General features: G+C 40.4%; 51 protein-coding genes and 1 pseudogene (1 of these 52 cut by a window edge). 24 read left to right on the forward strand and 28 right to left on the reverse strand.

Features of this window, described 5'->3' with window-relative positions:
* The first annotated feature begins 73 nt into the window (after positions 1 to 73).
* From BST97_RS02160 to BST97_RS02175, 4 genes are all read left to right on the forward strand, one after another.
* Entirely contained in the window at positions 74 to 652 is a 579-nt protein-coding gene (locus tag BST97_RS02160; protein WP_085768121.1) for a DUF1989 domain-containing protein, read from the forward strand.
* Positions 639 to 1,202, forward strand: a complete 564-nt coding sequence (locus tag BST97_RS02165; protein ID WP_245833628.1) for a DUF421 domain-containing protein — start codon at positions 639 to 641, stop codon at positions 1,200 to 1,202. The genes BST97_RS02160 and BST97_RS02165 overlap by 14 nt, the downstream gene beginning before the upstream one ends.
* A 2-nt stretch (positions 1,203 to 1,204) precedes the next feature.
* The gene (locus BST97_RS02170; protein WP_085765700.1) at positions 1,205 to 1,942 is read left to right on the forward strand and encodes a DUF3891 family protein; all 738 of its coding nucleotides are present in this window, start codon (positions 1,205 to 1,207) and stop codon (positions 1,940 to 1,942) included.
* A gap of 140 nt (positions 1,943 to 2,082) precedes the next feature.
* Positions 2,083 to 2,559, forward strand: a complete 477-nt coding sequence (locus BST97_RS02175) for a ferritin-like domain-containing protein (RefSeq protein WP_085765701.1) — start codon at positions 2,083 to 2,085, stop codon at positions 2,557 to 2,559.
* A gap of 90 nt (positions 2,560 to 2,649) precedes the next feature.
* On the opposite strand, the gene BST97_RS02180 is transcribed toward BST97_RS02175, so the two are convergent.
* The 7 genes from BST97_RS02180 to BST97_RS02210 form a co-directional block, all read right to left on the reverse strand.
* Positions 2,650 to 3,438, reverse strand: coding sequence for a shikimate dehydrogenase family protein (locus tag BST97_RS02180; protein ID WP_085765702.1), 789 nt, complete (start codon positions 3,436 to 3,438; stop codon positions 2,650 to 2,652).
* Complete coding sequence (locus BST97_RS02185) at positions 3,413 to 4,432, reverse strand: DUF368 domain-containing protein (RefSeq protein WP_245833630.1); 1,020 nt, start codon at positions 4,430 to 4,432, stop codon at positions 3,413 to 3,415. The genes BST97_RS02180 and BST97_RS02185 overlap by 26 nt, the downstream gene beginning before the upstream one ends.
* Positions 4,433 to 5,392: a DUF368 domain-containing protein gene (locus BST97_RS02190; RefSeq protein WP_085765703.1), complete on the reverse strand. Its 960-nt coding sequence runs from the start codon at positions 5,390 to 5,392 to the stop codon at positions 4,433 to 4,435.
* A gap of 131 nt (positions 5,393 to 5,523) precedes the next feature.
* Positions 5,524 to 6,201 carry a M24 family metallopeptidase gene (locus BST97_RS02195; RefSeq protein ID WP_085765704.1) on the reverse strand — a complete coding sequence of 226 codons (678 nt, stop codon included), beginning with the start codon at positions 6,199 to 6,201 and terminating at the stop codon, positions 5,524 to 5,526.
* Positions 6,202 to 6,206: 5 nt separating this feature from the next.
* Complete coding sequence (locus BST97_RS02200) at positions 6,207 to 6,419, reverse strand: hypothetical protein (RefSeq protein ID WP_317043445.1); 213 nt, start codon at positions 6,417 to 6,419, stop codon at positions 6,207 to 6,209.
* A 504-nt stretch (positions 6,420 to 6,923) separates the two neighbouring features.
* Positions 6,924 to 7,295, reverse strand: coding sequence for an endonuclease domain-containing protein (locus tag BST97_RS02205; protein WP_085765705.1), 372 nt, complete (start codon positions 7,293 to 7,295; stop codon positions 6,924 to 6,926).
* Between the two features lie 428 nt (positions 7,296 to 7,723).
* Positions 7,724 to 8,095, reverse strand: a complete 372-nt coding sequence (locus BST97_RS02210; protein WP_085765706.1) for an endonuclease domain-containing protein — start codon at positions 8,093 to 8,095, stop codon at positions 7,724 to 7,726.
* Positions 8,096 to 8,426: 331 nt separating this feature from the next.
* Between BST97_RS02210 and BST97_RS02215 the strand changes: the two genes are divergently transcribed.
* From BST97_RS02215 to BST97_RS02225, 3 genes are all read left to right on the forward strand, one after another.
* The gene (locus BST97_RS02215; RefSeq protein WP_085765707.1) at positions 8,427 to 8,813 is read left to right on the forward strand and encodes a pyrophosphohydrolase domain-containing protein; all 387 of its coding nucleotides are present in this window, start codon (positions 8,427 to 8,429) and stop codon (positions 8,811 to 8,813) included.
* A 75-nt stretch (positions 8,814 to 8,888) separates the two neighbouring features.
* Positions 8,889 to 9,632, forward strand: a complete 744-nt coding sequence (locus BST97_RS02220; protein WP_085765708.1) for a YebC/PmpR family DNA-binding transcriptional regulator — start codon at positions 8,889 to 8,891, stop codon at positions 9,630 to 9,632.
* Between the two features lie 226 nt (positions 9,633 to 9,858).
* Positions 9,859 to 10,236 carry a LysM peptidoglycan-binding domain-containing protein gene (locus tag BST97_RS02225; RefSeq protein ID WP_085765709.1) on the forward strand — a complete coding sequence of 126 codons (378 nt, stop codon included), beginning with the start codon at positions 9,859 to 9,861 and terminating at the stop codon, positions 10,234 to 10,236.
* A gap of 52 nt (positions 10,237 to 10,288) precedes the next feature.
* On the opposite strand, the gene BST97_RS02230 is transcribed toward BST97_RS02225, so the two are convergent.
* Positions 10,289 to 10,870, reverse strand: coding sequence for an acyl carrier protein phosphodiesterase (locus BST97_RS02230; RefSeq protein ID WP_085765710.1), 582 nt, complete (start codon positions 10,868 to 10,870; stop codon positions 10,289 to 10,291).
* A 60-nt stretch (positions 10,871 to 10,930) separates the two neighbouring features.
* Here BST97_RS02230 and glmM point away from each other — a divergent pair, with 60 nt between their 5' ends.
* The gene (gene glmM / locus BST97_RS02235) at positions 10,931 to 12,325 is read left to right on the forward strand and encodes a phosphoglucosamine mutase (protein WP_085765711.1); all 1,395 of its coding nucleotides are present in this window, start codon (positions 10,931 to 10,933) and stop codon (positions 12,323 to 12,325) included.
* Between the two features lie 25 nt (positions 12,326 to 12,350).
* On the opposite strand, the gene BST97_RS02240 is transcribed toward glmM, so the two are convergent.
* Entirely contained in the window at positions 12,351 to 13,292 is a 942-nt protein-coding gene (locus tag BST97_RS02240; RefSeq protein WP_085765712.1) for a lysophospholipid acyltransferase family protein, read from the reverse strand.
* Between the two features lie 4 nt (positions 13,293 to 13,296).
* Positions 13,297 to 14,226, reverse strand: a complete 930-nt coding sequence (locus BST97_RS02245; protein WP_245833632.1) for a lysophospholipid acyltransferase family protein — start codon at positions 14,224 to 14,226, stop codon at positions 13,297 to 13,299.
* A 40-nt stretch (positions 14,227 to 14,266) separates the two neighbouring features.
* On the opposite strand from BST97_RS02245, the gene BST97_RS02250 reads away from it, so the two are divergent.
* Positions 14,267 to 14,902, forward strand: a complete 636-nt coding sequence (locus BST97_RS02250) for a rhomboid family intramembrane serine protease (RefSeq protein ID WP_085765713.1) — start codon at positions 14,267 to 14,269, stop codon at positions 14,900 to 14,902.
* Positions 14,903 to 14,967: 65 nt separating this feature from the next.
* Here BST97_RS02250 and BST97_RS02255 read toward each other — a convergent pair whose 3' ends face one another.
* Positions 14,968 to 16,107 (reverse strand): TlpA disulfide reductase family protein, encoded by a 1,140-nt coding sequence (locus tag BST97_RS02255; protein ID WP_085765714.1) that lies wholly within the window; start codon positions 16,105 to 16,107, stop codon positions 14,968 to 14,970.
* Between the two features lie 113 nt (positions 16,108 to 16,220).
* Here BST97_RS02255 and BST97_RS02260 point away from each other — a divergent pair, with 113 nt between their 5' ends.
* A complete protein-coding gene (locus BST97_RS02260) occupies positions 16,221 to 18,620 on the forward strand; it encodes a GAF domain-containing protein (protein WP_085765715.1) in 2,400 nt (799 codons plus the stop codon).
* A gap of 56 nt (positions 18,621 to 18,676) precedes the next feature.
* Here BST97_RS02260 and BST97_RS02265 read toward each other — a convergent pair whose 3' ends face one another.
* Positions 18,677 to 19,912 carry a Pycsar system effector family protein gene (locus tag BST97_RS02265; RefSeq protein WP_085765716.1) on the reverse strand — a complete coding sequence of 412 codons (1,236 nt, stop codon included), beginning with the start codon at positions 19,910 to 19,912 and terminating at the stop codon, positions 18,677 to 18,679.
* A gap of 42 nt (positions 19,913 to 19,954) precedes the next feature.
* Between BST97_RS02265 and BST97_RS02270 the strand changes: the two genes are divergently transcribed.
* Both BST97_RS02270 and BST97_RS15690 read left to right on the forward strand, forming a co-directional pair.
* Positions 19,955 to 23,668 (forward strand): metallophosphoesterase, encoded by a 3,714-nt coding sequence (locus BST97_RS02270; protein ID WP_085765717.1) that lies wholly within the window; start codon positions 19,955 to 19,957, stop codon positions 23,666 to 23,668.
* Positions 23,669 to 23,674: 6 nt separating this feature from the next.
* Positions 23,675 to 23,842, forward strand: coding sequence for a hypothetical protein (locus tag BST97_RS15690; protein WP_157111388.1), 168 nt, complete (start codon positions 23,675 to 23,677; stop codon positions 23,840 to 23,842).
* Between the two features lie 732 nt (positions 23,843 to 24,574).
* Here BST97_RS15690 and BST97_RS02275 read toward each other — a convergent pair.
* Both BST97_RS02275 and BST97_RS02280 read right to left on the reverse strand, forming a co-directional pair.
* On the reverse strand, positions 24,575 to 26,608 hold the full coding sequence (locus tag BST97_RS02275) for an endonuclease (RefSeq protein WP_085768126.1): 2,034 nt from the start codon (positions 26,606 to 26,608) through the stop codon (positions 24,575 to 24,577).
* A gap of 5 nt (positions 26,609 to 26,613) precedes the next feature.
* Complete coding sequence (locus tag BST97_RS02280; RefSeq protein WP_085765718.1) at positions 26,614 to 27,825, reverse strand: RsmB/NOP family class I SAM-dependent RNA methyltransferase; 1,212 nt, start codon at positions 27,823 to 27,825, stop codon at positions 26,614 to 26,616.
* A gap of 102 nt (positions 27,826 to 27,927) precedes the next feature.
* Between BST97_RS02280 and BST97_RS02285 the strand changes: the two genes are divergently transcribed.
* Both BST97_RS02285 and BST97_RS02290 read left to right on the forward strand, forming a co-directional pair.
* The gene (locus tag BST97_RS02285; RefSeq protein ID WP_085768127.1) at positions 27,928 to 29,049 is read left to right on the forward strand and encodes a WD40/YVTN/BNR-like repeat-containing protein; all 1,122 of its coding nucleotides are present in this window, start codon (positions 27,928 to 27,930) and stop codon (positions 29,047 to 29,049) included.
* 282 nt (positions 29,050 to 29,331) lie between these two features.
* Complete coding sequence (locus tag BST97_RS02290; protein ID WP_085765719.1) at positions 29,332 to 29,751, forward strand: nucleoside-diphosphate kinase; 420 nt, start codon at positions 29,332 to 29,334, stop codon at positions 29,749 to 29,751.
* 324 nt (positions 29,752 to 30,075) lie between these two features.
* On the opposite strand, the gene BST97_RS02295 is transcribed toward BST97_RS02290, so the two are convergent.
* The 3 genes from BST97_RS02295 to BST97_RS02305 all read right to left on the reverse strand — a co-directional run bounded on the left by BST97_RS02295 (position 30,076) and on the right by BST97_RS02305 (position 32,933).
* Positions 30,076 to 30,804, reverse strand: a complete 729-nt coding sequence (locus BST97_RS02295) for a hypothetical protein (protein WP_085765720.1) — start codon at positions 30,802 to 30,804, stop codon at positions 30,076 to 30,078.
* Positions 30,805 to 30,806: 2 nt separating this feature from the next.
* Positions 30,807 to 31,736, reverse strand: a complete 930-nt coding sequence (locus BST97_RS02300; RefSeq protein ID WP_085765721.1) for a hypothetical protein — start codon at positions 31,734 to 31,736, stop codon at positions 30,807 to 30,809.
* Positions 31,737 to 31,949: 213 nt separating this feature from the next.
* Positions 31,950 to 32,933, reverse strand: a complete 984-nt coding sequence (locus BST97_RS02305; protein WP_085765722.1) for a hypothetical protein — start codon at positions 32,931 to 32,933, stop codon at positions 31,950 to 31,952.
* Positions 32,934 to 33,045: 112 nt separating this feature from the next.
* On the opposite strand from BST97_RS02305, the pseudogene BST97_RS16040 reads away from it, so the two are divergent.
* Positions 33,046 to 33,156, forward strand: a pseudogene (locus tag BST97_RS16040) (IS110 family transposase); the annotation flags it as partial.
* Between the two features lie 25 nt (positions 33,157 to 33,181).
* On the opposite strand, the gene BST97_RS02310 reads toward BST97_RS16040, so the two are convergent.
* From BST97_RS02310 to BST97_RS02350, 7 genes are all read right to left on the reverse strand, one after another.
* A complete protein-coding gene (locus tag BST97_RS02310; RefSeq protein ID WP_085765723.1) occupies positions 33,182 to 35,161 on the reverse strand; it encodes an NERD domain-containing protein/DEAD/DEAH box helicase in 1,980 nt (659 codons plus the stop codon).
* A gap of 692 nt (positions 35,162 to 35,853) precedes the next feature.
* Positions 35,854 to 36,438 carry a Maf family nucleotide pyrophosphatase gene (locus tag BST97_RS02325; protein WP_085765726.1) on the reverse strand — a complete coding sequence of 195 codons (585 nt, stop codon included), beginning with the start codon at positions 36,436 to 36,438 and terminating at the stop codon, positions 35,854 to 35,856.
* Between the two features lie 34 nt (positions 36,439 to 36,472).
* Positions 36,473 to 36,775, reverse strand: coding sequence for a helix-turn-helix domain-containing protein (locus tag BST97_RS02330; protein ID WP_085765727.1), 303 nt, complete (start codon positions 36,773 to 36,775; stop codon positions 36,473 to 36,475).
* Complete coding sequence (locus BST97_RS02335; protein ID WP_085765728.1) at positions 36,762 to 37,103, reverse strand: type II toxin-antitoxin system RelE/ParE family toxin; 342 nt, start codon at positions 37,101 to 37,103, stop codon at positions 36,762 to 36,764. Before BST97_RS02335 ends, BST97_RS02330 begins: the two co-directional genes overlap by 14 nt.
* 64 nt (positions 37,104 to 37,167) lie before the next feature.
* Complete coding sequence (locus BST97_RS02340; protein ID WP_211277458.1) at positions 37,168 to 38,088, reverse strand: geranylgeranylglycerol-phosphate geranylgeranyltransferase; 921 nt, start codon at positions 38,086 to 38,088, stop codon at positions 37,168 to 37,170.
* A 21-nt stretch (positions 38,089 to 38,109) separates the two neighbouring features.
* Positions 38,110 to 38,412, reverse strand: a complete 303-nt coding sequence (locus BST97_RS02345) for a DUF3817 domain-containing protein (protein WP_085765730.1) — start codon at positions 38,410 to 38,412, stop codon at positions 38,110 to 38,112.
* Positions 38,405 to 39,331 carry a mechanosensitive ion channel family protein gene (locus BST97_RS02350; RefSeq protein ID WP_157111391.1) on the reverse strand — a complete coding sequence of 309 codons (927 nt, stop codon included), beginning with the start codon at positions 39,329 to 39,331 and terminating at the stop codon, positions 38,405 to 38,407. Before BST97_RS02350 ends, BST97_RS02345 begins: the two co-directional genes overlap by 8 nt.
* Before the next feature lie 99 nt (positions 39,332 to 39,430).
* Here BST97_RS02350 and BST97_RS02355 point away from each other — a divergent pair, with 99 nt between their 5' ends.
* From BST97_RS02355 to BST97_RS02365, 3 genes are all read left to right on the forward strand, one after another.
* Positions 39,431 to 40,675, forward strand: coding sequence for a protoporphyrinogen/coproporphyrinogen oxidase (locus BST97_RS02355; protein WP_085765732.1), 1,245 nt, complete (start codon positions 39,431 to 39,433; stop codon positions 40,673 to 40,675).
* Between the two features lie 69 nt (positions 40,676 to 40,744).
* The gene (locus BST97_RS02360) at positions 40,745 to 43,183 is read left to right on the forward strand and encodes a zinc-dependent metalloprotease (RefSeq protein ID WP_085765733.1); all 2,439 of its coding nucleotides are present in this window, start codon (positions 40,745 to 40,747) and stop codon (positions 43,181 to 43,183) included.
* Positions 43,184 to 43,190: 7 nt separating this feature from the next.
* Positions 43,191 to 43,925, forward strand: coding sequence for a hypothetical protein (locus tag BST97_RS02365; RefSeq protein ID WP_085765734.1), 735 nt, complete (start codon positions 43,191 to 43,193; stop codon positions 43,923 to 43,925).
* Between the two features lie 53 nt (positions 43,926 to 43,978).
* On the opposite strand, the gene BST97_RS02370 is transcribed toward BST97_RS02365, so the two are convergent.
* Positions 43,979 to 45,232 carry an MFS transporter gene (locus BST97_RS02370; protein ID WP_157111392.1) on the reverse strand — a complete coding sequence of 418 codons (1,254 nt, stop codon included), beginning with the start codon at positions 45,230 to 45,232 and terminating at the stop codon, positions 43,979 to 43,981.
* Between the two features lie 351 nt (positions 45,233 to 45,583).
* On the opposite strand from BST97_RS02370, the gene BST97_RS02375 reads away from it, so the two are divergent.
* From BST97_RS02375 to BST97_RS02385, 3 genes are all read left to right on the forward strand, one after another.
* Positions 45,584 to 47,269 (forward strand): alpha-amylase family glycosyl hydrolase, encoded by a 1,686-nt coding sequence (locus BST97_RS02375; RefSeq protein ID WP_085765736.1) that lies wholly within the window; start codon positions 45,584 to 45,586, stop codon positions 47,267 to 47,269.
* 135 nt (positions 47,270 to 47,404) lie between these two features.
* The gene (gene hisS, locus BST97_RS02380) at positions 47,405 to 48,778 is read left to right on the forward strand and encodes a histidine--tRNA ligase (protein ID WP_085765737.1); all 1,374 of its coding nucleotides are present in this window, start codon (positions 47,405 to 47,407) and stop codon (positions 48,776 to 48,778) included.
* A 2-nt stretch (positions 48,779 to 48,780) separates the two neighbouring features.
* Complete coding sequence (locus BST97_RS02385) at positions 48,781 to 49,785, forward strand: LacI family DNA-binding transcriptional regulator (RefSeq protein ID WP_085765738.1); 1,005 nt, start codon at positions 48,781 to 48,783, stop codon at positions 49,783 to 49,785.
* A gap of 1,229 nt (positions 49,786 to 51,014) precedes the next feature.
* Here the strand turns inward: BST97_RS02385 and BST97_RS02390 are convergent.
* From BST97_RS02390 to BST97_RS02400, 3 genes are all read right to left on the reverse strand, one after another.
* Positions 51,015 to 52,802, reverse strand: coding sequence for an FAD/NAD(P)-binding protein (locus tag BST97_RS02390; protein WP_085765739.1), 1,788 nt, complete (start codon positions 52,800 to 52,802; stop codon positions 51,015 to 51,017).
* A gap of 82 nt (positions 52,803 to 52,884) precedes the next feature.
* Positions 52,885 to 53,784 carry a patatin-like phospholipase family protein gene (locus tag BST97_RS02395; RefSeq protein WP_085765740.1) on the reverse strand — a complete coding sequence of 300 codons (900 nt, stop codon included), beginning with the start codon at positions 53,782 to 53,784 and terminating at the stop codon, positions 52,885 to 52,887.
* Positions 53,785 to 53,808: 24 nt separating this feature from the next.
* Positions 53,809 to 54,267 carry an META domain-containing protein gene (locus BST97_RS02400; RefSeq protein ID WP_085765741.1) on the reverse strand — a complete coding sequence of 153 codons (459 nt, stop codon included), beginning with the start codon at positions 54,265 to 54,267 and terminating at the stop codon, positions 53,809 to 53,811.
* Positions 54,268 to 54,402: 135 nt separating this feature from the next.
* Here BST97_RS02400 and BST97_RS02405 point away from each other — a divergent pair, with 135 nt between their 5' ends.
* The 3 genes in view from BST97_RS02405 to BST97_RS02415 are tightly spaced (at most 32 nt apart) and all read left to right on the forward strand, a layout consistent with a single transcriptional unit that may run on beyond the window.
* Positions 54,403 to 55,884, forward strand: a complete 1,482-nt coding sequence (locus BST97_RS02405) for a hypothetical protein (protein WP_085765742.1) — start codon at positions 54,403 to 54,405, stop codon at positions 55,882 to 55,884.
* 32 nt (positions 55,885 to 55,916) lie between these two features.
* A complete protein-coding gene (locus BST97_RS02410) occupies positions 55,917 to 56,603 on the forward strand; it encodes an Eco57I restriction-modification methylase domain-containing protein (protein ID WP_085765743.1) in 687 nt (228 codons plus the stop codon).
* Positions 56,603 to 57,671, forward strand: the 5' portion of a protein-coding gene (locus BST97_RS02415) for a DUF559 domain-containing protein (protein WP_169711518.1). The gene runs 113 nt beyond the window's last position; 1,069 of the gene's 1,182 nt are visible here — the first part of the coding sequence; it begins with the start codon at positions 56,603 to 56,605; the stop codon falls past the right edge of the window. The genes BST97_RS02410 and BST97_RS02415 overlap by 1 nt, the downstream gene beginning before the upstream one ends.

Raw genomic sequence — 57,671 nt, forward strand, 5'->3', positions numbered from 1 at the left:
TAGAAATAGAGGATTTAAAGGCTATTTTATGTTTTCGCTTTCGCGAAAGCGAGGAAATAACTATTTTATGAAAATGAATATAATTGAAAAACGCAGTGGCATCGCTTTTACTATTAAAAAGGGGGATAAGCTTAAAGTCACAGATATATCTGGCCAACAGGTAAGCGATCTGGTCATATTCAATGCCCATGATAAAAGTGAAGCTCTGAGCGCAGGTAAAACAATGGATTTTGAAGAATCCATATTAATCACCCAGCGCAACTATCTATGGTCAAATCGTGGCAACAAGCTCATGAAGATTCTTGAAGATACAAACGGTAGAAACGACATTTTACTAGCGCCTTGTAGTCCAGAAACCTTTGCTATAATGTACGACGACATACCTGAGGGACAGCCTAGTTGTCTTGGAAATCTAGCTGCAAATCTTGAACCTTTTGGAATTTCTAGAGATGAGATACCCACGGCATTTAATATCTTCATGAATGTTCAATTTACAAAAGATGGTCAACTGTCTGTAGATACACCTACGAGTCATGCGGGCGATTATGTATTACTGGAAGCGCTGGAAGATCTTATAGTAGGCCTGACTGCTTGTAGCGCACCAGATAGTAACGGAGGATCTTTTAAAACAATAGGATATGAAATATTATAGTCTCAAAATCTCGTTTAATGAGGTAGGAAAGTGGCTGATGCCTGACTGGAATACCTCTGCCATTATCATAACCAGTGTGCTAGGTATTTTTATCGGATTAATCATAATAGTTAGAATCGCTGGGTTACGCACATTTGCAAAAATGACCAGTTTTGATTTCGCTACAACCATCGCTATAGGTAGTATACTTGCGAGCGTTAGCATCAGTCCTAAAAATAGTATAGGTAATGGTATTGTAGCCTTAATCACAATTATTGCATTTCAACTGCTTTTTGCACTTATCCAGCGATATTCAAAGGTATTTAAAAAAACCGCTACAAATGAACCCGTAATTCTGATGAGAAACGGTGAAATCCTAGAGGCTAATCTCGCAAAATGCAATCTAGATCGTAGCGAGCTCATTGCAAAATTACGAGAAGCTAATGTGTTGAAATTTTCTCAGGTACAGGCTGCTGTTTTTGAAAGTACGGGCGATGTAAGTGTCTTGCATACCTCTGGAGAAGAAGATATTGAATTGGAGGAGCGATTACTGGATTTTCTAGATTCATAATAATGATTGTCAATCCTACTCAAACAGGTTATGAGATTATAACTCATTACGCTCATGGTCTACAAGCGGCTCAAATAGGTCAGCACATCATTCAAGATTATAGACCTAAGTACTGGATGGAAACCTTGTGCGCGATGATTGAGCATGACGACAAGCAACTAAATTTTGAGCATAACAATAATGTTGCTAAAGATGGCCGTCCACTTGATTTCACATTAGTTGAAAATTCTCCTGAAGAAATTCTAGAACGTTGTAAACGTGTTGTCCTGTCTTCCAGACATCGTTCAGGTTGGGTAACGCTCATGATTGCTCAACATTTAGAATTTCTCTATAAGCAACAAATTCAAAATCACTCAGCTACTAATCAGTTTTTCTCAGAAGTCCATGAGCTCAAAAAGAAGATAAGGAAGGTTTATGCTATTAATGAGACACAGAGTAAAGAATACTATGAACTATTACGGTTTTGTGATAGATGTTCACTCATCCTTTCTATGCAGCAAATACCTACAGAAGGGCGAGAGATTGAAATAAATCAGAGTATCAATGGGTGTAAATATTATTTAAGCGATCCAGGGAAAGGTATAAACGTGTCACCCTGGATATTTGACAAAGATGAGTTCGAGGTCAGCACTGAGGTTTATAAAGTTGAACAAATTAAATTTTCTGACAGTAAGGACTTACAACAGCATCTTCTGGATTTGAGTCCGGTGATTAAAACATGGAATTTCAGAAAAAGTTGAGTCAATCAACAAGTGAAATCATAGAATCTAACTCAGAAAGAAAATTCACTCAAACTTTTGTTAATCAGTCTGCTATTATGTCTTATAGAAATAAATTAGACATCAATAAAAATTGCAGATAAAACCTAAAGAAAAAAATTATGGAAACAACAAAAGAAGCAGCAGACAGAATATCACGAGAGCAGAAGGTAAATGCTTTGAATGAATTACTGATCAAAAATTATGACAGCGAGAGTGGTTATAAAACCGCCATCACAGAAACCGAAAATGTGAGACTCAAGAGCTATTTTCAGGCTCAGGCGGCTCAGCGGTCACAATATGTAAACGAGCTGGATAAGGCCATACGCGATCTTAACGCAGAACCTGCAAAAAGTGGAAGCGCATTAGGTAGTGTACACCGTTCCTGGATCGATTTTAAAACGGCATTTACGGGAAAAGACGATGAAGCTGTACTTGAAGAATGTATACGTGGCGATAAAACGGCGGTAGAAGAGTATGAGGAAGTCCTTAAAGACACGACCCTGTTAGAACCCACTCGCCAAACCGTCCAACTTCAATTGAACGGTATTAAAAATACCCTGGACACCATTAAGAGTCTTGAGGATATTGTGGATTGATTCAGCAGTATTTTCAACTTAAACATAAATCCGCTGGTGTTTAATCAGCGGATTTTTTTTTGGATCAAGCAAAAGAGAGAAAAGTAAGAATCACTTATTCCACAACTCCCAAGCCCGTTCTGCCTGCCAGCGCAGCATTTCTAATCCATTGATGACTCGGGCTCCGTTGCGGGCGCCTTTTTTCATGAAAAGGGTATTGGCGGGATTATAAACGAGATCGTAAAGAATGTGGGATTTGTTTAAAAGTTCGTAGGGTAGAGCAGGAGCCTGATTCGTATCAGGATGGGTTCCTAAAGGTGTGGTATTGACTATTAATTCAACATCACCCAAAACCTCGCGTACCTGATCATAGCTGATTTGAAAATCACCCTGCGGCTTGCGGGAAACCAGCAAGTAAGGAACTTGCATACTTTCCAAAACATAACCCACCGCTTTTGATGCACCGCCAGTTCCCAGAATCAGCGCGTTTTTTGCAAGGGGAAGAAATGGCGTGAGACTTTTCGCAAACCCATAAGCGTCCGTATTATGCCCGGTCCAGAGGTTATCCTCGATCACGATCGTATTCACGGCACCTATCGTTTGGGCTTCTTCAGACACTTCATCGAGAATTTCCATAACCGCTTCCTTGTAGGGAATGGTCACGTTCAGACCGCGTATGATCTCGTTTTTGTCATTAGTGGTGCGGGATTGTGGGTCGTATTTTACGCTTTCGCGAAAGCGTAACAACCCATCTACATCTTCAATCTCAAAATTGCGGTACTCATGATCATCCAGTCCTGCACGTTCAAACTTTTCTGAAAAATAAGCTCTGGAAAAGCTGTAGTTCAGACGTTTGCCTATGAGTCCAAAAATGCTACGAGGGTAAGGATTTGTTGCCATAAAGATCGAGTAGATAAACGATGACAAAACCTGCCACCATGAGGATTAGTGCGGCGAGTGTGTGCAGGCTCAGCAGTTCTGGCCAGTAACGATCGTAGTTCTCAAGAATGGGATTGTTCATGGCGTCCACGATCACTTGTGCATTTTCATCGCGCTTAAAAACTTCTTTTTTCCACGGCCAGACCACTCCCAGCGAACCTGTGATAAAACCTATGATGATCGCGTTAGTCTGCTTGCGATAATAGCGCATGGTCCAGCCCAGTAAATGTGAGAAACTGATCAGGCCCGCAAGACTTCCCAAAACAAATACGGTTAAAATCTTAAGCAACAATAGCATCTCAGGATCATTCCACCAGCTGAAATTCCCTTGAAAACTCATCACGCTCACATCAAAAAAAGCATTAATGCTGTCCACGAGCAACAGCACATAATTTCCCAAAAGAATCAAGATAAAACTGCCGCTCAATCCAGGGATGGTCATACCGCTCACGCTCACCATACCGCAAAAGAATACAAAAAACAGGTTGTCGTTTTGGGTGGCGGGATCCATAAGCGAGGTGGCGACACCTATGGTCATACCGGCAATCAGAAACAAAATGTTTTTGAAATTCCAGCCCTCATAATTGCGAGCCAAGAAATACACAGAACCTACAATCATCCCAAAGAAAAGCGACCACACCAGAATAGGCTGGTAGGCAATAAGCAAGTCAAAAACTTTACTGACCGTAAAATAACTGATGAATTCTCCCAGTAGCAGCAGGCTCAGAAAAGTACCGTTGATATACTTGTAAAATTCGCTGAATTTACCACGTCTTATGAACCCCACTGATTTTAAATCCAGACGTTGCAGGGAGCGAATGAATTCCTCATAGAAACCACCTACATAAGCTACGATACCGCCGCTTACGCCGGGAACCTTGTTTGCAGTTCCCATCGCGATTCCTTTCAGAATCAGAAATAGTTTATCAGAAAGGGTTCTTATCTGTAATGGCACCTATATCGCGTTTTTAGCCGCCCAGCGCTCTAATATTAAAATAAGAGCAAAGCCTACTAGAGCGAGAATAATAACTCCGATCAGTTGCGGGTCTCCATCAAAATTTTGGGGAAGAACACTTGATTCTAAGAAAGGTATTTGCTCACCGTGGCTGTTCTCCCGGTATGAGATCACCTGTTTCCAAGGCCACAACTTATTAAGCGAACCTATCATAAATCCGGTAAGCAGCGCCAGCGTCAAATTTTTATAGTGATTGAACAGCCAGGTAAGAATTCGCGAAAAAACCTTTAAACCTATAATACAACCTACTGCAAAAAGAAGTAAAATTTGTATAACCTTCCAAGCCGCAGTCCAGTCTCCTGAAGAAATTGCTTCGGCAACTTCAGAAATGCTCCCCAGTATCGTTTTATAACTTCCTAATAGTAATAGTAAAAACGCTCCTGAAACTCCCGGTAGGATCATCGCGATGATTGCTATAAATCCTGAGAATATGATATACCACCAGCTATCTGGCGAACCTAATGGTTCTGCAATCGTGATGTAATAGGATACTCCCGTTCCTACGATAATGGCCAGAATCACGAGCGCGTTCCATTTGGATATTTGTTTCCCAATGTATAAAACGCTGGCGAGCACGAGTCCAAAGAAGAAAGACCACAACAGAACCGGCTCTTCTTGCAATAAATAAGTGATGAGTTTGGAGAGACTCACGATACTTATGGCGATCCCGAGTAACAAGGAAAGTAGAAATCCGAGATTGTATTTTTTTGCCGTTTGAGCAACGCCTATTTTGAATAGATCCTTGAAAAGACCTAGATCGATACCATCGATGGTTTTGATCAATTCCTCATAAATACCTGTAATGAAAGCAATAGTTCCACCAGAAACTCCTGGGACGACATCTGCAGCTCCCATCATCATTCCTTTTACAGTAACTGTGGTCCATTTTTTAATTGACATAAAATTGGTGTTAGCTTTCTAAAATTCCAAAATCAAAGGTACGATAGGGATGCTCAAAAGCTGAATTTTAAAGCGTGTAAGACTCTTGAATTTTGAACGTAATTCAAGTTTCCCTGCATAAACTGGAACGATCAGTATCCAGCAATCTGCTCAAAGAAAGAACCTCGTTTTATTTTGGGATCTACCAGGTGAATCTCAATAATCCAGAATCGCTGATTTCCATTTTGATCCTTATTTGAAAGTGGAATGTGATTTTCTGGATGTATGTAATTGGTTTTATCCTCTTTTTCCAATTTCTCATGAGGGAATTTTCCGATCAAATGACCAGCAATAGGTCCACCGAAAGTCCAACCTGCATCCTCAGCGATCTTGACACAATTCTGGTAAAGTTCAGCACCGGTAAGGTCTGGATTTGATTTCAAATATTCGTTTGCTATGTGCCATAATCGCTCAGAATCGGCAGCTAGTTGTTGTTTATTTGGGTCTTCGCCCAAAACGTACGTACGACCAAAATCGGCCTCCCATTCTTCCAAAATAGGTCCAAAATCCAAGAAAACGATATCATCATCCTCAACAACCACCTCTGGCGGATTTTCATCATAAGGACATAGCGTGTTTTTGCCTGCGCGCACGATGCGTTTGTGCCAGTATTTTTTGATGCCTAATAACTCCTCGGCAAGCTCAAGAATCTTGAGATTGATTTCTTTTTCTGAAAAACCCGGCTGAATCAGCCCTCGTTTTTGAATTTCATCAAACAGATAAGCAGCTTTAGATTCGGCTTCTTGTAGGTGTTTTAAAGTGCTATTCATTTAAACTATCCCTTAAGACCAAATTTTAAAGCGATCAGCAAAAGAAAAAACGCGAGAAAACCTACGAGGATCCAAGGAACTCCCTTATAGTTTTTTTTGTGTAATTTCTTATCTCTGCGGTACATCATTACCGTTATGATAACAAAAACCACAAAAAATGCGATGGCAAAATAGATTTGGCCTTCAGAAAACATAAGCGGGAGTGCGTGAGCGATCATGATTTTAAATGAATTTCCACAAAATTAGTTGAAATCGTTCAGGTGGTCGTGTTTTTAAGACATTCCTTAATACAAGCACCCGCGGACAAACCCTTTTCGCTTGGCGGTAAGCCGCCAAACATCTTTCCCTTCGTCTGAAGGGCAAGGCTCTCACTCATGAGTCAAATGTGGGTAATTAATGGACGAGCTTCTCCCTTCGTGGAAGGGAGACCGGTCGGCGACGAGCCAACAAAGTTGGCGAGCGACCAGAGGGTTTCACGATGGCAATTCCAGCACCTCGATCGGTCAAACCCTTTTCTTTTGGAAGCTCGCTTTCGGACATTTTAGCACATTCCTCTCGCTCCACTCGTCGGATGTGAGGTCTAAAGGGAAAAGCTCTCACTCACACGCAGTAGAAATAGTGATTAAAGAAAAGCTTCTCACTTCGTGGAAGGGAGACCGGTCGGCGACGAGCCAACGAAGTTGGCAAGCGACCAGAGGGTTTTGCGGTTGCTTGGAAAAAGACTATTCCAAAAGCTCATCCTTTACCTCCTTGATCCAGCCGATAATGCTATCAAGGTTTTCAAATGCCATTTTGTTTTCAAATCTCAAGACTTTGAAGCCCAACTTTTCTAGTTTTTCATCTCTCTTAGCATCTTTATCTATTTGCTCTGGATGGTGGTGATAATCGCCATCAAGTTCAATGATGAGTTTTATTGAGGCACAATAAAAATCCACGATGTAATTATCTATAGAATGCTGTCGTTGAAATCTTAGTCCAAAAGCTTGTTTATTTTTCAAATGAGTCCAAAGGTAACGTTCTGCTGGAGTAGCATTTTTTCGCAGTTCACGTCTGTGATTTTTGAGAATCGATTTACTGTGTATTTTTTTTGACATTGTTTAAAAGTAGCTGAAATTCAACGCGTTGTCAAACCCTTTTTGCCCGAGATCAAGCTTTTTGGCATTACTTGCACATTCCTCTCGCTCCGCTCGTCGGATGTGAAGTCTGAAGGGAAAAGCTCTCACTCATGCATTAATTCTGGGTAATTGACGGAAAAGCTTCTCCCTTCGTGGAAGGGAGACCAGTCGGCGACGAGCCAATGAAGTTGGTGAGCGATCAGAGGGTTTTACGGTTGTATTTCCAGCACCTCGACCGGTCAAACCCTTTTCGCTTGGCGGCAAGCCGCCAAACATCTTTCCCTTTAGCTAAAGGGAAAAGCTGCTCTCATGAGAAAAGCTTCTCCCTTCGTGGAAGGGAGACCGGTCGGCGACGAGCCAACGAAGTTGGCAAGCGACCAGAGGGTTTTGCGGCCGCTTTGGAAAAATTATTCCATACACTCATCCTTTACCTGCTTGATCCACCCCAAGATGCTATCAAGGTTTTTAAATGCCATTTTGTTTTCAAATCTCAAGACTTTGAAGCCCAACTTTTCTAGTTTTTCATCTCTCTTAGCATCTTTATCTATTTGCTCTGGATGGAGGTGATAATCGCCATCAAGTTCAATGATTAGCTTTATCGAGGCACAATAAAAATCCACGATGTAATTATCTATAGAATGCTGTCGTTGAAACCTTAGTCCATAAACTTGCTTATTTTTCAAATGAGTCCACAGATAACGCTCGGCTGGAGTAGCATTTTTTCGCAGTTCACGTCTGTGATTTTTGAGAATCGATTTACTGTGTATTTTTTTTGACATTGCTTAAAAGTAGCTGAAATTCACCGCGCTGTCAAACCCTTTTTGCCCGAAAGCTCGCTTTCGGACATTTTAGCACATTCCTCTCGCTCCGCTCGTCGGATGTGAGGTCTAAAGGGAAAAGCTCTCACTCATGGATCAACTGTGGGTAATTGATGGACGAGCCTCTCCCTTCATGGAAGAGAGACCGGTCGGCACGCAAAAAAAGCTCCCTCTCCTTTGGAGAGGGATGGGGTGAGGCCTTCACGCTAAAGTATCCAGAGGGTTTTACGGTTGTATTGCAAGTGCCTCTATTAATCTTCTATTCCCTATTTTGCAAAAAACTCAAACACCCATGAAAAAACAGATCGACGCTGTAGCGCTATTCCATAAATCATTTAAGCTTAACACACAATCCAGTCCTACTGTTGCTATTCCTGATGAACGCAAGAAGTTGCGATTTGAACTGATGAAGGAGGAAAATGAGGAATATTTTGAAGCAGCAATGAATAACGATACGATCGAGGTAGCAGATGCCTTGGGAGACATGATGTACATACTCTGCGGTACGATCATAGAACATGGTATGCAGGGCATCATTGAAGAGGTTTTTGATGAAATACAACGGTCTAATATGTCTAAACTGGGAGTTGATGGTCAACCTATCTATCGTGAAGATGGCAAAGTCTTAAAAGGTCCTAATTACTTTAAACCTGATTTTTCTAAAATTCTCAATAAATAATCACTCACAAAGTTTGCACCTGTTTGCATGAGCTGGACAACGATTTTATATTTGAATTCTTAAACAAGAGAACCTATGGGAAGAGCCTTTGAATTTCGCAAGGCGCGTAAGATGAAACGATGGAGTGCCATGTCTAAGGCATTTACGAGAATAGGTAAGGACATAGTCATTGCCGTGAAAGAGGGTGGGCCTGATCCAGATTCAAATGCACGACTTAGAGCCGTGATCCAAAATGCTAAATCGGTGAACATGCCTAAGGCAAACGTGGAGCGCGCGATCAAAAAGGCGACTGATAAAGATACCGCAAACTACGAGACCGTGCTTTTTGAAGGTTATGCACCGCACGGTATCGCCGTTCTGGTTGAGACCTCGACTGACAATAATAACCGTACCGTCGCAAACGTGCGCAGTTATTTCAATAAGTGCGATGGTAGCCTAGGAGTTTCTGGCTCGGTGGAGTTTATGTTTGACCATAAATGCCATTTCCGCATTGCGGCTGGAGATCATGATCTGGAAGAACTGGAGCTGGAACTAATCGATCACGGTGCAGAGGAGCTGTTCCTGGACGAGCGCGATGAAGATGATGACAACTCCGTAGACGGGATCATGATCTATGCAGAATTCCCGAATTACGGGAGCATGCAGAAGGCATTAGAAGATTTGGGAGCAGAGATTTTGAGCTCTGATTTTGAGTACATTCCCACCGTTCAGAAAGAGCTGACCGCAGAACAACGTGAAGATGTCGATAAGCTCTTGGAAAAGCTGGATGAAGATGACGATGTCAATAACGTCTACACCACCATGAAGGACGAGGAGTAGATCAGTGGGCAGTTGCGGTTTACAGTGAGCAGATTTTAAGCTAGGATGTGTTGATTTTACTCCTGTGATTTTGATTCATCTTTTGAATACTGGTTGATGAGTCACGCTTTCGCGAAAGCGTACCTTAAATCCTTCTATTTTAATATTTCATACAACTTTCACATAGTCAGATTGTGAGAAAGCGCGGATAATTCTATCTTTTCACCTTAATCAAAAAACGATAACAATGGTAAAAGAGAAATACGACAGCGTCTTGAAACTGGGCGAGAAACTAAACGTTCAAGACGGCGACGTGCAAGTAAAGGGCGATAAACTGGAAGTGCGCGGAACGACGAAGACCCAATACGAGAAAAACCTACTGTGGGATGAAATTAAAAGGGTAGGTGGTGAGAACCCGCAAGACATCATGGCTGATATTAAGGTTGCCGATGAGTCTGTATATGCCTATCATACCGTGAAAAGTGGCGAGTCACTTAGTCTGATCGCAAAACATTATTATGGCGATCCCATGAAATACAAGCAGATTTTTGCAGCGAATACCGATATTTTAAAGAATCCAGATCTAATTCACCCGGGACAGGAATTGAAGATTCCTAACGAGTGAGTGATTAAATATTTAATTCAAAGCCAGCAAGATTATTTTTTTTGCTGGCTTTTTATTTTGGGAAAATCTCATCCACATAATCCATGAGCTCTTGCATAAATTCTTGAAAATGCTCTTCCAATTGCTGATAATAAATAACTAGGTCTATGGGAGCAAAGTCCATCTTGCTTTTTCCTCGTGTGCGGTTATTCATCTGGTAAAAAATACGGCTTATACCTTCAATAGTCGCATAATTGCTTAACCAGTCTTGCTCAACCATGTAGGGAAGAAAATTTTGAACCTTTTTAGGTAACAACTCATGGTTGCTTTCTAAAAGATTGTAAAAATTACCGGCAAAAGTTTCTAACGGAACTTGATGATAGTGTTTCCAATTGGCCGCAAGAAAATGGTCGTAATAAATATCTACGATCACGCCACTCCAGTGACCGTATTCTTTTCTGATTAGATCTTTACTTGATCTAACGATCTGATGCTGATCTGTATAGGTATCTATGTAGCGGTGCAGCATAATACCTTTTGCCACACGATCAGGATATTTGCTAAAATCCTTGCCTCTAACAGAATCGGCTATAAAGTTACCGATGGTGATAAAATCATCACCTTTAGATAGAAAAACATGAGCTAAGAAATTCATGAAATATGGTGGAGTAGTGGCATAGCCTTATTTTTGTCTCAAATGTAACCAATAACTATCATGACGCTTATAAAATCTATTTCAGGAATACGTGGAACCATAGGAGGAGAACCTGGAGATAACCTAACACCTCTTGACGCGGTAAAGTTTGCCAGTGCCTACGCAAAATGGCTTAAGAATGCGAGTGGTAAAATCAATCCTGTAGTCGTGATAGGGCGTGATGCGCGGTTAAGTGGAAGCATGATTCAGTCGCTGGTTCAGAATACCTTGGTGGGAATGGGTTGCGATATTATAGATCTCGGCTTGAGCACAACGCCTACCGTAGAAATCGCAGTACCTAAAGAGAATGCAGACGGTGGAATCATCTTAACAGCAAGCCACAATCCCAAGCAATGGAATGCCCTGAAATTATTGAACAACAAAGGAGAATTCCTAGATGGTGTAGAAGGACAAAAGATCCTGGATACCGCTGAGGCAGAAGACTTTGATTATGTAGAAGTAGATGATTTGGGCAAAGTGACTAAAATTGATGATTACATTCAAAAGCATATCAGCGATGTGCTCGCAATGCCTATTACAGATAATGAAAGCATCAAGAACGCTGGATTCAAAGTGGTCGTGGACGGTGTGAATTCTACCGGAGGCATCGCGATACCACAACTTTGTAGAGAGCTAGGCGTTGAAGTTGTTGAGCTTTACTGCGATCCTACTGGACATTTTCCACATAATCCAGAACCCTTAAAAGAACACCTAACCGATTTGTCAGATGCTGTAAAAAAGCACAAGGCCGACTTCGGTATTACGGTGGATCCCGATGTAGACCGACTAGCCTTCATGGATGAAAATGGAGAGATGTTTGGGGAGGAATACACGCTGGTTGCCTGTGCTGACTATATTCTGGGACTCAAGAAAGGAAATACGGTAAGCAATTTATCTTCTTCCCGCGCTTTACGTGATGTGACTGAAAAGCATGGCGGTGAATATCATGCCGCGGCGGTAGGTGAGGTGAATGTCGTTCAAAAAATGAAAGACGTCAATGCCGTTATAGGTGGAGAAGGTAACGGAGGAATTATTTACCCAGATTCTCATTACGGTCGTGATGCGCTGGTGGGAGTAGCGATGTTTTTATCCTTGCTTTCGCGAAAGCGTATAAAAGTAAGTGAGCTTAGAGCAAGTTATCCGGCTTATTTTATGAGTAAGAATAAGGTGCAACTCGTGAAGGGGATGCCGGTAGATGATATCTTGAAAAAGATTGAGGAAAAATACGCTTCTGAAGAGTTGACAACTATCGATGGTGTAAAAATTGACTTCGCTGATGAGTGGGTTCACCTGCGCAAGAGCAATACAGAGCCTATAATTAGAGTATATACAGAGGCAGATTCACAAGAAAAAGCAGATGATTTAGGTGAGCGTTTTGTGGGTGAACTCAATGAGATCGCTGAGCAATTCAAATAAAAATATTGAACCTTCCCAGCGGAGATTAGATATGTTTCTCAAGCTTAGGAGAACTGCCTAATACACCCCAAGTGTTTTCCATAGTGACTTTCCAGCGTTTGTGAGTCCACATATAGCATTCTGGTTGACGTTTGATTTGGTTTTCCAGTAACTCATAAAAGAGATCGATCATTTCCAGCTCCTCTGTTTGCGAAGTATCTGTGGTCATAGGGATGGCTTCCAATTCATAGTAGCCACGACCTGTTTTTTCAATACGTGCAAAAAATAAGGGAAGTTTATACTCACGGCCTATTTCTTCAAAACCGGTAAATGAAGCGGTAGGTCGATTGAAAAAAGAGGTGAAGTGGTGTCTTCTGGATGGTTTGGGCGATTGATCTGCAACGATGCAGATAATTCCAGGTGATTTGACTTGAAGTAATTTTTTTACATAGTCCCTGAATTTTTTCATCGGGATCATGCGGCTCCCCAGTCTACGTCTCGAGTTTCTCAAGAACCAGTCTAGGGTTCTGTTTTTGAGGGGCTTGTAAAGTGAGTGTAAGTTGCTCTCCAAAATCTCATTTCCAATCATACACCAATCAAAGTTTGCTTGATGTCCGGTAAGAGCTATGACAGGACGGTCGAGTTTGTGGTAGGACTCAATCTGCTCTAGGTTTAAGAATTTGTATCTTCTTAATATTTCCTTTTTACTGATGGAAACTGTTTTTAGAGTCTCGAAGAGATTATCGCAAAAATGCCGGTAACTTTCTCGGGCGGTGTTTTTGATCCAATCCTCGCTCTTGCCAGGGAAGGCAATTTTAAGGTTAGCGTAAACAACCTCTCGCCTGTATTTAAACTTATAAAATAGTAAATGAGAGATGCCATCGCTCATAAAATACAGAACCTTGAATGGCAATAGTGATATAAGATAAACCACGGGAATAATTAAAACTCCCAGTAGTTCTAGAAATGGTCTTAAAACTACCTTCATCACTTCAAGGCGATTCTATCGTAGGAGAGAAGTCTGCCGTGGCATATTTTTCAGCTGGTATGGTGCGCCACCTTTTGTGGGACCAGAGGTAATAGGCGGGTTGCTTTCTGATTTGATCTTCTAGCAGATTAAAAAATTTATCGGTAATGAACCAGTCTTCAGTTGAAGCGCCGCTATCTGTGACCAATTCATATCGAGAGGTGTAGTAGCCTCGTTTAATCTTGGTGACTCTTAGAAATACAACGACCCCATCGTATTTCTTCCCAAAACGTTCTCCACCCCTGAAAACGGCAGTAGGGCGATTAAAGAATTTTGTGAAATCACTGGATCTGCCACGTTTAGGAGCTTGATCAGCGACCAAAGCAAAAAATACATTTCCCTTTTTTGATTGACTACGCATTTTTGTACTGGCTTGTTTCATAGGGATCAACTGCGCATTAAATTTTTCTCTTATGCGGCGTATCAATCCATCAAATTTTTTGTTTCTAAGCGGTTTGTAAACTCCAAAAACATTGAAATCCATTTGCTTAGTTAGAGCCATAGTCCACTCATAACTCGCCTGGTGACCGTACATACAAATGATAGGTTTACTTGATCCAGCGTATTGATTAACTAAATCTACATTTTCACAGGTAAATCGTTTGAGCATTTGTTTCTCGCTCATTCCCATAGACTTGATCATTTCTATAAACATGTCGCAAAAATGTTTCATATTTTGCCTGTGTAGCTTTTTGATCTGCTCTTCGTTAAGTTCTGGAAATGCGATTTTTAAATTACCTCTGATGACATCTTTACGGTAGTTGATGACGTAATAGACTATAAAATATACAAAGTCACTGATCCAGTAGACTACTGTAAATGGAAGTCGAGAGATCACCCAGAGCAAAGGGTAGGATGTATAATAAAGAATGGCTTCCAAGCTGTTTTTGAGCAAAGATACTATCTTGTATGTTTGTCAAAAATTTATCCAAAGAATGTTGAATCTAGACATTGCGACCATCGTTATCATAGCTTCAAACTGTGTGGTCAGCTTTAAGGGTTTTAGCGACTTGCTATTCAAATCTAAATATTTGTTTAATATAGCTGCCATCCAGCGAGGAGAACAATATCGATTCATAACAAGTGGCTTTCTCCATGCAGATGAGCGCCATTTATTGTTCAACATGATCACACTTTTCTTTTTTGCAGGAACGGTGGTTGATAGGTTAGGCAGTTTGAGTATGGTGATCATCTATTTAGTAAGCCTCATAGGAGGGAACTTGTTGAGTTACGTCTTCCATAAAGATGAATATCACTACAGTGCTCTCGGAGCCAGTGGAGCTGTATCCGGTATTATCTATGCTGCAATTTTATTGGATCCCAGCATGCGTATTTATTTTGGGATACCGGGATATATTTTTGGGATAGGCTACCTTATTTATTCCATTTATGGGATGAAAGTGAAAAGGGATAATATAGGTCACGACGCGCACTTTGGCGGTGCCATGACGGGTTTTGCCGTGACATTGTTCTACGATTTTGACATCGTTTATCAACAGCCTTTAATCGTAGGCGCCATGCTTATTCCCATTATCGCACTGTTTGTGCTTATGAAAACTGGTAGAATTTAGAGGGAAGCTTTTTGGGTTTACGCTTTCGCGAAAGCGTAATTATCACAAATCTCATTGCTATCAAATTACATAGCTCCTTGAGACTGACCTTCTCCTAATAGGTCTTCCAATCGATTATGAAGCGCCTGACCTCGCAGGTTTTTATCAATGATTACTCCATTTTCATCCAACAAGAATGTTGCTGGGATGGCATTTACGTTATATAATTTTGCCAAAGGTCCAAAATACTGCAATCTAGAAATGTGGTTCCAGGTCATTTTATCGTCTTCTATCGCTTTTATCCACGATTCTCTTCCCGTTTTCTGATCTAGGGAAACACTTAGGATATTGAACCCTTTATCGTGATACTTCTCATAAGCTGCAACCACGTTAGGATTTTCTGCTCTACAAGGCTTGCACCAGCTCGCCCAAAAATCGATAAGGGTCACTTTCCCCATTATCTCTTCAAGTTTTATGACCTCACCATCAGGATTATGACCTTCAAATAAAGGTGCTTTTTGACCTACTGCAACAGACTCGATTCTTTTAAGGTAGGCATCTATTTGCTGGCTCATGGGCAGGTTTTGCACATTTTTTTCCAGTTTGTTATATTGTTCACGCGCAATCTTTTCATCATAAACCTTCATGTTGATGAGCTCTCCTAGAGTCATTGTGCCTACCAGATTAATTTCATTCTTGCGTTGAAGTTTCTCAAGGATTTGCTTATAATTATTGAGGCCTTTCTGGTAGTCTGCATTATATTGATTGAACGCATCTCTGTCTTGATCTTGCATGGCTTGATTGCGCTTAGAGGACAGATCTTTAACAAATGCCTGGAAATTTGTTTTCTCAGTTTGATACTCAGTCATGGCATCATTAATGGGTCCACCCTTAACCGTACTGTTTGCAATACTGTCTTTGTCTACACTGATCTCAACACCCTCAGGAGAGGTTATGAATAAGAGATTAGAGTCGATACCATCTATCTTGAGCACTCTCAACTCAGGAGATTCCAGATTTTCCTTGATGTCAAATACAAATTTTTCATCCATGATAATACTGGTATCTATGGCAGTAAGTTGACCACGCTCATCCATAACGTTGTAATAAGCCCTTATACCATTGAGAACTCCTGGAGCAGTACCAGATACAGCATACTTTTCTTCTTGTTTTGAATTACATGATATGAATAACAAAACGGTAAGACAGGATAAGAGGTAACGCATATTTATATTTTTTTGCAAAAGTAAATGATAGCCTGCTGAATGCCTAGGGTTAAATAATTCTAAAACCTCAATAGATTTGCCCTCTTGCGCTGCAGGAAAAATTATCTTTGATTATGGTCCAGACTATTTCAAACGCTATGATGGATATGACTTTAAGCCTCAAACTGGTAGTGGAAAACTACCGCCATAGGCTAGAAGAAGAATCCAGTAATTTTAAAAAACTGTATCTATCATCCCTGCTCAGGTTTGCCGACCAAAATGAAGAGCTGGTAAATGGTTTCCATCCAGATGAGCTAGAGTATCACAAGGAAGCCATTAGTGTACTCTTATCTGAGCTGTTTCCCAGAGCTCTCACTTTAAATGAGATAAAAGCAGCTACGGTTCCTTTTACAGATATTCTTTTCAACAAGACCGAAAGGTTCAACAATATCTTGCAGGATGCTGGTGAAGACTTCAGGCTTGAACTAATGGATCAAAGGTTTTTTGACACCTTTAGAATGGCTTGTGGTGTCATACTCAACCGTTTGTATGATCGTCAGATCGATTTTAGTAGCCCTATCTTCTGTAATATACCCGATAAAAATGGTATGAATCGTACCTATAGGGTTACCTACAATGCAGATTTTGTAAGAGTCAATTTAAACGAAGGCTACAAAAAGCTATCAGTTAAAAAAATAAACGAGTTGCTGCGCAATCCAGATGATGAAGATCTATGGAAAAACACGTTTGCAAAGGGGGCGTACTCTTTTGAGGGATTTGGTATTTTATCCTTGACTGATGTGACCATGGATCGCGCCATATCAGACCTTAAGACCATCTTGCTCGGGAATACAGATGGGGAGTTTTCCAAAACCCTCGATATCCAGCGTATTTTCAGAAATATGTTTAATTTGGATTTTCTACGTGTGGGCTTTACCGCTTTTGATAGTTATGATGGCAATTTTGAATCCATGTTTCATGAATCTGCAGATAGCTTTATTCTGGGAGAGTCCGTAGAAAAAAGATGTGACGATGTGCTTTGCCACCATAGTTATTCTACTTTAATAGAAGAGAAAAAACCTCTGGTCATTACAGATGTTGAAAACTACGCAAAACAATTAAATAATAAGCATCTAACAAATCAACTTGCTAACCAGAAGGCTAAAAGTGCCATCCTTTATCCCATTGTAGATCATAATACCCTAATAGGTGTACTTGAGGTAATCAGTCGTCAAAAATTTGCTCTTAATTCGTTTAACGTTAGGAAGATAGATAGTGTCGCTCAATACATTACGGCAGCACTCATACGCACTGAGCAAGAATACCAGAATAGGGTTAAAGCCCTCATCCAGACTGAATGTACCTCGATCCATTCAAGCGTACAGTGGAAATTTGCAAGAGAGGCCAGGCGCATTCTTAAAATTAGAACACGCACGGGAAGGTTTGAACCTTTTAAGGATATTAGATTTCCTGATGTTCACCCGCTGTATGGTCAGATTGACATTGTAGGCAGCAGTGATGCGCGCAATGAATCTATTAAACAGGATCTGGTAGATCAGTTGAGCTATGTTTGTGAGATTTTCGCTTCCGCGAAAGCGATAGAACCACTACCCATCTACGACCAGATTTCCTACCGCGTTTTTGAATATCAGAAAGAACTGGCTGATGGTCAGATCAATGCAGATTCAGAACGTGAAATCATCAAACTTCTTACGGAAGAAATCAATCCAGTTGTAAAACACTTGGAAAATCTCTCTAGTGAGCTGAAGGAGATGGTGCAGCATTATAAACAGAAAATCGATCCTACAAGTGGGGTTATCTACAGCTCAAGAACTATCTACGATGATACAGTCCAAGAAATCAATGAATCGCTCTCAAATTTTATAGATAGAAAACAGCTTGAGGCTCAAGAAATATGTCCGCACTATTTCGAGCGTTTCAAGACTGATGGTGTAGAGCACAATATTTATGTGGGAGCGAGTATTGCTCCTAAAGTAGATTTCAACGTGGTCTACTTATACAATTTAAGATTGTGGCAGCTTAAGACAATGATCGAGATGGAGAACAAGTTTTACTCTCTTCAAAAAGATCGTAAAAACCTCATTCAGGCAGCTTCCATGATCCTCGTATTTGACAATACGCTGAGCATCAGATATAGAATTGATGAGAAGCGATTTGATGTAGATGGTACTTATAATGCTCGTTACGAAGTCATCAAAAAACGCATCGATAAAGCTCATATCAAAGGAACCGATGAACGCGTTACCCAGAAGGGGAAAATTGCAATCGTCTATACAAACAAAGAAACAGAGCGTGAGTATCAAAGATATATCAGCTTCTTGCAACATAATAAGATGATCAGCAACGAGGTGGAATCTCTCGAGCTTGAAGATGTTCAAGGAGTCATAGGTCTCAAGGCACTTCGCGTGAAAGTACTTTATCACATCACTGACCATCATGAAGATTATGATGGTGACGCAATTACTTATGATACAATGATTGATCAACTCAACATTCCAGAATTAAACCAGTAGAGCCCACTGGTTTAACCTCTGGAATTTTGAAAAGAATTTGAGATTAGAGTTGGAATTTAGCTTTTTACTCCAGTCGGGTTTGTTTCGATGGTGGTACTAATAACATTTTCAATACTGGAATAGTCAAGAGTTGCAAAGGCTATTACAAAAGCAATTACAGAGCTTACAATACCTATCATGAAGATGGTGTAGGTCCAGCGCAACAGACTATACTTACGATTGAGTACTACTCCCAGGAGCCATAAATCCTTTATAAGAGACTCATAAACCTCTTCTTTATCTTCAAGAAGGTTCATTACAGCTCTTTCATATCTTTTGAAAGGGACTTTATGAAAGTTTCCAAAAAACAGCAGATTTACCTCTCGCTTTTGAACCTGTTCATCTGTGAATTCACCGCTGGTCACATTAGGTCGCGTACTCATGATGGATAGAATGATGCTGGCTACTGAAAATAATATCAAAATTAACGTAGGCCATAGTAAGTGGCGATTGCTTACTTGTTCCAATTTAGGAATCAAGTTAGCTAAGGCAAGAGATATAATGATTGCATTTACTGAAAGCAAGATGTTTGCTTTTGTGTCTGCGATATCACTGAGTTTAATGTGGTTCCTTAAAGTAGTCCTGAACAGGGTTTGGATCGCACGTTCCGGACTTTGATTTTTAAGGTCAACTTTGATTTTCTCTTTACTGATCCTCTTCTTCTTTTTTTGCTTTTTCTTGATCAGGGAAAGAAGGTTTTCATTCTTAAGAGGGTTCCAGTTCTTTATGGCATATTCACTGTAGTAGCGATGCTTCTCTGTGAAAACGGTGATGTTTTCATCTCTCCATTCTTTATTAGTGTATTCTTTGCCACGTAACGCATATTCTTTTTTAAGCAGCTGGCTGGTCTCTTTATAATAATCCTTGGCAAAATGGGAAGCATCAGCATCGCGTATGATTTCTTCAAGTTTACCTTGAGGAGTATCCTTAAACTTTGTCGCCATGATCAGTTTTTTGACCTGATCTATGATCCCTTGATCAACATTATTATCATGTAGAAATTGCTCCGCAATCTTACAACTTTCTTCTTCATGATTATCCTCATCTACCGTATAGCCAGTGTCATGCAGCCATGCGGCAAGTAATAGCGCCTGTTCCTCTTTAACACTTATTTCTGTATTGTCGATGATTTCCTGAGTACTTTTAACCACACGTTTTGTATGCGTGTAGTTATGGTATACAAATTTTTCATCGAGCTTGTCTTTGAAAAGATCAAGCACAAAGGAATCGGCCTTATTTATGAGGTCTGACATGTAAGCAAATTTGAAAGTAAAATTAAAGGTCTTTTACCTAGTATGAATAAATATAACATTCTTTTATTATCTGCGTTTTTATTCCTATACAGCTGCGCTAGTTTCAAACCACAATATAAAGAAGAAAAACAAGTAAATTTTCCTACTGGGCAACCCATAGATCGCACGTTCTATCTTATAGGGGATGTAGGTCTTTCACCCATGGGAGGTAAAAGCGACGGCTTACTCGCTCTTGAAAATTACATCAAAGATCAAAATACAGAAAATGATCATCTGATCTTCTTGGGAGATAATATCTATCCCATAGGTTTGCCTGATGAAAATGATGAGTTCCGTCCCGTTGCAGAAAATCATCTTGACGCGCAAATTGAGGTTGCCAAAGGCTTTAAGGGTACTACGATCTTCATTCCAGGGAATCACGACTGGTATCATGAGGGCATCGAAAATGTCGAGCGTGAGAAAGATTATATTGAGAAAGCTCTAGATAATGATCAAATTTGGGAACCTCGCGTAGGTTGTCCCTTAGAAACCAAGGAATTATCTGACTCTGTTCACTTGATACTCATCGATAGTCAGTGGTATCTGGAACAATGGGATAAGCACCCTACTATTAACGATGATTGTGATCAAATCAGGACGCGTGAGCAATTCTTCCTAGAATTAGAGGGTGAATTCAAGAAAAATCAAGATAAAACCATCGTTTTTGCTTTGCACCATCCATTGTACACAAATGGTGTTCATGGTGGGCAGTATGCCGCAATTAAGCACTTGTATCCATCGCAGTCTGACCTACCGCTTCCTATTTTGGGATCGCTGGCATCACTCATACGTACCAGTGGTGGAGTGAGTGCACAAGACAAGCAAAACAAGCGGTATCAAGAAATGGTGGACCGCATTACCACACTTGCCCGCGCTTCAAAAGCGCCTCGTATCATTTTTGCAAGTGGTCACGAGCACACCCTGCAATACATTGAAAATGATGGAATAAGACAGATCGTTTCAGGAAGTGGCTCTAAAGAAAGCTATGCAACTCTTAGTAATGATGGACTTTTTAGTTATGGAGGTAAGGGATTTGCCCGCCTAGACATCATGAAAGATGGGGGCTCGTGGGTGCGTTATTACGGGTATGAAAACGGTAAGGAAAAACTCTTGTTCACACATAAGGCTATTGAAACTCCTGAGACATTTGACTTGGAGAAGCTGCCTGTGGAATATCCCGCTTTCGCGAAAGCGAGCATATACGACCAGGAACGCGTAGATAAAACTGAACTCTATGAATCAGTGTGGGGAACAAAATACAGGGAGTTGTATGGAACCAAGATCAACGCAAAGGTCGGGATTCTCGACTCTATCAAAGGAGGTTTGCGAGTGGACCGAGCAGGAGGAGGCCACCAGACTAGATCTCTTAGACTCGTAGATAAGGATGGCAAGGAATACAACTTAAGAGCATTAAAAAAGAGCGCCGTTCAATTTTTGCAAACTGTTGTTTTTAAAGAGAATGATGTCACTGCCAGCTTTGAGGATACGGCTACAGAAGATCTCTTGTTTGACTTTTATACTGCGGCCCACCCATATGCAGCACTAACGGTGGGTAAGCTGAGCGACGCAGTAGATATCTACCATACAAATCCAGAAATCTACTATGTGCCAAAACAACCCGCACTAGGCGACTATAACAAGGAGTATGGAGATGAACTCTTTATGCTGGTAGAGCGACCTGAAGAGAATCATAAAGATTTAGAGTCCTTTGGGAAACCAGATGATATAGAAAGTACGGCAGATGTTTTTGAAAGATTGAGACGAGATGAGAAATATAAAATTGACGAGCCCGCCTTTGTAAGAGCTCGCGTTTTTGACATGTTGCTGGGAGATTGGGACCGTCATCAAGACCAGTGGCGCTGGGGAGAGTACGAGCTTGAGGACGGTACTCATTTATTCAAGCCTATACCTAGAGATCGTGATCAAGTATTTTCCAATTTTGATGGAGCAGTTTTTGGGGCTTTGCGCACAATGGTAGGACTTACTAAACAATTTGCTACCTATAATGATGAGTTAGACAACGTCAAGTGGTTCAATAGTGCTGCGAGTTACTTAGACCGCAGTCTTGCTCAGAACTCTGATCGTGAGGTCTGGATGGCTCAGGCAGAATTTATTCAACAAAATCTCACAGATCAGGTAATAGAAGAAGCTTTTAAAGATCTTCCGGCTGAAATCTACACTCACCCTTCAACAGCTAGGATCAAGAAGAGCATGAAAATAAGAAGGGATAATATTGTTGAGGTCACAGAACGATATTATAATTATCTCTCAGACCTAGCGGTTTTAAGGGCAACTGACAAGGATGACTTCATTATCGTCGATCGTATAGATGATAACCGGACTAAAATATCAATCTATAGAAATAAGGATGGGGAAATGGCAGATCTAGTTGCAGAACGTACGTATCTCGCTGATGAAACTAATGAGGTATGGGTTTACGCACTAGATGATGATGACATCATAAGAGATCAAGGAAACGGTAAGTCAACCATTAAAGTACGGATTATAGGCGGCCAGAATAATGATATATATGATCTTGAAAATGGTGATGGCATCTCCATCTACGATCACAAAAGCAAAGAAAATACTTTTGTCAATAAGGGTGGTGCGCGTATACGATTAACAGATAGTTATAATACCAATCTCTACAACCCTAAAAAAGATATCAAGTCATTTAATGTCCTAGCTCCGGCTATAGGATTTAATCCAGACGATGGCTTTAAAATAGGGATTCAAAATATTTTTACGGTGCAGGGTTTTAATAGAAATCCTAATACGAGAACGCATAAGATTACGGGAGGGTATTATTTTGCCACTCAGGGCTATGATATTGAGTATGAAGGAATTTTTTCAGGTGTGTTTAATGATTTCAATCTCTTGGTAAAAGGACGTTTCGCTGGACCCACATTTGCCGAAAACTTTTTTGGTTTTGGAAACGAGACTGAATTTGATCGTGATCGGGATTTTGATTATAATCGAGTGCGGATCAGTGAGATCTCGGGAGGTTTAGGAATTCTTTACCGTGGTGAATACGGCTCAAACTTGAGAGCAGATCTTGAGGTTCAAGGATTTGAAGTAGAAAATAACAGCAACCGGTTTATAACTGATTTAGTAGATCCCGATAGTAATCCAAACTTCTATGAGCGCAAATGGTTTGCAGATGTAAGTGGTAATTATAACTATGAAAGCTACGATAACCCGCTCAATCCTACACGAGGTATGTTGTTTGACCTCACTACAGGTGCGACGATAAATACTGATGATACTGATAGAATATTTGGTTACATTAAGCCTAAGTTAGGATTCCACAATGCTTTGAATACAAACAGAGATCTAGTTTTAAAAACCCTTGTTCAAGGTACGTTTAATCTAGGAGATGATTATGAATTTTATCAAGGTGCGCAAATAGGCCAAGATACTGGATTAAGAGGTTATAGAAATGAGCGTTTTACAGGAGACAGTGCTCTTGCTGGAAGTGCAGATGTAAGATATAGTTTCAAAAAGTTTAAAACGGGTTTAATTCCGCTTCAAATGGGAGTATTTGCAGGTGGGGATGTAGGTCGCGTCTGGTATGATAATGAGAGCAGTGATCGCTGGTACAATGATTACGGCTTAGGTTTTTGGGTCAACAGCGCGGAAGCCATAGGAGCAACATTCAATTTATTTAATGGATCTGACGGCCTTCGTTTCAGCTTCCAAGTCGGATTTAATTTCTAGAGAATTATGTTATTAAAAAACACAGGAGTTCAATTAATGATATTGGGTTGTCTAATCGTTGTAGTAGGAGCGGTGTTAAGACTGCTAGAAATTACTGGTGCAATAGGATTATTGATTCTAGGGGGAATCGTGGAAGTAGCTGGGCTTTTTATGTACGTATTGCGAAAGAAGTAAAGTCAAAAAGATGATCACTTTCAAATATTTTTGACAGGCTAAAATCATGAAAATACCTCGTACCACTATTAAATTAATAGGTTACAGTATTCTCGTTTTTGTGCTATTTCATTCATAAGCTTAATCAGTTATTTAGCTTCTCCGATAAATAAAACAATTGGCTACTCAAAAATTAAAATTGGATATCCTTTTACGTTTTTTGAAGAGCTAATTTTCAACCGTGATTATACACATTACGTTTGGCAGCTTGATCATCTATTTTACGACCTGGTAGTTGTAATGATTGTTGTGATTTCAATCACTTTGATAACTAAAAGATTTTTTAGCCGACAAGAGTAATCCCTAGTCATATAAAGATCAAAATAAGAATGAGAATCACAGCAGCAATTGCGGCAAAGATGACAACGGTCTTCAGCAACTCCATTTTTCCGTTCCCTCTGAACTTTCTTCTAAAATCAGCTTTAACCTTCTCTAGTTCGCTTTCAGACAATTTTTGAAATTCGTATTCTGGAATAGCATTAGAACTTTTATAAGCTGAGGCATTTCGCTCTACGCGAGCTTGCCGCTTTTGATTGCGTTCTATTTTTCGCGCAAGCGTCGCCTTAAAATGTGATAGACTGCCGTCGGGCCTATCTCTAGTTTAGAATGCTAAGCCTTTTCAAATAATATGACTTGAGATAGCATCAACTAAAAGTACACAGAATTTGGTCAATGTCAGCTATGAGCAGCGTTTTACCTCAAAACCAACTTCAAACTAGAGCGATTACCATCCTTTTCAACGGTCAGAATGTAAATTCCAGCTTGCTCTAATTGTATAGAATCTTGAGTCTGATCAAAGCTGATAGATCTACCAGAAAGATCAAAAACATTTAACTCAATCTCTTCTAGATCAGTTTCAAAGTAGAAAATACCATCTTTTGATGGATTGGGATAAACTTTGAACGATTCAGCAATCAATTGATCTTCACTGGCCGTCGTAACAGTATGCTGTCCTAAATCCGTATAATTACTTTGACCAAAACTATTCCAGTCTCTGGTCAAATTGAAGTCTAGGTTAGGAACAACCGCATCCGGTTTGCGAACTAAAACCACATCTTTAGCAAAGTCAGTGCTTCCGGAGTTGAAAACTCCCACGATATCAATCAGGTTCCCATTTCTAAATAGACCTACAGGATCGTTACCGTTGAAATCCAGCGCATTTCCATTACCGATCAAACGATCTGCCTCGTCAAGGATCGCCTGATCAGCGTTTCCTCTGGCAAGAACATAAACTTCTCCGTTGTCAAGTGTTCCGGACAAGCTGATTGTGCCGGACCATGTACTGCCACCATTGGCATTACGCTCGATACTGTAACCACTTAAATTGACTTGACTTCCTGTGAAATTGGCGATTTCAATCGCTTTATTGGATCCTGATCCTTCTATGTATTCACTGATGAATAATTCAGACACCGTTCCAGTACTTCCACCACATACGTTTGAGATGGTAGGATCATCGGGTAGATTGTCGTTATTAGAATCTACATCCTGAAAATTATCGGGATCATCACTAGCGATGCTCAGTCCACCGGTATTTTCATTAGCACTGAAATCTGCGGTAACTTGTAATTGATTGATAACATCGCACGCTCCATTAGGATCCACATCTTGCGTTATAAGAACGACCTGTAGATTCCCGAATGGATTATTGATCACCTGGCCCGGCGCGATGGATGCGATGGGTGAAACCGTGTTTGCAAAATTCCCTCTACTAGCAGTAACTGTTACGTTATACAGAGTCGTGTTCCCTAAATTTTCAATGGTATAATCGTAATTGATCTCGTCTCCTGCATCGTAACCATTGCTGTTCACATCATTATAGGAGTCGGTTAAAGTGGCAAAGATGCTACCGCTGGGAGCTTGGGAAGAATTCCAGATCATGTCCACAAACTGCGGATTATCAATGTATGGATTTGCATTGTTTTGGAAGTTGTATATATCATTATTACGATCGATCTCACGCTGGCTCACTGGGTCTTGGGCATGCCATGAAAGTAAAAGATCGATGTACCACTGCTCGTAATATTGATCTTGTGATCCATCTCTGGGATCATTTGTCGCGTTAGGACTATCCCAACGATTATCATTGAATCGATCTTCATATCGTGTTGCGAAATACAACAACATACGCGCAATATCTCCTTTAAATTCGTCTATGGGTTCAAAAACATCGCCAGTGTAACCTGGTGTTGCAGAGGGACCTTTGCGACTTCCATTTTGATAAGTGCGAATTCCCGAACCTGAAAGATCAACTTCTCCAAAAGGAAGATTACTACGTCCTCCATTTACGAATCCATCAGTAGGGATGACGTGGTGTGCATCGCTGCGCATGGGCTCCAATTGATTAAAAAAGCCTTGAGGAAAGATGTGCTCTCTGTTCCAGCAATCGCCTTCACCGCTATAATTTCCACAACGATCGTTAGTGTTCGTTGCTGAAAATGTATAAGGATCAGCACCGTTGGGATTTTCTGAGTAGAGGTCTAGAATAGTAGTGGTCTGCTGACCGTTGTCATAATAGGCATCGTTATCAGAAATCGCATATAAATCCCTTAGATCATCATAACTCTGCGCATTATAGTTGGCAGAGATGATATTGGCCAATTCACTTTTCAATGCGTAACCGGTAAGTCCAGCTGCCGAATCATAATAATTGGACGGCACCTGAGCCCAACTTTGAGCTGTGAAGACAGATACAGTTATAAGGGTGATATAAAATTTATTCATCATAATCATCAATCTTTTTTAATCAGTCGCGCCATGTAAAATCCGTCAAAACCTTCTCGGTGCGCGTACATATTTTGCGATTCCTGCAGTTCAAAACCTGCACCAGCCTCACTGCTCAAGAATTGTTCCACCTGTTTTTCATTTTCTGAAGGCAAAATAGAGCAAGTAGCATAAACTAGGGTGCCGTCTTTTTTGACCACGCGGCTATAGGATTGCAAAATTTCTTGTTGGGTGGTTTTAATTTCTTCTATGAATTCTGGGGTCAGCTTCCACTTAGCATCTGGGTTACGTCTCAAAACGCCCAAACCACTACAAGGTGCATCGATCAGTAGGGCATCCATTTTCCCTGCGAGTTTCTTGATGGCTTTTGTAGAGTCGATCAATCGAGTCTCGATGTTGTGCGCACCGGCACGTTTTGCACGGCGTTTGAGCTCTTTCAACTTGCTAGGGTAGATGTCCATAGCGATGATCTGGCCTTTATTTTCCATCATCGCGGCAAGGTGCAAAGATTTGCCACCTGCTCCCGCACATGAATCCAGAACACGCATTCCAGGCTCAGGATTCAGGTAAGGTGCGATCTTTTGGGAGCCGGCATCCTGTACTTCAAACAAACCATCAGAAAAAGCATCGGTTTTAAAGACGTTTGCGCGCTCGTTTAAAATCAACGCATCAGGAAAATCATCGTGCGTGGTTGTGGAATGCCCTTCAGCAATCAGTTTTTCCTTTAAAGTTTTAAGATCGGACTTCAAGGTATTTACCCTAAGAACGACCGGAGCCTGATTGTTAAGTGCCGCAATTTCTTTTGCCCAGAGATCGCCCAGTTCCTTTTGACCCAATTCGTTCAACCAGTCTGGAATCGATTCTTTATAAACCAATTGGCTAGAAAGCTCATCAAACTTGCCTTTGATACGGCGCACAGGCGTGTTGTAATATTCTTCCCAAGCGGGTAGGGCATGACCACGCAAAACGATCCACACGGCGGTAAGTCGCCACAAATCACGAGAATTGTAAACCGTTCCAGCGCCCACAATTTCTGTGTAAAGACGCTTGTAGCGTACGATGTCATAAGTCGTCTCGGCAATGAAACCACGGTCACGAGAACCCCAGCGGGTATCGCGTTTCAGAATACGTTGTATGGCTTGATCGGCATATTTACCTTCATTAAAAATCTGGTGAAGCGCATCTACCGTCGCCTGCAGTAAGTTATGATGAAATCTCATTTTGCAAAAATAAGCCTATACAAGAGGAATTGATTGTTTTGCTGGAATGATTATGTTAATATCGCTTTCGCGAAAGCGAAATACCATCAAACACCCACGATCATGAAAAGATTAAAAGAGATCAAAAATCATTTAGCAAACCAATTTTTCACCGTGCTGCTGTTAAGTTTAATCGTAAGCAGCTGCAAGCAAGAAGGCTCAAAAGCAGCGGTTGCTCAAGAACCTGAAATCAAAAAAAAAGAGAAAATAGACATCGCACTCAGAGCCGTGGAGGTGGATTCCATAAGCATAAGAGCGCTGGAATATGATGGAGTATACTGGTTTGCCGCCAGCAAAGGCCGCTACGGAATCATTGATGCTCAAAACGCAACAGTTTCTTTTATGGACTCGATTCAAGAGCCAAAAAATCTTGAGTTCCGTTCTATCGCAGTGGGAGAAGAGACTGTCTTTATTTTAAATGCCGGTGGTCCAGCTTACTTATTTGAAGCAAATGAGAACGACTACGTCCAGCTTTATACAGAACAGGGTGAAGGCGTTTTTTACGACAGCATGAAGTTTTGGGAGAACGGTGAGGGGATCATTTTTGGCGACCCGACAGCGCAAGATGATGTAAAATGCCTTTCTATATTAAAGACTACCGATTTTGGTAAAACCTGGAACAAAGTGTCATGTGACAAGTTACCAGAATTCATCGATGGCGAGGCGGGATTTGCTGCGAGCAATTCAAACATTTCCATCGTGGGGGATCAGGTCTGGATCGCAACCGGTGGTGCTGCGGCAAGAGTGTTGCACAGCCTCGATAGAGGCGCGACTTGGGAAGTACAGGAAACTCCTATAGTCGCAGGCGCGCAAATGACCGGGATATTTGCCATGGATTTCTATGACGAGAACGTGGGAGTGATCGTGGGTGGCGACTGGTCTGACAAAGAAAAAAACACGCAAAACCTAGCCATGACCCGTGATGGAGGAGCCTCTTGGGAACTTATTTCTGAAGGCTCAGGACCCGGATATTGCAGCGACATTCTTTTTATACCCAATACGGATGGTAAGGAGTTACTCGCTGTGGGAACACCCGGTATCTGGTGGAGTGGGGACCAAGGCGTGACTTGGAAACAAATTTCAGAAGAAGGTTTTTATACCGCTGCCATGGAAAGCAAGAACAAAGGCGTACTAACCGGTTATGCAAAAGCTGCTGTTTTTGAAATTTCTGAATCCAAAAATTAACCGCAAGCATATCCAAAGATCATTTTTAACGTTATATAACTTGGAAGTTTGTGAATATCACTGAGCCGAGTTTCTCAGCGTTTGGAATAGGAATTTTCAAAACTGAATCGAAGCCATGAATGGAAAACAAACATTTGATCGCTGGCAAGCATTATAACCATATCAGTCTTACATCTTATGTCATTGAGCAACGCGGTCTTATGTCCTTGCTCGATTTATAGAGCAAGTATTTGCCATCCTTAATATAAGGAGTACTTTTGCAGCGCATTTAAAAAAAGAAAAATGGTCACTAATAGAACATTTACAATGATCAAGCCTGATGCCGTAGAAGACGGACACACAGGTGCCATACTAGAAAAAATCACGGCAAGCGGTTTTAGAATTGTTGCTCTTAAGAAGACACAAATGACTACTGCAGATGCTGAAGAATTTTATGCGATCCACAAGGAGCGTCCATTTTTTGGAGAGCTTGTTGAGTTCATGACGCGCGGTCCTATCGTAGCGGCTGTTTTGGAAAAAGAAAACGCCGTTGCCGATTTCCGTACGTTGATCGGTTCCACAAACCCTGCTGAGGCTGCTGAAGGCACTATCAGAAAGCAATTTGCTAAAAGTGTAGGGGAGAACGCTGTACACGGTAGCGATAGCGATGAAAATGCTGCTATCGAGTCTGCATTTCATTTCTCAGGTCGCGAGATGTTTTAAATAACACCTCGATTAGATATAAGAAAAGCTCCTCTTTTGAGGGGCTTTTTTTGTACTGTAAAGAGTGAGGGCAAAACGGAGTGTCTCAGCCTTTGCTATTCAAATATCTCCAAACCGTAGGTAATTACTCAGAAATTTGTGGTTGAGCAGCAAACCAGCTTTGATTGCAGTATGCAACAAGCTACTGAAAAAAGCTTTTTCGGTTGATAGATCAGGATTACTTTAAAACCAAATTATTGTTGTGTAATCAGATGAAGAAGTAATAAAAGGAATTATTCACCTCAGTTCTTTGCTAGCAGTTGTGCTTTTCCCACTATTTTTATTTCAAGCAACCTTTTTTTGTGAGATTAGATATTTTTCAAGACTTGGTCTCACATTGTCTATATCTGACTTAGGTATTGGAAGTTCTATAAAGTATGTAGATGACAGTAGTTCAGAAGGTAGTATGCGCTTAAGCTCATTATTGGAATATAAATCTTCTACAGAAACTCCATTTTTATCGGCATAAATTTTAAGATACTTATTTATATAATCAAAAAGCCATTGTTCTACAGATTCGAGAGAGTCTTCATCCCAATCCTCAAGTTTAATATATTCTTCATTATTAAAAATGAATCCTCTAATTACTTTAATACAAAAACCCACACAAGTTGTAATATCGTGTTTAGCATTTAGGAGAAAGGACTGTTTTGTATTAGAATCATAATAAGAATCGTTAAAAACAAAACCGTATGCAGGTTTTACTCCTTTGTTTTTTAATTTTTGACAATGACCCAAGAATGAAACTACATCTTCTTCAACAATCACTTCCAATTTTTTTATGTATGTTGAGTCAAAAGAATCTAGAGTTTTAGTGATGTCTTCCAAATGTACTTTTACACCTGTGAAGTGGAAGTAATATATACTTTCGTCAAAAGAGATGATCAAACCTGAATGCTTACAAAATCCTTCATCAGTTATTTCACAACTGATAGCGACAAAATCAGTTTCAAATTCACAATTTTTGATAGTTACCAAATCGGCATTATCAAATAGTTCTAATTTATTTTCCATATCTAATATACTTTGCCAATTTTAGTTGATAATAATTCTTCAACTTGATTCAAGATATTGGAAAAATACTCGTCATTTTTAAATCCTTTAGAGATAACTAATATGGTTCTTAAGTACGTTGGTATTGCATATTCATTGAGAAAAAGTCTTATAAATTTTCTTGCTCCTGAATAATCTTCTCTGTCATAAAAATCTTCTAATTTGTCGCTTATGTAATGAAATGGTTCAGTACCATTTTTATTCTTTAATTCTAAAAAGAAATGTTTGAATTCCGAAAAATACTGTTCTGATTCGCCAGCATATATATCACAAAATTGATATTCCATACCGTGTTTTTTTGCCTTTACCCAAGTGGCTATTTTTATATCCTTATAAAGAAAGGAATTAACTTTTTGAGCCTCTTTTACAGAACATTGAATTGTTATAGATTCGTTATTTGAAATCAAATGAAAATTAGGTTTCTTTCCACCATTTAATTCTAAGTAGCCGTTAATAAACTGAACATTAAAATTATTTTCTATTTTTTCTCTTTTTCTTGTTTTTCTAAATTTGTGACTAAATAGAGGCTTTATACTTTTTTTATTGCCTGAATAAGAATTATAATAAATCTCCCAATCTTGAATATCTTCTACATTATTCCTAATTATATTCAACTGATTGACGTAGACATTTTCTCTAGACGGTTGAGATTGTGAAGCTTGGATAATTTTATTATATACTACTTTTAAATTTGTAGGTGTACCTATGAGTTTTTGTGCTGCACTACCTTTTTCTAACCCGATTTTTAAATTTAAATCTTTTTCGTGTTCAGCTATTAAGATTAATGCGTCTAGAATCTGCCTCAACGATTTAGAAGCCTTCAACGACATTTGATTTAGGTTTATATCATTGCCCTCAGAGTCTTTTTTGAGAACGATTTCTATGCTTTCCATTTATAGATTTTCAACATTTAAAAGTAACACAATTAAGTCAATAAAACAGTTAAGTTTTTCTTTTTTCGCATTACTGTTAATGGATTGCAGCTATGTGCATTTTCGTAAATTAGTAAAAACTCTCGCAAGTTCAAGACAAGCTAAAAATTCCGCAGGAAGTCTTAGGATTAGAAATAATAGCAATTGTTTTAGTTATTGTAACAAACAGTTTTATTAGTTGCGATTTCGGGAATTGTCAGGCGTAAACTTTTCATTCAATTCAAACATTTTCTTTCTGTACTCTAATTCTTTTTCATAAAGTTCTAAGCGGTTCTCCGAAGGTAAATTGAATTCAAATGGAACTTCAATGGATGAAAGAGCGGATATCATATTGTGACGATTGGTAACTTTACCAACGGTATTATAAAATCCAACTATTCTTGGTGTTATTTGGATGTCTTCTGCGTCAGAAGTGTAAACAAGAGCCCTTATTTGTGAGATTGACATCAAAGCATTTTGTATGGATGTAGGATTTATTTCACTAGGTAGAGGTAAACTAACCGATTTTCCACTAACGCCTAACGATTGAATAATCAGATTACCTTTCACTTTATCAGCTGAAAAACTTCCAGAGAGACCAAAAATTCCGCTTACGTTCATACCTAAGCTATCCGCCTCAAACGTCGCCATAAGTCTTAAGCCTATTCCAGCATATATCGGTATTGAATTTTTATCTTTTGATTGATTCGTTTCAATTTTCTCATCCTTACTCCAATTATCTGTCTCAAAGTAAAGGAAGGTCTTGTCAGAAATCGAATCAGTTTCACGAATTATAGTCTTTGGAATTGTCTTGTATTTTATCCAATCCATAATAACGGTATACTTCCTGCCTTTTATTGTACCACCTATTGGTCCAAATGAAATCGTTCCATCCAAATTATGTATGCCTGTAGCAACTAAAATAGATTCATCTGGAAGTGCCTTTAAATAGTCTTCATTTGCTGGTGTAAAATGAGAATCGTAGTCTTTAATCAATAGTGGCATAGGGTCAATCGGAACATATCCAAAGCTCTCAATATTATCGTTGTATTTCTCCTTGTTCCTTTCTTCAGCCCATACTTCATCGCTATTGATTGGAACTCGTTCAAGACTCTTTGGTAAACAAGATGTTATTGTAATTATTATAAGAAGTAACAAAATTTGTAATAGTAATTTCATATTGTTTTGGTTAAACTGTTTGAATCAGTTAGCGGTCTAACATAGTGGCATCTTAAACTTATGATTTCAAATATACCTAAACCTTGGATAATTAAACAGAAATTTGTGGATGAGCAAGAAACTGGCGTTGATTGCAGTATGCAACAAGCTAATGAAACAATCTTTTTCAATAGTGAGATCAGGATTACCATACGACCCGAATCATTGTAGTGTGATCAAATAAAAAAGGTGCTAAAAAGAGTTGTTTTTTACCTCAGTTCTTTGTTAGCTGCTGGGTTTTCTATTTTTTCTACAAATTGCAATTCATCCATAAATGTGGATAGTTCATTGTCGTCAATGTCTAAAATTACAAGATTATTCATACACCTTGTAAATCCAGTATATACAAGTTCTTTGTATGTAGTTTCAAGTGTGTCTTTTTGAACTATCAGAAATAACGTTTTTATTTCCCATCCTTTATAACTATGTACAGTCGAGAATTTAGTAACACCTGAATTCATCCAAAAATGAAGTTTTTTGTTCTTTCTAATTTTATCTAATTCCTTGTAAAACTTTTTGGTCTGTCCATATTTTTCTTTTAAATGGTCATAAAATTCTTTCGTTTCAGCCATTATATAAGACCTCTCATTTGTTGCTTTTCTAAAATGGAAATCAATTTCTCTTATAGTTTCTATGGATAAAGAAAGGACACAAACATCATTTGGGTGACTTTCTAATTTCGTTGAATATGAACTTATGAAATCAGCTAAGACTTTAAAGTCAAGTGTTCCGAAATACTTATAGTGAACCTTATCAAAAAGAGCTGATTGAAAATCTATATTTTCAAATTCATCAGGAATATGCCTTTCTGCTAAAAACTTTTTTTGAAAGTCAGACGCAAATGCTGTAATGATAGGTGTTAATCTGAATGATTGATTAAGTTCTGCCCACCTTCCTGGACTGTCAGGAATAACAAGAACTTTTTTACTTTCTACTAACGAAACTCGATTGTATATGTCTTGTTTACTATCTCCAAAAACAACAAATTCTCCATTTTCTGCTAAAAAACACTTTTTTATTAATCTTAACCAAACAGTCCTATAATCTTGAACTTCATCAATTAATATCGCAGAGTATTTTTCAATTCTGTTTTGGAAATCTTTAAATAAGTTAATATTCCCATAGTACTTATCATTAAAAAATTGTTCTTTTCGCCAATTTTCCCAATTGTCGAAATCTTCCGGAATGTCAAATTCAATTCCAAAATTATTCATCATTGAATTGAAAAAGTCGTGGTAATTCAAAATATGGAAATTCTCCCAATAAAAATCTTCTCTTACTCTACTAACTTTGTCGTGTATATAGTTTTTGAGAGAAATGTTGTATGTGAGAACTAATACTTTTTCGTTTGTTCTTATATGAGCATTTACAGCTCTTTTTGCAAGAACTAAGGTTTTTCCCGCACCTACAATTCCTTTTATTTTTTGCTCTCCTTGTTTACTTGTCGAAAGCTCTAATTGTTTTTTAGTGTATTTAAAGTTTCTTCCATCATCAAGTGAATGAAAGGAAGGTTTCAAATACCTTTTAAAACTGTCATATAACTCGCTTGAGAAATTAAATGATTGACGACTAATCCATTTTCGATATAGTAGGTCTTTTAGGTCTTTTGAATTTAGATTATTCTTGCCTATCAATTCAATATTCTTATTTAAAAAAGTTAGATAACTTTCTTCCGACTTTTTTAATCTATCATATGCATCTTTCTGTGCTTTTTTATCGTTAAGAAACTCTCTTTGTTGTTCAAATGGTGATAATAAAAATTCTCTTACATCGTTTTCATTTTCTTTATAGAAGAATATTGCACAATTGACGATATACCAATATCTATAATCTCGCAATTTTAGTTCTAAAAGATTTTGAATATGCAAGTCATACATATTTTCTTTGTATTTCAGAACTTGAGAAATTGGCGATTTTATTAAAGCATTATTGTAGTTTACAAACCACCTTTTTCGATAGTCGAGGTGGTAGCTATTAAGGTCCCAATCTTTTACTTCGATAATGAGAACTCCACCGCCTTTTCGCATTAGGATTATGTCTGGGCAATCTCCGTTTAAAAACGGTTGAAAATAAATTTCATATTCATCATTGAGATTTTCAAGAAGAAAGTCAATCATTTTAAATTCCCCTTCAGTTGGTGGAACTCTCAAGTTTTTTATCGTTTCATATTTTGGATAAAGGATTGCCATTCGTTGGTTTTACCTTGCAGCTAACATGTTATACCACCATAAAAATAGCATTTTATGAAGACTAGATTCCTAATAACCGCATATTTGTGTACATCTATTTAAAGATAACTAGTGATCAAACAAATAACTGACATTTTGTTTTCGACTCAAATCTCAGCTCGCGAGATGTTTAAAATTACTTATCAATTAGATTTTTGAAAAGCTCCTTAGTTTGAGGGGCTTTTTTTGTACCTACTTTTTATGAATTCGGAAACTAGATGGATAACAAAGAACGTCACCGTAAAATAGAACCACTCGCCCCATAGACTTTCAAAAACAAAAAAGTCAAAAATTTGAAAATGAGATAAGGCAAAGAGTACTCCCACGAGAGCGGCTGCTAGGATCATACAGGCTACAAACGCGCCCAACAAATTTTTTGAATTAAATGCTGACATGATGGGATGAGTTTTATAACCCGAAAAGTATCAAAAAAATCAATTTTCCTTTTTTCCTTTTGCACCTCTTGAAATCAAAATTGTAGTGACGAGAAAAATAATTACAAAAAAAATGAATTGCTTGGTGAATTTCCACAGAGTCAAATGCTGCCATTGAAAAGACACATCTGAAAGACTAAAGAGTAGGCTGAAAATAAATGTAAAAGCCAGTGCAGACAGCAAGAATTTTATATTCCAGAGGTTTTTCATTAAATAACTTTAAATGATCATCTCCCTCAAAAACCCATACACCTTCGGCAAAGGCAATCCCATCACGTTATAATAACAGCCGTTGATGGAAGTTACTTTTGCAAAGCCTAGCCAGTCTTGAATGCCGTATCCACCAGCTCGGTCAAACGGTTGGTACTTATCAATGTAATAATCAATCTCCTCATCATTGAGCTCACCAAAAGTCACCTCAGTGGTGTCATTGATCACCTTTTGATCGTCAATGGTGGTAAAACAAACTGAGGTATGAACCTTATGCTTGCGACCGCTAAGCTGACGCAACATTTTGCGAGCTTCGTCTTTGGTCTTTGGTTTTTCAAGCGCTCGGTCATCCAGCCAGACTATGGTATCGCTGGTGATTAAAAAATCGTTTTCAGCCAGATCAGTAAAAGCTTTCGCCTTGAGCGTAGAAAGGAAATCAGTTATTTGAGTTCCTTGCAGCTGATCATTATAGACTTCATTTACGAGTCGGGTTTCAATGACGAATTCTATGTCAAGACCTCGCAATAATTCTTGTCTTCTGGGAGACTGTGAGGCAAGGATAATGTTGTGGTTCTTGAGTTTGTCTTGGAGCATTTCAGATTCAATAAAACGGATGAGAGATGATCGCCTAAAGGCGAATTGAGATTTCTAAATGAGCCCCCAGTCCTTCGTTGATAATTCTTTGTAAAGTTGAAAATCGAATATCCTTTAAATTTCTCTCCAATCTTGAGATATATGATTTGTTTGTCCCAGCAAGTTCAGCCAACTGTTCTTGAGTTAATCCTTTCTCCTCTCTAGCTTTTTGAATAAGGATACCGAGTTTGAAAGCATCGTATTCAGATTCAAATTCTTCCCGTGTTTCTGTCCCCCTTTTACCTATTTTATCATCAATAAATTGATCTAAGCTTTTAAGGTTTTTATTCTTTTCCATCGTAATATTCTTTTTTGATGTTTTCTGCTCTTTCTATTTCCTGTTTAGGTGTTTTTTGGGTTTTCTTTTGAAAACCATGACCTATAACAACAATATTCTCTCGATCAAAAAAGCAGAATATTCTGAATATATTACTGCTTACTTGAACTCTGATCTCATAGAGACCCGTCGAATTTTTGATGAATTTCAAGTAATTCTCAGGTATTCTATCCAGATCTTCCAGGATTTTCAAAGTCCAGATAATTTTCTTTTGAACTTTTTCTGGCTGGGAATCATAAAACTCCTCAAAATAGGTTTTAAAAAAGAACAGTTTTCTTCTACCGGTCATAATGTAAAATTACAATAAGTTGTCCAATTGAGCAACTTGATAAGCTCTCAATTTCTGTTAGCACCTAAAAATCAGAAAAGCTATCTGCTTGATAGAAAAACATGAACAAAACCCCCAGCAGCATCGTGATTTTCATAATAAGGGAAAGCTTGTGAAATTTGGCAGGGCTGTCTGCAGCCCACAATTGGATTCCCACGATACTCAACGGCGCCATCAGTAAAAATATCCAGTACAGTAAGGTCACCTGATCGGCAGCAAAATAAACGACTGCTAGATAACCCATGACTACCACCGTAAGCATTATCAAAACGCTGGTCAACCGAGCTGCTCGTTGTCTTCCTAAAACCAGCGCCATAGAATTGCGACCACCCAATCGATCGCCATTCACATCTTCACAATCCTTGATCCACTCGCGGTACAGATTGATTAAAAAAGCTCCGAAACTAAAATAAAGAATGGGCTTCATCACCGCGGCAAGTTGGGCAGGGGAGTGCATCTCGGCGATGGGATAAAACTCAAATACACCTACAATCAGCACCGATAGACCTACCAACAAAGAGATCAATATATTACCTACTAACAAAATAGACTTGAGCGTGGTAGCGTAGGAGTAGAGGGTAAAACTCACGATAATAAAAACACTCGCAAGTATAGGTTTATCGATGGCGTTTGCAACAATAAATCCCATCACTACGGCTGTGATGGTGAGTGCCATATAAATACTGAAAGCACTTTTATAAGTCATCTTTTTACCTACGATGACCTTATCAGGCTTATTGATTTTGTCAACCGCTATATCTTGAATATCGTTGATAACATTGCCGCTAGCCGTTAAAAGTGCCGTGGAAAGAATCAGCAATACCAGCTCCCAAGTTTCCATGGCCAGCAACAATCCAGATGGCTCGATCAAGGCTTGATATACCACAACTTGCGCTACGATGGTCATTAAAACATTAGGCCAGCGGATGAGTTTGAGGAAGGTCAAAATACGGTTGGATTAAATGTATTAGGCTAATGTATTTGTCTTTTCTAACTCCGGCTCCAGATACTCGCGCTCCATCCAGAAAGTTCCAAAGGGTACCACAGACATCGCCAATGAAATCAACATCTTTTTAAAATTCCACTTGAGCAATTGGGCTACCAGAATGGCAACTACCACATAAGCAAGAAATAAAACACCATGCGCCATTCCCATGATTTTATTGGGAAGTAATAGACCTCCCAGATACTTTAACGGCATGGTGATAAAAAGCACTACCAGAAAAGAATAACCCTCGATTATCGCGAGATACTTGAAGAATTTAACCATTAGTCGTCTCTTGTTTATTATTGAGAGACAAAGGTAGTTCAGAATCGCCTCTTCCGTAGAGTTTGATCTCTTGGATATCGGCAGGTAGGTAGAATCCTGCATCCATAAGCGCATATTTTACGCGACCTATAACGCGTCCTTTGGTAATATTAGCAATACGTCCAAAATCCTTAGTGTCGACCCAGAAAAACACACGCAGATTCACGGTACTGGTGGCGAGTTCGTCTTCGATTACATAGTTCACGTGTTCAGCATCTTGAATGACGGCGGCATCAGCGTTTAGGGTGTCTAAGATTACTTGTTTGGCTTGATCCAGATCATCATCATAATCTACGCCCACCACAAAATCCCAGCGGAAGAATCCGTCTTCCGTATAGTTGGTTACAGGTTGTGTAATGACGTCAGCATTAGGAATATATACGTCTTTACCGTCAAAGGTTTTAATTTTGGTATGACGGAATTCCAGCGCCTTGATTCTTCCAAAATTATCACCTATCTCTACCGTATCATTGACGTTGAACGGTCTATTAAAACTCAAAATGACGCCGGCAATAAAGTTCTGTCCTATATCCTTAAAGGCAAAACCCAGAACAACAGCTCCAGCACCTGCTGTGGCGAGGATTCCCGCACTTATATCGCCCAAACCGGCGGCTCTCAGTGCAATCATGATAAAGACGATAATCCCCACAAAACGTATGGCCTTTCCCAAAAATCGGCTCATGAGAGGATCTTTAGTACTGCTGCGCACGCGAGCTGTGGTAAATCGGCCTAAAGCTCCAGCGATGAGAACTCCCAAAATAATGATCGCCAGACCCAGCCCCAGTCTGGGTAGGAACTCGATAAAGTTGTAATAGAAATTGGTGAGTGCATCTGTGAATTCAGTTGCTACAGATTTGGTGGTGTCGTTTTGTAAGCTCATCGCCATCATTTTTTTAAAAATAGAATCGAGCTACAAAAGAATTGTTAACCTTAGAAAAACTCTAACAGCTTTCAGCCGGCTGACCCTACATTTGTTAAGATGAAAAACGAGAAAACCATTCATATCATAGGCGCTGGCGTCAGCGGCCTCGCAGCAGCAATTACTTTAAATAGAGCAGGTTATAAGGCCACGGTTTTAGAATCCAGTGATCAGGTGGGCGGCAGGCTCAAAACCGACCATGTTGACGGTCAAATTTTCGATCACGGTTTTCAGGTTTTGCTGGAATCCTATCCAGCGGTGGATGAATTTCTCAGCCTGCAACAGCTGGACGTTACGCGCTTCAGCCCAGGAAGTTACATTTTTAATGAGGGTAAGAAATCTAAGTTGGGCGACGCATCTCGAGACCGCAGTTTTCTCATGCCCACGGTACTCTCAGGAGTAGGATCGTTGAAGGATAAGTGGAAAGTGTTCTCGCTTTCGCGAAAGCTAAAACAAAAAAGTCTCCAAGACATATTTGCGGCACCAGAAACAACGACACAGAAATACCTAGAGGACTACGGGTTCTCAACCAAGATCATCGAGCAGTTTTTTAGACCATTTTACGCTGGGATATTTTTAGAATCAGAGTTGTCTACGAGCAGCCGCATGTTTGAATTCATTTTCAAAATGTTTGCTGTGGGAGCGGCCACCTTGCCCAAAGGAGGAATCCAGAGCGTAGCGCAACAAATGTCAGAAGGATTGAGCGACGATCAACTGCGATTGAATGCTCAGGTACAAGAGGTAGTGGGAGAAACCATTACTTTGCAAGATGACTCCACCTTACAGTCAGATTTCACGATTATTGCGGCAGCCGCGGGAAATATTGTGCCTAATCTGCCAAAAGACGATATCAAGTGGAAAAAGACCACCAATGTGTATTTCAAAACAGATCACGATGGATTTGGTGAGCCTATTATAGGACTCGTGGCAAATAAACAATCTCTGATCAACAACTTCCATTTCATGCACGATGTTTATTCCGGTCATGAGAAGGTTTTGAGTGTAACCGTAGTGGGTGATCATGGTCTGGATGATGACCAACTGGCTTCAAGATTACGAGAAGAATTAAAGAAAGAGGTAGATATAAAGGTGGGTGAACCCTTAAAAGTTTATCACGTAAATAAAGCCTTGCCAGATTTAGAGTCCGTAAATTACAGCATGCCTGCCACAGAAACACAATTGACGGAAAACATTTATCTTGCCGGTGATATCTTGAGCAATGGCTCGTTAAACGCAGCTATTCTAAACGGAAAGGCTGCTGCACAAGCTGTTATTTCCAAAATTGAGGATGGAGTTTTGATGTAAGGGTAGTCTTGTTTGGATTTATAAAGATGGAGTTCCTTTCTTATCTTTAAGCCCAAACAAAAAATCTATATGAAAATTAACCGAATTATGCCGCTGTATTTTGCAGCGTCCCTTGTTTTGGCTGGGTGTAAATCCAGTGAAAAAGTTGCAGCTCAGTCAAAAGCCAATTCAGAAGCACCCGCAAAGAAATCCAAGTTCAAACCTTATTCTAAAGTTATCACCAAAGACGCTGTAAGTGATGAAGGACTTTTCGACGTGCATCAAGTGGATGATAAGTACTACTATGAGATCCCTCACGATATGTTGCAAAAGGAAATGTTGTGGGTGAGTCGCATCTCTCAAATTCCTGCTAATCTAGGTGGAGGTTATCTCAACGCCGGTAGTAAAACCAATCAGCAAGTGGTTTCTTGGGAGCGTTTTCAGGACAAGATTTTACTTAAAGTCAAGTCTTACGATGAGGTTGCGCTGGATACGACCGCTGCGATCAATAATTCGGTTAAGGTAAACAACTATGAGCCTACATTGTATGCTTTTGAAATTGAAGCTTTTGATAAAGACTCAACGGCTTCCGTCATTGAAGTGACTAAATTTTTATCAGGAGATGTAAAAGCCATAGGGTTGCCTTCCTTTTTGCGCAGTCAGTATAAAGTGCGCAATCTGGATAACTCAAGGAGTTTTGTCAATAGTGTGAAGTCATTTCCAGAAAATGTAGAAGTAAAACAAGACCTGACTTACAATGCTGCAAATCCGCCGTCTAATAGTTCAGTCGGTTCTATAAGTCTGCAAATGAATCAGTCGATGATTCTTTTACCTGAAGAGCCCATGCAACCTAGATTGTATGATCCACGAGTGGGCTTTTTTACGGTAAATCAAATTGACTATTCCAGCGATGCTCTGAAAGCCGATGAAAAGACCTACATCAGAAGATGGAGGCTCGAGCCTAAGGATCCAGAAGCTTACGCCAGGGGTGAGTTGGTCGAGCCGGTTAAGCCAATTGTTTATTACCTAGATCCTGGAACTCCAGAAAGTCTTCAGAAATATATCAAACAAGGAATTGAAGACTGGCAAAAGCCATTTGAAACAGCAGGTTTCAAAAACGCAATCATCGCAAAAGATGCACCTACTCAAGAAGAAGATCCAGAATTCAGCCCTGAGGATATACGCTACAGTGTTGTGCGGTACGTGGCAAGTACCACTCGGAACGCTGTAGGGCCTAGTGTCAGTGATCCTAGAAGTGGTGAAATCATTGAAAGTGATATCATCTGGTACCACAACCACTTAAGATCTTACAGAAATAGGTATCTCTTGGAAACAGGAGCTGCAAATCCGAACGCTAGAACTTTAGACACAAATCCTGAAGAAATAGGGGAGATGATGCGTCAGGTGATTGCGCACGAGGTAGGTCATGCCTTAGGATTTCCTCACAACATGGCGGCGAGTTATGCCTATGATGTAGAGGATTATCGCGATGGTGATTTTACCCAAGAAAACGGAATCGCTGCGAGTTTGATGGACTACGCCCGTTACAATTATATTGCTCAGCCAGGCGATGAGAACATTCGCTTCGTGCGTCAAATGGGACCTTACGATCATTATGCCGTGAACTGGGGTTACCGAGTTATTCCAGATGCCGATTCGCCTCAAGAAGAAATAGCTACACTCAACAAGTGGATTGAAGATAAAGCTGATGACCCTAAATACAAATTTGGTCGTCAGAGCAGCCGTTTTGATCCACAATCACAGACGGAGGCTATCGGTGACAATTCCGTTGAGGCAAGCACTTACGGAATGAAAAACCTTAAGATCGTTGCTAAAAACTTACCAGAATGGACTTCTGACAAAACAGAAGATTACGATGATTTGAGTGAACTTTATGGTGAATTGCTAGGTGTGTGGTCTAGATATGCAGGTCATGTGGTGACTAATGTAGGTGGTGTCAACGAAAACTTGAAGAAACCATCACAAGATGGATCTGTTTACAGCAATGTAGATAAATCCTATCAAAAAGAATCCATGAAGTGGATCGAGGAAAATGTTTTTGACACTCCTGAGTGGCTCATTGATCAGAAGATTGTGAGGAACATCAGTCCAGACGGGTATTTTGATCGCATAAGATCTTTGCAGGTACGTCATTTGAATAGTTTGCTCAGTTTTGATCGTATAGGGAGATTGATCAATGCAGAGACTGTCGAAGACGATTATTACTCGGCAATTGACATGTTTAAGGATACGCGTCAGGCGCTATTTGGTAGTAGAAATTTAGATATATATAAGCGAAATCTTCAAAGAGCCTATGTAGAACGCATGGAATACCTGATGACTGAAGAATCTCGTCGAGCCGGTTACGATGTTTCCCAGAGTGATGTGAGAGCTTTGGTGAGAGGAGAGTTGGAATCCTTGCAATCTACTTTGAGATCTAGAGGCAATGCTGCAAGGTCTACCGTAGATCGATACCACTATAGAGATTTAGCATCTCGTGTGGATATGATTTTGAATCCGAGGGGTTAAATAGAGAATGAGTGATCCAATTTCTCATAGGGTTGAAATAGCAAGTACTTACCGTGACGACATTCTGAAAATATGGAATGATTTTAAGCAACTTGATATTTTTGATGAAGAGCATGTTTATCGAAAGTATCCCTTAGCTCCAGATTCAATCAAGAAACATCAATTGACGTTTATAGGTATTAATCCATCTTTTAATAAGAAGCATCAGGTTCATGAAGATGAAAAACCTATTTGGTTTTACCCAAATGATTTCAAAGTTGATGATAACTCAATTTCATATTTTAAGAAGTTTCAAGAAGTCGCAGATTACTGTGAAGCAGAATGGACACATTTGGACTTACTTTTTTTAAGAGAGACCAATCAAAAGTTGATTGAAAACTTGACCTATTCAAATATCGATTTCATACAAAAGCAATTAGATATCTCTTTTGAAATTTTAGAAAAGGCGAAGCCTAAGTTGATAGTTGTTGCAAACGCATATGCGTCTGAATTTTTTGGTAAAAAAAAGTTTAAACATTATGCGTTTGATAAAATTTGGCGAGGTCATGATTTTGTTTTCAACGACAACCCTAATAGTTCAAGAAGTAATTTCAATGAGGATATTGGAACATATGAAATTCAATTAAACGGCAAAAAGACACCGATTTTATTTTGCGGAATGCTTTCGGGTCAGCGAGCTCTTGACCTCGGTTCTTTCGAAAGATTGAAATGGCAAGTTAAAATGATTTTGCAGAAGCTATAATTTAAGAGTAAGTCTAATTTTACAATCCCAGCATCACTATATGCTGGGATTTTTTATGTCTGTTTTTTTAATCTCATGAAAAGCCAACTGGTTATCGCACCGATTATTGAGAAACCTGCAAGACTAGCAAAAACTAATTGAAACCCAACCAATCCAGGATAACCATCTAAAAAATAACCGATGAGCGGTCCCATAAAAACATCAGGTGTGTAGCCTAAGAGGGAAATGACTCCTACAGCTGTTCCCGTTACCGCTAGTGGAATGTTACCTTCTTGCACCGCAGCAAAGTATAGGGTGCGTATTGCGTAAACTCCTACGGCGGTTGAGATGATTGCGATTAAGAAAAAGATGAAATCTCCGTCTTGAACCCATCCCAAAGCAAATAGTAGTGCGCCGAGAAATGTTACAAGAAATCCGCTCAACATCATTCTCCCAGAGGTGAAACGATCTGCAAGCAAACCGGCTATCACTCCAATAAATATGCGTATCCCCAGCATATTAGCGCCTACTTTAGCTGCTTTCACTTCATTGTAGCCCATTATTTCATTGGCGTACAGAGAATAAACATCAGTGATTTTGTAACCCGAGTAACCACATAGAATGATGATCATTAAAAGATATACCGCAGGGATGCGTAAAACCTTTACGTAATTTTTTAGGGTGTCTAGAATCCTTTCAGAAGACTTAGAAACTTCTTTTTTTGGATTACTTACAAATAAGGCTGCAAGAACCGCAATGATAAGGATCACGATGGAGCAGAAATAAATTACTTGAGAAAAGGATTCTTTTCTGTCGGCAAGGTTCACATATTCAATCTGAGTACCAGAAAAATAGTAGAAAACTACGATTCCAGCTACTCCAAACAAATACGATACCGCACCACGTCCGCCATCGAGCAATCCAAAAGCCAAACCTTGTTTGTCGCTTCCGCCCCAAATACGTGTAGCTTTAACCATCGCCGCCCAGAACAGAAAAATCGTTGTAAATCCCCAGTAGCCGTAGAGTACCAGCAATTCTTCAAAACTGGGATAGCTCGCGAGGTAAAATCCGCCAGCGGCTGTGAGTACGAGAGCCGCAGCGATCAGGTATCGAGGTGCAAAACGGTCTGCCAGTCCACCTCCCAGCACGTAAGAAACCATCGCTACCAAACCGTAGATCGAGAAACATGCTCCCAACTCGGTGTTGCTCAACGCAAATACTTCCAGCACGGTAGGTCTAAAAATGCGCGTTAGTACAAAAGGTAAGATGAATACTGCCTCTCCGGCTAGGATCAGGAGTATTATTTGAAAGATGCGTTTGAGAATAATTGAAAGTTTTGAAAATAATTGTTGAGGTTACGTCCCGATAGCTATCGGGATCGCGAACCTGCCTGTCGTGCCTCTGGCAGGCAGGAGCGAGATAAAGGTAAAGTGTCTAAAGCTAAGGCTAATAATTAAAGTAGATAATATCTTAAGTTACAAATCCCAAATCCCAAATCCCAAATCCCAAATCCCAAATCCCAAATCTCAAATCTCAAATCTCAAATTCCAAGTTCCAAGCATCAAGCTCACGGCGCTCAGCACATCGCTACATCACTATAACGTTTGAGTAAATGGCAATTAGTAAAACGCGAGTTCTTTTTCAGGCTTGTTTATTTTTGAGATCAAATCACAATTCAAATGAGACTTTTTTCTTCACTATTAGTAATTCTTGCTGTTTTGACGGCTTGCAAGGATCAAGAAACCAAAGTAGCCGACCCGGAAATGACCGAAACCTCAGTAACTGAGCAAGCCTATTTTGACTGGGACGCGGCAAATGTCTATTTCATGCTAACCGACAGGTTTTACAATGGTGATACTACAAACGATACAATAGTCAAACGGGATCAGCCTACTGGTAAATTACGAGGCTTTGAAGGTGGAGATTTTGCAGGAGTGATCAAAAAGTTGGATGAGGGATATTTCACAGACTTAGGTGTCAATGCTATATGGATGACTCCTATCTACGAGCAGATTCACGGTGGCGTAGATGAGGGGACTGGCTATAGTTATGGTTTTCATGGCTATTGGGCTAAAGACTGGACTGCAGTTGAGCCGAGTTTGGGAACGCTTGAAGAGTATAAAACGCTGGTAAAGAAGGCGCATGATCAGGGAATAAGAGTCCTAATGGATGTGGTGATCAATCATACCGGTCCGGTGACGCCCATTGATTCCGTTTGGCCAGAAGACTGGGTGAGAACAGGTCCCGGCTGTAGCTATCAAAATCAAGAAACGGCGGTCACTTGTACGTTAACCAACAATTTACCAGACATAAGAACTGAGAGTCAAGAAGAGGTTGATTTACCGCCACAGCTCGTGGAGAAATGGAAGAAAGAAGGTCGTTACGAGCAAGAGGTAAAAGAATTAGATGCCTTCTTTGAAAAATCAGGACTTAAAAGAACTCCTGCAAATTATGTGATCAAGTGGGTGTCAGATTATGCAAGAGAAACGGGAGTCGATGGTTTTAGAGTGGATACCGTGAAACATGTCGAGGAAGATGTGTGGCATACCATGATCGAGCAGGCTAGAATTGCTTATAATGATTACAAAGAAGCTCATCAAGACGAATTAATTCACGATGATGAATTTTTTGTCTTGGGTGAGTTATACGGATATTCCATAGATAATGGCCGCGCTTATGATTTTGGAGATACAACAGTGGATTACTTTAATTACGGGTATGATGCGATGATCAATTTCGGTTTGAAATGGCAGGCAAGCATGCCCTATAAGGATCTATTTGAAAAATATGATTCATTAAGAGATAGCTTAATTGCAGAAAATCCAGAAGATCCAGCATCTTTCATGAATTACATCAGTTCGCATGACGACGGATCACCTTTTGATCCTGAGCGTAAAAAAGCGATTGAAGCAGGTACAAAACTGCTCCTGACCACTGGAATTTCACAGATTTATTATGGAGACGAGACTGCTCGTAGCCTTATGGTGGAAGGTACTCAAGGAGATGCCACTTTAAGGTCCAACATGAATTGGGATGCTGGTGATCAAGAAGTTTTAAAACATTATCAAAAGCTTGGTAATTTTAGAATCAACCATCCAGCAGTAGGAGCAGGTGAGCATAAGACAATTCCTCATAAAGGTGAAGGAACTCTTGCCGTGCGCACTTACGACAAGAATGGCGTTCAGGATATGGTTCTTTTAGGCGCTGGATTACCTGATGGAAAAATAGAGATCAAGGTTTCCGAGCATTTTCCCGATGCTGATAAGTTGAGAAATGCGTATACCGATTCAGAACTGAGCGTTGAAAACGGTATTGTTAAAACGCAGGTAAAGAATGGAGTGGTTTTACTCGAGCGGTTAGATTGACATTACTTCTCTAGAGTCAACCTGAATTATTTTTTGACGAGACCTCTTGGGTTTTAAAACTCAAGAGGTCTATTCTTTTTAGACGCTGCTGCATTCCAGAAGCATCCTTTTTATATTTGCACCAACTAGAAAATTATGGCACAAAAACCTTCTATTCCCAAAGGAACGAGAGATTTTAGTCCGCTGGAAGTTCAGCGCAGGCAGTACATCATGAATATCATACGCAAACATTTTGAGTTGTTCGGGTTCATGCCTATAGAGACGCCTAGCTTTGAAAATTACGGTACGCTCATGGGAAAATATGGGGATGAAGGAGATCGATTGATTTTCAAAATTCTCAATAGCGGTGAATACTTAAAAAAAGCAGATCCTAAGGTCTTAGAAGATAAGAATGAGCAAAAATTAACCCCATCCATTTCAGAAAAGGCGCTTAAATATGATCTCACTGTGCCTTTTGCACGTTATGTGGTGCAACACCAGAACGAGATCAACTTCCCGTTCAAGCGTTACCAGATGCAGAATGTTTATCGTGCTGATCGACCTCAAAAGGGCAGGTTCAGAGAATTTACTCAGTGCGATGCAGATGTTGTGGGTAGTGATTCCCTTTTACAAGAGGTGGAACTCATCCAGTTGTACGATAATGTCTTCAACGATCTAGGGATTCAAGGCGCGACCATCAAGATCAATAACCGTAAGATATTGGCTGGAATCGCTCAAATGATCGGTGCCAGCGATAAATTGATCGACTTTACGGTAGCGCTGGACAAGCTGGACAAAATTGGCCAGGAGAAGGTTAAGCAAGAAATGCTCGAGAAGGGAATTAGTAATGATGCTGTTGAGGCATTGACTCCTATTTTCAGTCTTTCAGGAAGTTATGATGATAAACTCGCCACCATGAAAGAGTTGCTCAAGGATTCTGCTGAAGGCTTAAAAGGCATTGAGGAGCTTGAATTTATTCAAAATCTTTTAAAAGATTATAATTTTAAAAGTGTGACCCTGGATCTGGACATCACGCTGGCGAGGGGATTGAATTACTACACGGGTTGTATTTTTGAAGTAGCTGCCCCTCAGGGAGTTAAAATGGGAAGCATCGCTGCCGGCGGTCGCTACGATGATCTTACGGGCATTTTCGGTCTCAAAGACGTGAGCGGCGTGGGTATCAGCTTTGGTCTGGATCGGATCTATCTCGTTATGGAGCAGTTGGAACTTTTTCCTGATACGGTGCGCGCCGGTGTAGACGTTTTGTTTATAAATTTTGGGGAGCGTGAAGCTGCCTACTGTGTGGGATGGTTGTCTCGCTTTCGCGAAAGCGGAATAAAAACAGAGCTCTACCCAGAATCTGCCAAAATGAAAAAGCAAATGACCTATGCAGATCGTAATGAGATTCCTTATGTAATCCTGGCGGGTGAGAACGAGATCGCTGATGGAAAATTGAACCTCAAGAATATGCGTACGGGCGAGCAGCAACAACTGACACCCGAAGACATTATCACAAAACTGACGGATTAAAGATGAAGAAAAACCGTGTAACGCTTAAAAATCTTGCTCAGCAGCTGGGACTTTCTATTTCTACGATTTCCAAGGCGCTCAATAATAGCCCAGAAATCAGTGAGGAAACCAAAAAGAAAGTGCTGGACAAAGCTGATGAGCTGGGGTATAAAAGCAACGCGGGAATAGAATATGGTCATAAAACGATTGCAGTTTTATTGCCGGATATCAAAAATGATTTTTTTGCTCAAGTGCTTACAGGTCTGGAAGGCGTGGCCTCTGAGGAGGGTTTTAAAATAATCACTTGTCTAACGAATGAATCTTACAAAAAGGAGGTAGATTACCTCACGACTTTATCAAAGGAAACGATAGACGGATTCATCATCGCAGCGGCACAAGAAACCCAGAAGCTGGAACAATACGATCATTTTCAGGACATTATCGATTCCGATATTCCGCTGGTGATGTTTGACCGTGTCATCGATCAAATGGAGTGTGATAAAATCGTAATAGACGATTATCAATCTGGAGCACGTGCGGTAGATGCGCTCATAGACAGCGGTGATCGCAATATTTGTATGGTGAGTCTTACCAGCACTTTGAGCGTGTCTAGATTAAGGGAACAAGGCATACGCAATCAAATGGCGCGATATGATGATGCGATTTTCAATGTCATCACATGTGAAGATGAGCAAACTTTTCAAGATAGAGTAGGAGATGCACTCAATTATGATGGGGTGCAAAGCATTATTGCTCTTGACCAGATTTCTGGAAAACTCGCGCTGAATAAAGGGATGGAATTAGGTAAACGAGTACCCGAAGAACTCCAGATCATCAGCTATTCAGATGGTATTTTGAGTAATTACTCGCGACCCAAGATCTCGGTAATGGATCAGCACGCTGAGGAACTCGGGAAGAAAACGTTCATACGCATGCAAAACCTAATCAATAACAAAGATGAGGTTAAAGTCACCCGAATTCATACTTTAAGGACTTCGCTAATTAGGAGGGAGACGACGAGGAATTAGTTTTCTGTTATTAGTTGATGGTTATTAGTTGACAAATGTTGGTTGCTAGTTGCTAGTTGTATATTATTCGAATTCGAGTGCGCTTCTACCGGCTCAGCGTGACACTTAGATTCTCAGAATTTATTCAAAAATTATTGTCACTCTGAACCCGACCTTAGGAGGGATTCAGAGTCTCATTAAGAATGTCTCGATCTTTAAATGCATTTTTAGAACACCCCAAACCCCCTCGGAGGGGGGCTTTTTGGTCTGTATCCAAAATCTTATTGTCACTCTGAAACCGACTTTAGGAGGGATTCAGAGTCTCATTAAAATGTCTCGATCTTTAAATGCATTTTAGAACACCCCAACCCCCTCAGAGGAGTCTTGCTTATTTCGAGTGCCTCAGCTCTTAGATCTGACGGTAAAGCGAGCCCTGAGGTTCTCGAAGGGCGACTATAATGAATTGATAAGCCCCAATTTGATTTTCAAAAGGTTCTCGATACTCGTGAAAACTTCCAAACGTCGGTGTTCACGAACTTGAACTAACTTGTTTTTTCAAATAGGAGCCTCGAGTACCTCAGCCCTCAAATCTGACGCCAATTCGAGCCCTGAGGTTCTCGAAGGGTGACTGTAATGAGTTGACAAGCTCAGTTTGATTTTGCTAAAGGTTCTCGATACTCGTGAAAACCTCCTTAGGTCGGTGTTCACGAACTCGAACTGACATTAAATATTTTTCCTTCACTCAATACAAAGATCAACTGTCTAGGTTCTTAGGTCTCATAGCAAAAAATTTGTCACTCTGAACCCGACCTTAGGAGGGATTCAGAGTCTCATTAAAATGTCTCGATCTTTAAATGCATTTTAGAATACCCCCAAACCCCCTCAGAGGAGTCTTGCTTATTTCGAGTGCCTGAGCTCTCAAATCTGACGCCATTTCGAACCCTGAGGTTCTCGAAGGGCGACTATTATGAATCGATAAGCCCCAATTTGATTTTGCAAAAGGTTCTCGATACTCGTGAAGACCTCCTTAGGTCGGTGTTCACGAACTTGAACTAACTTGTTTTTTCAAATAGGAGCTTCGAGTGCCTCAGCTCTTAGATCTGACGGTAAAGCGAGCCCTGAGGTTCTCGAAGGGCGACTATTATGAATCGATAAGCCCCAATTTGATTTTGCAAAAGGTTCTCGACACTCGTGAAGACCTCCTTAGGTCGGCGTTCACGAGTTCGAACTGACATTTTTATTCTCAACTCTTACAAAGATTCTAACCAGCCTTTTATTTTTTCCTCATTAAAACATTCCAAGATCGCATCAACGCCATAAATACTCCCCTTGGTTAAACGGCTGAAGCTGTAAAGTCCTTCTACTCGTCGTTCATTTACGATGTGGGTGCAATCTTGATCTACGTGAAAGGCTAGCTTTTCTGATACTTGTTGCCCAAGATTCTTATTTAATAAATCGTTAGTGAGCAAATCACTGGTTTCTTTCACATCTGGTGAAGCCTGGATGGCGTCGATCAGAGCGTGTACGGTTGTGGACTTATCGCTAGAGACTATTTTGAAGCCATCAGCAATGAGCTTGATTTCTGGATCTGTGACGTAATCTAGGTTAAGGATACCGGCTTTTTCTAGCGCAAGCAGTTGCAACATACTCTCAACCGGCGGGCCATAGCTGTAACGTTTAGTTTGTTCATCTACTTTAATGAAATCATTCAGAAGATCTGGTCGGGTTTTGTAACTGAAAATATTATACAAATCAGGTTGTAGTTGTCGCCACATTTGTCCTACTGCAAAATCCAGACTGGGTGGCGTATCGCCCATTGCCATGCCGCAAGTGGTCTGAATGTACTCTGTGATGGGAAGTTCCTTGGATAAAATATGATCGTGAGACACATCTGGATCCTCCAGCCACGCTGCAATTATTTCTGTGCACCCTTTGTTATCTAGTGGCTGGTCACAAAAAGTAGTGTTCAGGCTCAGATACACTTGAGCCATCACATCTGCGAGGGGTTTCAACAGATCGCCTATTTCAGTATTTTTTTGATCTCGTAGATGTTTTAAAGTTTCAAACAGTGCCGACTGATCTGCTTCGGGTATGCTGAATGGATCATCGATATGTTTGCCCAGCGGTTTAGGGACTAACGGCAAACCATCGAGCGAGTAGGGGATGATGCTGATTTCACGATCTCCACCCACATATTTTAAATGGTAGCTTCCATCTAATTTTTCAAAATGACCTCCATCGTGCTCTAAAATCATGCGCACAACGTCAATCATGGAAAGTCCCAAGCCTTTAATTCCTATGGCTTTGGAAGGATCTTTTGAATTGCTGGTTGTTCTGGTGTTTTTTTGATCCAGCTCTGCTGATGAGGTGGAATTGCTGTTTGAGTTTTCTGCTTTCGCGAAAGCGTAAATATCCATAGCCTCCTGAGAATAACAGTTAGCACTAAAGTAGATCCCGTCCCGATTTGCGTGCTGTTTGAACTTTTTGTTCTCATCGCTCATCTCTGTAGGCAAGTGGCCCTGAGTCAACATGACTTTGTTTGAGAAATACTTTTTTTGTGGAGTGTACAGCAAAAAATCAGTATGATTTTTATCCAATCCTACCACGCGCTCCTGTATGATCTTGATAACTTCTAAATCCTTGAGGGACTCTATAAACTGAGTGCAACGTTGTGTCAGGTAAGCGCCCATGATCTTGCGGCGGTGGAAGGTGTCCTTTACATCACTCATATCGTGACCCATGACTTCTTGTAGCCATGATGTGTAACCCTGAAATTCAGGGATGGTCAGATTACCTAATTGCATGGCAGGTCGAGCAGGGAAGGACATGAGTGCCCGATCAGCAATGTTGATCCAGTTGGCATCGGGTTGATGAACGCTCCAGGCCTTACCTACGGCTAGTTCTTCATCTTTCTCAAAAATGAGCACCTTGGGGAGTTCTTCTATCTCCTTTTCAGAATGCTTTAAAAAATACTGTTCCAGCACGTAAAGCCCACGTGGTCCGAAACCGACAATAGCAAGATTAAAAGTGGTATCCATATCACAAAGTAAAACAAGACGACGGTAATGAAGGCACGTTTAAGGTTTACTTTATGATCTCAAGTTCAAATAGTACAAATCTTCAAGGTTTTTTGAATTGATCGGCTTTGTTCTGGGCGTATTTGTAGCCCTGTTTCCACCAGCTTTTCATGAGTTTTTTATCAAATATCAGCGAGTTCTCCGTAAGTTTTGAGGGCGTATAATACAGGTTGAGCGTGACATCACCACGGCTCACGGCAGCCAGTTTGCCTAAGGCGATATCGTTCTTCTCGGTTTGGTCTTTTGAGAAGCTCAGCAGACTCAACAGCAAAGAAAACGGATTCTTACCCAGCACCTGCCGGCGGTCCATTTTTTCATCGTCCAGTACGATCGCGTCCACGTGTTTGGCACCGCGCCTTATGGCTTCGCGTATGGGAATCAAACAACCAAAACCACCATCGGCGTACTCATAACCATTTTTCTCTGCGAGACTCATAAAGGGTACAAAATTGCACGAGATCCAGATCCAGTCGAGAAACTCATCGTAATCAAAATCCTTGATGGATTTATACTCCACTTTGTTCAGGGAAAGATTGGAAACCGTGACCACCAGATCGGCTACGGTGTTTTTGATCTCCAAGAACTCGCTGTAGGAAATACTTTTGCTGATGGTTTTCCTCAGATTTTTGCTTTCGCCAAAGGTGCGTTTGTTTTTCATGAACTGCCACAAGCAGGTCAGGTAATTAATGGTCACGTACTCACGATTATCCTTTTTCTTGATCACAAAAGGATCTACGCTAAACACCGTACGTTGCTTTACCGAGGTGTAGATTTTATAGATTTTATTTAAATCACCCAGTGCCAGGTGCGGTAACAACAAACTACCGGTAGATGTACCCAGAAACAGATCGTATTTCTCGCCCTGTTTGTTCATAAGGTAATGTGCCACGCCACCCGCATAAGCGCCTTTACTACCACCACCAGAAATGACTAATGCTCGCATGGGGCTAATTTACGGTAAAGTGATTTAGTCCTTTGTGAACGTCAATTTGAGTTGATCATTTTTCATGGTCAAACTATTCTCCCTAAAAATGAAAGGTTGATCGTTTAATAAATCAAAGAATTGGTTTTCCCATTTGTTACCGTCTTCGCAGCCTATTTCAGTTGCCATGGGTGGCTCGGAAAATTTAATTTGGGAATCACTGATTGTAAAAGGGGCCGTAAAATTATTGCAACCGCTGTGACCGCTGGCGATGTTACTGGTGGTATCAAAAGTTAGATAGGGTTGTGTTGCCTCAAAACCATAATATTCGCTCAAATTAAAAACAGTATCGTTCACGGTTTTGAGTTTGAAGATTCCAGACAGGTAATGTTGTTTTATGACTTCAACTTTTTCTGGACGGTTGATTTCAAAGGATGGTTCTTCTTTTTTCTGGTTGCAGGAGAGGAAAATAAGCATTGATATCAGGAGCAGGGAAAGTTTCATAAATTATCTTTTGACTGATATTAATTGAAATATAATTATTCTGTTACGCTTTCGCGAAAGCGTAAATAAAACCATTATTAATTTTCCCACAAATTCTTATAACTTAGCGGGAATTATTTTTTACTGAGCCGCTAAATGACCGTCAACCAATACATCGACAAACTTAATGAGCGTTATTCCCAAGGTGTTGCTACCGAGCATAGTTACCGTGGCGACCTGCAAACTTTACTGGAAACGTTTATTCCCGATTATGCGATTACAAACGAGCCTAAACGATCCAATGTAGGTGCGCCAGATTATATTGTACAGCAAGGGGACATAGCACGTGGTTATATCGAGGTAAAGGATATCGATAAAAACCTGAATGACAAATCTTATAAAGAACAGTTCACGCGATATAAGAACGGCTTGCCCAACCTGATCATAACCAATTATCACGAGTTCCGTTTGTATCAAGATGCTGAGCTGGTCAAAACGGTGCATGTCGCGCATCTCAATGATCAGGGTGTTTTTGTGCCAAATACAGCTGCTTTTGGCGAGTTTGAAGCACTGATCAAGGATTTCCCGCAGCACATAGCGCAAACCATATGCAGCCCGCGACAGCTATCCAAGCTTATGGCCGCCAAAACGCTTTTGCTCAAGGAGTCTTTTGCGCGATCACTTAAGGAAGACATCGCAGATGATCTTAATCCAGATACAGAGTTGCAGGGACAGTTCAACTCTTTTAAGGATTTATTGATTAAGGACATCACGCCAGAGCAGTTTGCCGATCTTTACGCACAGACCATTGCTTACGGTATGTTTGCCGCGCGCAGTAAGGATCCTACGCTGGAAAGCTTTGACCGTCGTGAGGCGGCCGAGCTGATCCCTAAAACCAATCCTTTTTTACGCAAACTTTTCCATTACATTGCCGGATACGATCTGGACCCGCGTATCTCGTGGATCATTGATGGACTGGCAGAGGTTTTTCGCGCGACTGATGTGGACGGCATCCTGCACAATTTTGGTAAGGCGACGCGCATGGAAGATCCCATCATCCATTTTTATGAGGATTTCCTGAAAGAATACAATCCCGGCCTGCGCGTGGAGCGTGGCGTCTGGTACACGCCACAGCCCGTGGTACAATTTATCGTGCGCGCGGTAGATGATGTCCTGAAAAATGAATTTGGCATCGCGGCCGGTCTCGCAGATGACAGTAAAATCGATATTACCGTAGATACTGATATACAGGATAAACGTACGCTTTCGCGAAAGCGGAAACATACAAAAAAGGTGCATCGCGTGCAGATACTCGATCCTGCCACGGGAACCGGTACTTTTTTGAGCGAGGTGGTGCGTAAGATCAGGGAACGATTTGATGGCCTGGAAGGTATGTGGTCATCTTATGTGGATAACCATTTGATCCCACGTCTCAACGGTTTTGAGCTGCTTATGGCGAGTTATGCCATGGCGCACTTGAAACTGGACCTTCTTTTACAAGAAACTGGTTATAGCCCCATCCCTAACCCTTCCCAGAGGGAAGGGGAAACTATGGGATTAGATCGATCATCTAAAAATTCCCCCTGGGGGGCTAGGGGGCAAACCAGCGTTTCAATATTTACCTCACCAATTCCCTAGAACCCGGCTTTAAGGAAGTGCCCAACCTGTTCATGAACCAATGGCTCACGACCGAGAGCCAAGAAGCCAGCCGCATCAAGACCGAGACGCCCGTGATGGTCGTGCTGGGTAACCCGCCCTACAGCGGGATAATTGCTAATAATGGCAAGTACATCATGGACCTGATGGAGGCCTATAAAAAAGAACCTGGTGGTAAAATAAAATTGCAGGAGCGCAAACATTGGCTCAATGATGATTACGTGAAGTTTTTGCGACTGGCGCAACATCTGGTCGCTAAAAACAAAGAAGGCGTAGTCGCCTATATTAATCCGCATGGGTTTTTGGACAACCCCACCTTTCGCGGTATGCGCTGGCATCTGCTTAAGACCTTTGACAAGATCTACACCATAGACCTGCACGGCAATGCCAAAAAGAAGGAAACCGCACCTGACGGCAGCAAGGACGATAACGTTTTTGACATACAGCAGGGCGTGAGCATCAACATCTTTGTAAAAACAAATTCAAAAACAAAAACAAAAGATGATCTCGCCGAGGTTTTCCATTATGATTTGTACGGTCGTAGAAAGGATAAATACAAGTTTTTGGAAGAAACTTCTATCTTAGATATGATAGCAGCCACGGAAAATTCCCCCTTGGGGGGCAGGGGGCTGATATTGCTTTCGCGAAAGTACCCAACGTCGCACCCGATTATTTTATGGTGCCGAAGGATTTTGAGTTGATGGAGAGGTATAATGGTAACTTGAGTATTGAGAAAATATTTCATCTTTCTGGCGCTGGTATTGTAACAGCACATGATGAATTTGTTATCGATTTCAGCAAACAAGTTTTAGAGATGAAATTCCAGAGATTCGCAAATTCTTTAAGAGATACTGAAAGTTTACATCGAGATTTCAAAGTTGCTAAGAAAAAAGGTTGGGATATTTTAGAGGGATACGATAATCTTCAGAACAACGTAGACTTTGGTAAATACATATATAACATTGATTATCGACCTTTTGATACTCGTGAAATATTCTACGAGGACAAATTAGTATGGAGGACAGTTAGACAGGTATTTGACAATATAAATGGTAAAGAGAATTATTCTCTAGTCTTACCTAAACAGAATAAAAAGGACTGGGGCGTTTTTATATCAAAGTTCTGTACAGCTCATAAACTAGTTAGCGCTTATGACATTAATTATAATCATCCACTATATCGATATGAGTCCAATGATCGCATCCCAAACTTAAATCGTAAAATGATCCAGCAGTTTGCGTCTGGGTTGAGTTTGACCTTTTTACCAGATCATGATCTGGAGCGATTGCGAGAAGCGGTGGAGTTGCGAGAGCAAGGTCAAGATGTGTATAGTGGGTGGAAGCTGCCGGAGACTGTTGAAGATATAGAGCAATTGTTTGAAAGGAGAGAGAAAGCTCAAAAGGGGGATGATATTGCCCCCCTAATCCCCCAAGGGGAACTATTGAGAGGTCAAAAAGCAAAGTGGAAGACTGCAGATCCCAGGATTTATGAAGTCATGAAGGAGCGCGCTAAGGAATTGCGCAAAAACATGACGGCTACTGAGAAGGTATTTTGGCAGGAGATCAGAGCAAACAAACTAGGAGTGAAGTTCAACAGGCAACACGTCGCCGCTGGATTCATTCTTGATTTCTTTGATCCAGAAATAGGACTGGCAGTAGAAATAGATGGCGGCTATCACGAAAATCAAAAAGAGCAAGATCAGCTGCGCACGGAAGAATTGAATGCACAAGGCATACAAGTCATTCGATTTAGTAACACTCAGGTTACAA

This window comes from Nonlabens spongiae (assembly GCF_002117125.1).
GTDB lineage: Bacteria > Bacteroidota > Bacteroidia > Flavobacteriales > Flavobacteriaceae > Nonlabens > Nonlabens spongiae.

Bases quoted from the DNA above. Each gene is read 5' to 3' on its own strand.
- BST97_RS02365 (WP_085765734.1), top strand. From the start codon at position 43,191: ATGAGTGATCCAATTTCTCATAGGGTTGAAATAGCAAGTACTTACCGT.
- glmM (WP_085765711.1), top strand. From the start codon at position 10,931: ATGACGCTTATAAAATCTATTTCAGGAATACGTGGAACCATAGGAGGA.
- BST97_RS02310 (WP_085765723.1), bottom strand. From the start codon at position 35,161: ATGGCAATCCTTTATCCAAAATATGAAACGATAAAAAACTTGAGAGTT.
- BST97_RS02225 (WP_085765709.1), top strand. From the start codon at position 9,859: ATGGTAAAAGAGAAATACGACAGCGTCTTGAAACTGGGCGAGAAACTA.
- BST97_RS02240 (WP_085765712.1), bottom strand. From the start codon at position 13,292: ATGAAGGTAGTTTTAAGACCATTTCTAGAACTACTGGGAGTTTTAATT.
- BST97_RS02395 (WP_085765740.1), bottom strand. From the start codon at position 53,784: ATGCGAGCATTAGTCATTTCTGGTGGTGGTAGTAAAGGCGCTTATGCG.
- BST97_RS15690 (WP_157111388.1), top strand. From the start codon at position 23,675: ATGTTATTAAAAAACACAGGAGTTCAATTAATGATATTGGGTTGTCTA.
- BST97_RS02210 (WP_085765706.1), bottom strand. From the start codon at position 8,095: ATGTCAAAAAAAATACACAGTAAATCGATTCTCAAAAATCACAGACGT.
- BST97_RS02305 (WP_085765722.1), bottom strand. From the start codon at position 32,933: ATGAAATTACTATTACAAATTTTGTTACTTCTTATAATAATTACAATA.
- BST97_RS02265 (WP_085765716.1), bottom strand. From the start codon at position 19,912: ATGTCAGACCTCATAAATAAGGCCGATTCCTTTGTGCTTGATCTTTTC.
- BST97_RS02345 (WP_085765730.1), bottom strand. From the start codon at position 38,412: ATGGTTAAATTCTTCAAGTATCTCGCGATAATCGAGGGTTATTCTTTT.
- BST97_RS02400 (WP_085765741.1), bottom strand. From the start codon at position 54,267: ATGAAACTTTCCCTGCTCCTGATATCAATGCTTATTTTCCTCTCCTGC.
- BST97_RS02250 (WP_085765713.1), top strand. From the start codon at position 14,267: ATGTTGAATCTAGACATTGCGACCATCGTTATCATAGCTTCAAACTGT.
- BST97_RS02195 (WP_085765704.1), bottom strand. From the start codon at position 6,201: ATGAATAGCACTTTAAAACACCTACAAGAAGCCGAATCTAAAGCTGCT.
- BST97_RS02165 (WP_245833628.1), top strand. From the start codon at position 639: ATGAAATATTATAGTCTCAAAATCTCGTTTAATGAGGTAGGAAAGTGG.
- BST97_RS02280 (WP_085765718.1), bottom strand. From the start codon at position 27,825: ATGAGATTTCATCATAACTTACTGCAGGCGACGGTAGATGCGCTTCAC.
- BST97_RS02220 (WP_085765708.1), top strand. From the start codon at position 8,889: ATGGGAAGAGCCTTTGAATTTCGCAAGGCGCGTAAGATGAAACGATGG.
- BST97_RS02215 (WP_085765707.1), top strand. From the start codon at position 8,427: ATGAAAAAACAGATCGACGCTGTAGCGCTATTCCATAAATCATTTAAG.
- BST97_RS02190 (WP_085765703.1), bottom strand. From the start codon at position 5,392: ATGTCAATTAAAAAATGGACCACAGTTACTGTAAAAGGAATGATGATG.
- BST97_RS02355 (WP_085765732.1), top strand. From the start codon at position 39,431: ATGAAAAACGAGAAAACCATTCATATCATAGGCGCTGGCGTCAGCGGC.
- BST97_RS02285 (WP_085768127.1), top strand. From the start codon at position 27,928: ATGAAAAGATTAAAAGAGATCAAAAATCATTTAGCAAACCAATTTTTC.
- BST97_RS02180 (WP_085765702.1), bottom strand. From the start codon at position 3,438: ATGGCAACAAATCCTTACCCTCGTAGCATTTTTGGACTCATAGGCAAA.
- BST97_RS02300 (WP_085765721.1), bottom strand. From the start codon at position 31,736: ATGGAAAGCATAGAAATCGTTCTCAAAAAAGACTCTGAGGGCAATGAT.
- BST97_RS02255 (WP_085765714.1), bottom strand. From the start codon at position 16,107: ATGCGTTACCTCTTATCCTGTCTTACCGTTTTGTTATTCATATCATGT.
- BST97_RS02335 (WP_085765728.1), bottom strand. From the start codon at position 37,103: ATGACCGGTAGAAGAAAACTGTTCTTTTTTAAAACCTATTTTGAGGAG.
- BST97_RS02175 (WP_085765701.1), top strand. From the start codon at position 2,083: ATGGAAACAACAAAAGAAGCAGCAGACAGAATATCACGAGAGCAGAAG.
- BST97_RS02410 (WP_085765743.1), top strand. From the start codon at position 55,917: ATGAACCAATGGCTCACGACCGAGAGCCAAGAAGCCAGCCGCATCAAG.
- BST97_RS02350 (WP_157111391.1), bottom strand. From the start codon at position 39,331: ATGAGCTTACAAAACGACACCACCAAATCTGTAGCAACTGAATTCACA.
- BST97_RS02160 (WP_085768121.1), top strand. From the start codon at position 74: ATGAATATAATTGAAAAACGCAGTGGCATCGCTTTTACTATTAAAAAG.
- BST97_RS02275 (WP_085768126.1), bottom strand. From the start codon at position 26,608: ATGATGAATAAATTTTATATCACCCTTATAACTGTATCTGTCTTCACA.
- BST97_RS02375 (WP_085765736.1), top strand. From the start codon at position 45,584: ATGAGACTTTTTTCTTCACTATTAGTAATTCTTGCTGTTTTGACGGCT.
- BST97_RS02385 (WP_085765738.1), top strand. From the start codon at position 48,781: ATGAAGAAAAACCGTGTAACGCTTAAAAATCTTGCTCAGCAGCTGGGA.
- BST97_RS02270 (WP_085765717.1), top strand. From the start codon at position 19,955: ATGAATAAATATAACATTCTTTTATTATCTGCGTTTTTATTCCTATAC.
- BST97_RS02330 (WP_085765727.1), bottom strand. From the start codon at position 36,775: ATGGAAAAGAATAAAAACCTTAAAAGCTTAGATCAATTTATTGATGAT.
- BST97_RS02230 (WP_085765710.1), bottom strand. From the start codon at position 10,870: ATGAATTTCTTAGCTCATGTTTTTCTATCTAAAGGTGATGATTTTATC.
- BST97_RS02200 (WP_317043445.1), bottom strand. From the start codon at position 6,419: ATGATCGCTCACGCACTCCCGCTTATGTTTTCTGAAGGCCAAATCTAT.
- BST97_RS02205 (WP_085765705.1), bottom strand. From the start codon at position 7,295: ATGTCAAAAAAAATACACAGTAAATCGATTCTCAAAAATCACAGACGT.
- BST97_RS02260 (WP_085765715.1), top strand. From the start codon at position 16,221: ATGGTCCAGACTATTTCAAACGCTATGATGGATATGACTTTAAGCCTC.
- BST97_RS02325 (WP_085765726.1), bottom strand. From the start codon at position 36,438: ATGCTCCAAGACAAACTCAAGAACCACAACATTATCCTTGCCTCACAG.
- BST97_RS02405 (WP_085765742.1), top strand. From the start codon at position 54,403: ATGACCGTCAACCAATACATCGACAAACTTAATGAGCGTTATTCCCAA.
- BST97_RS02360 (WP_085765733.1), top strand. From the start codon at position 40,745: ATGAAAATTAACCGAATTATGCCGCTGTATTTTGCAGCGTCCCTTGTT.
- hisS (WP_085765737.1), top strand. From the start codon at position 47,405: ATGGCACAAAAACCTTCTATTCCCAAAGGAACGAGAGATTTTAGTCCG.
- BST97_RS02295 (WP_085765720.1), bottom strand. From the start codon at position 30,804: ATGGAAAATAAATTAGAACTATTTGATAATGCCGATTTGGTAACTATC.
- BST97_RS02390 (WP_085765739.1), bottom strand. From the start codon at position 52,802: ATGGATACCACTTTTAATCTTGCTATTGTCGGTTTCGGACCACGTGGG.
- BST97_RS02170 (WP_085765700.1), top strand. From the start codon at position 1,205: ATGATTGTCAATCCTACTCAAACAGGTTATGAGATTATAACTCATTAC.
- BST97_RS02290 (WP_085765719.1), top strand. From the start codon at position 29,332: ATGGTCACTAATAGAACATTTACAATGATCAAGCCTGATGCCGTAGAA.